Raw genomic sequence first — 54954 nt, 5'->3', positions numbered from 1 at the left:
CAGGACCGGGACGTCGGAACGCAGCATGTGAAAAAGGCTCTCAGCCCCGGCGGCCAATGACCACGAGGCGCGCCCGAGCGGATTGCCAGCGGCGCGCTACCGTCGTCGGGTGCGCGCCAGCCGGCTGGTCTCCCTGCTGCTGCTCCTGCAGGCCCGGGGGCGGATGACCGCCCAGGAGATCGCCGACGCGCTGGAGGTCTCGGTACGTACCGTCTACCGCGACGTCGAGGCGCTCGGCGCCGCCGGCGTCCCGGTGTACGCCGACCGGGGCCCGGCCGGCGGCTACCGGCTGCTCGGCGGCTACCGCACCCGGCTGACCGGGATGACCTCCGACGAGGCCGCGGCGCTGTTCCTGGCCGGGGTGCCCGGGCCGGCCGCGGAGCTGGGCCTCGGCGCGGTCCTCACCGCCGCGGAGCTGAAGCTGCGGGCGGCCCTGCCGGCGGGCCTGGCCGACGAGGGCGACCGGATCCGGCAGCGGTTCCACCTGGACGCGCCCGGCTGGTTCCGGGACCCGGAACCCACCCCGCACCTGAGCGCACTGGCCGAGGCGATCTGGGCGGACCGCCTAATCGAGGTCCGCTACCGGCGGTGGAAGCGCCCCCGCGAGGTGAGCCGGGTGCTGGCGCCGCTGGGGGTGGTGCTCAAGGCCGGCCGCTGGTATCTGGCGGCCCGCGCCGGGGAGCAGGTGCGCACCTACCGGGTCGGGGCGATCCTGGCGTTGACCGTGCTCGACGAGCGGTTCGACCGGCCCGCCGACTTCGACCTGGCCGCCTCGTGGCGGGAGTGGGCCGACCGGTACGAGCGCGGCGTCTACCGCGACGAGGCCCGGGTGCGGGTCACCACCGCCGCGCTGGAGTTCATGACGTACGTCTTCCCGCCCGCGATGAGCCGGGCGGCCCGGGCGGCGGCGGGTGAGCCGGACGCGCACGGCTGGCTGCACACGACGGTGCCGATCGAGTCGGTGCGGCACGGGCACACCGAGCTGCTGAAGCTGGGTGCGCAGGTGGAGGTGCTCGCCCCGGCCGAGCTGCGGCAGCTGATGGCGGCCAGCGCCCACGCGATGGCCGCCATCTATCCGCCGCCGGCGTACCCCACCGCCGGCGGTGCCTCCGTCACGCGGTGAGCTGCTTGTGCCCGTTGCCGGCGTTGACGGTGACCCGGCGGGGCTTGGCGCGCTCCGCGATCGGGATGCGCAGCGTCAGCACCCCGTTGTCGTACCCGGCCTCGAGGCGGTCGGCGTCGAGGGTGTCGCCGAGGAACAACTGCCGGGTGAAGGTGCCCATCGGGCGTTCGGCCGCGACCAGTTCGACGTTCTCGCCGGTGGGGCGGCGTCGCTCGGCGCGGACGGTCAGCACGTTGCGCTCGACGGTGCAGTCGATGCTGTCGGGGTCGACGCCGGGCAGGTCGAACGCGGCGTAGAAGTGGTCGCCGTCGCGGTAGGCGTCCATGTGCATCACCGCGGGACGGCTGGTGGTGCCGAAGAACTGCTCGGCGAGCCGGTCGATCTCACGGAACGGGTCGGTACGCATCAGCATGGTCGTGCCTCCTCGGTTCTCCTGGCCGAAGGTCCTCACAGTTGAGTCTGACGGGCTCAACTTCCTCTTCTCTATTTAGCGCGTCGTACGCGCGGCGTCAACTCGCCGCGGAGGAGCTTTTCGAACCAGTGCTCGGCGTACCTGTCGTCGTTGTAGGCGGGGATCTCGACGTACCCGTGCCGGGCGTACAGGGCGCGGGCCTCGACCAGGTCGGCGCGGGTGTCGAGCCGGATCCGGTCCGCGCCGAGGGTCCGGGCGTGCCGCTCGGCGGCGGCGAGCAGGGCGGCGCCGCCGCCGTGGCCCCGGTGAGCGGGATGGACGAAGACCCGGGTCAGCTCCGCCCAGCCGGGGCGCAGCCGCAGTCCTGCGCAGCCGGCGGCCCGGCCGTCGCGGTACGCCACCAGCAGCAGCCCGTTCGGCGGGACGAGGTCGTCGCTGGGCGACTCGGCCATCGCCGCCTCGACCTCGCCGGGCCGGACGGGCCGGCGATGGAAGCGGCGGACGATCTCCTCGAAGTACCGCCCCAGCAGGTCCGCCGCGTCAGGGTCGGTGGGCCGGGCCGGCATCGAAGTCCACGTGGTACGCACCCGTCGATCCTCGCGCCGAGGTCAACGCAATTCCGTCGTGGCCCGTGACGTGACGGCGGCGCCCCCGCATCGGGGGCGCCGCCGTCACGCGTCGCTCGTCAGCGGGACCGCTTCGGCAGGAAGGCGATCAGCACCGCGGCGACCGCCAGGTGCATCGCGCCCAGCATCACCTTGGCGCCGGTGGTGGCCTCGGTGGCGAACACGGGGACGAGGGAGACCAGGGCGATCAGCACCGCGAGCGTGATCCAGATGACGCCGGCCCGCCGGCCGGCGAAGCGCTCCAGCAGGGCCAGTCCCGCCCAGCCCACCAGCGCCGAGCCGAGGGAGAAGATGACGACCGGCACCAGGTTGACGACGAACGCCGGTTGCCCAGGGTTCTCCACGGTGTAGTCGACTCCGGCTACCGCGCCCACGATCCAGAGCACGACGCAGGTGAGGACGGTGACGGCCACGCCCAGGGCGCGGCGGCGCAGGGAGGGGGTGGTGGTGGCGGGATGGGTGGTCGCGGTCATGCGTGCTCCTCGATCGGGGAACCAGACAGGTGCGACCGTATCAAATAATCTCGTTCGGAACTATCCTGCCCGGAACTAGCAGGCGGGGCGGACTCCGCAGGCCCCGTTGCCGGCGAGCCGGCCGCCGACCAGGGTGCTGATCGCACGCAGAAACACGGCGCGGTCGGGCTCGGGCAGCGTGGACAGCACGTCCTGCTGGATCCGGCCGGCGATCTCCTGCGCCTGGCCGAGAACCTTCTCACCGTCCGGGGTCACCTCGACCAGCCGGGCCCGCCGGTCGGTCGGCGAGGGCAGCCGGCGCGCCAGCCCCGCGCCCTCCAACTGGTCCAGCGTCACCACCATGGTGGTCTTGTCGATCCCGCACAGCTCGCCGATCTGCCGCTGGGTGAGCCCACCGGGCCGGGCCTTCAGCAGCACGCAGTGCGCCCGCGGGGAGATGCCCAGCCGGGCCAGGCCGGCGGCGTGCTCGGCCATCAACGCGTGACTCGCCCAGGAGAGCAGGAACATCAGGTCGGGTGGGCCACCGGGCGAGCGCGAGGTCATGCCCCGAGGCTAACAAGACCGTCCGGAAGCAGATGGTTTCCGTCCCGGACGGATCAGGGGCCGATCCGCCAGTAGATGCCCTGCTCACGGGCAAGCAACTGCTCGTCCACCAGATAACGACGCAGGGTCACGTGGTCGGCGTCGCCGCCGTCGCACCAGCGCCGCAGGATCTCGTCGACCGCCCGTTCCGGGTAACGCACGCCCGGCTCGAACGAGCCCACGACGCGGTCCAGCAGCACCCGCCGCCGGCCGCGCTGGGCCGGCAGCCGCACCAGCACCCCGTCGCGCAGGAAGGTGCGCAGCACCCGCTCCGCCGGTTCCCGGGCGGCGGGGGCCGCCGCGACCGGCGCGCGGGCGGCCTCCCGGAGCAGGTCGGCGTCCACCCGCAGGTCACCGTCCGCGCCGGCCACCACCCCGGCCTCGACCAGCCGCCGCAGCGCGGTGACCACCTGCCGGACCGGCAGGCCGGTACGGTCGGTGACCGCCGACGCGTCGGCGGCGCCGAGCACGATCGCCGCGAAGACCTGTCGCCGTACGTCGTCGGCGAGGGCACCCGCCAGAACCTGGGCCGTCATGCCGGCCACCCTGCCAGCCCCGTCCCCGTCGGCGCCAGGCGAATTCCGGGCCCGCTCAACCGGCGGTCTCCTCGGCCCGCAGGGAGACCCGGCGCAGCAGGTCGGCCAGGAGCCGGCGCTCGTCCGGGCTGAGCACGCCGAGCAGCCGGTGTTCCTCGTGCCCGATCACTTCAATCGCCGCGTGCCAGGCCGCGCGGCCCGCGTCGGTCAGCTCCACGTCGACCCGCCGCCGGTCGACCGTGGACGGGAGGCGCCGCACGAAGCCGCGCCGGACCAGGGCGTCGACCCGGGCGGTCACCGAGGCCGGCGCCATCGCCATGTCGTCGGCCAGTTCGCCGGGGGTGGCCCGGCCGCGCCGCCCGGCCAGGGCGTGCAGCGTGTCGTACTCGTGCGCGGGCAGACCCAGCTCGGCCAGGGAGCGGTCCTTGACCGCGCGCAGGTGCCGGGTGAAGCGGGACATCCGGCTGACCGCGCCCTCGATGTCGGGGTCGAGCTCCGGCAGCACGGGCAGCCAGCGCTCGATGTGCCGATCGGTGCGGTCGCGTGCGGTCATGACCGACACTGTACGTCGACGGCTAAATATTCGTTGACGAAATGTTCGGTGTCGAAATACCTTGTGAGGGTGACTCATCCCCTCCGGACGCGCCCCTTCCGGCTGCTCTTCCTCGGCCGTACCGTCAGCGCCCTGGGCGACGCCGTCGTACCGGCCGCCCTTGCCCTGGCGGTGCTGCGGGCGGGCGGCTCCGCCGGCTCGCTGGCGCTGGTGCTGGCCTGCGCGATGGTCCCCCGGCTGCTCCTGCTGCCCCTGGGCGGCGTGGTGGCCGACCGCTTCCACGCCCAACGGGTCGCCGTGGTCACCGACCTGGTGCGCTGCGCCGCCCAACTCGCCGTCGGGGTGGAACTGCTCGCCGACGCCCCCTCGCTGACCCACGTGGCGGTGGCCTCCGCGCTCGGCGGCGCCGCCTCCGCCTTCGCCATCCCCACCGCGGCGCCGCTGGTCGCCGGGACCGTGCAGGCCGACGGGCGGCAGCGCGCCAACGCCCTGCTGGGGGTCACCGCCAACGCCAGCCGGCTCGCCGGACCCGCCCTGGCCGGCCTGCTGATCTGGGCAGCCGGGCCCGGCTGGGCGTTCGTCCTCGACGGGATCTCCTTCGCCGTGAGCGCCCTGCTGGTGGCCGCGATCCGGGTGCGGCACGTGCCGGTGCCGCACCGCTCCCTCGCCGCCGACCTGGTGCGCGGCTGGCGGGAGGTGCGCGGCGGGGACTGGTACTGGACCAGCCTTGTCGGGCACGGGGTGTGGAACGGTGCCGCGGCCGTGCTGATGACCCTCGGCCCCGCGGTCGCCGTGGACCGCCTCGGCGGGGAGGGCGTGTGGGTGCTCATGCTCCAGGGCGGCGCCGTCGGCATGCTGGCCGGGTCACTGGCGGCCAGCCGGTTCCGGCCCCGCCGGCCCGTCCTGGTCGGCAACCTCGCCCTGGCCACGTACGCGGTCCCGCTGGCACTGCTGGCCGCCGCCGCGCCCGCCCCGGCGGTGATCGCCGCGTACTGCCTCGCGCTGACCGCGCTGGGCTTCCTCAACCCGATCTGGGAGACCGTGGTGCAGGGGCAGTTCCCGCCCGAGGTGCTGGCCCGGGTCACCTCGTACGACTGGCTGATGTCGCTGGGGGCGATGCCGATCGGCTACGCCGTGGCCCCGCTCGCCGCCGACGCCTGGGGCACACCCGCGCCGCTGGCCGGGGCGGCGGTGCTCGTCGCGCTCGCCTGCGCCGGCACCGCGGCCGTGCCCGGCGTACGCCGACTGACCTGGCCCGCCGCGCCGGCGCCGCAACGGGCCGGCGCGGCGGTGGGCTGACCGGTCAGAGCAGGTGGCCGGTGGTGGCGTCCACGTGATCGGGGACCTCGTCGTGCCGATCCCCCACGCTGGACGTGCCGGACGGCTCGAACATCAGGATCGACGCCCCGCCCGCCGACGACGGCCGGTGCGACACCCCGCGCGGCACCACGTACACCGCGCCGCGGGGCAGCACCACCGTCCGCTCCCCCGCACCGTCGCGCAGCGCGATCCGCAGCTCCCCGTCGAGAACCAGGAAGAACTCGTCGGTCTCGTCGTGGACGTGCCAGACGTGCTCCCCGGCCACCTTGGCGATCCGCACGTCGTAGTCGTTGACCCGGGTGACGATCCGCGGGCTCCACAACTGGTCGAATCCGGCCAGCGCCACCGCCAGGTCGATCGGCTCATCGCTCATCGGCCCATCCTGGCACCGTCACGCCCGCGCCGGTGTCCCCGGCGGGCTCAGAGGAAGCGGTGCATGATGTGCAGGCCCACCCGCTTGCCGTCCGGCAGCGCGAACGCCTCCGGCACGGTGCCGATCACCGTGAACCCGAGCCGCCGGTACAGCTCGACCGCCCAGGTGTTGGACTCGGCCACCGCGTTGAACTGCATCGCCGCGTACCCCTGCCGGCGGGCCCAGTCCAGGGCGTACTCGACCAGCGCCCGGCCGACGCCCCTGCCCCGCGCGCCGGCGGACACCATGAAACTGGCCGTGGCGACGTGCGCGCCCGGCCCGGGCTTGTTCGGGCCGATCTTCGCCGTGCCGAGGACCCGGTCACCGTCGAGGGCGACCACGGTCACCCCCGGCGGCGCCTCCACCCACATGGCGCGGGCCGACTCCTCGCTCAGCCCCGGGTCGTACACGAAGGTGTCCGCCGCGACGACCACCTCCTGCACGATCGGCCAGACCTGCGGCCAGTCGGCGTCGGTGAACTCTCTGATCAGCATCGGGGGAAGTTAACCCCTGCGGCGCCGGCGTCGCCAACCGATTGCCCGTCCGCCACCCGCTCGCGCCCGCCGGTCGTACCGGAGCGATCCTCAGACCGCCGTCGCCACCACCACGAATTCGCCGTCATCCCCCGCACCCACGGGCTCTCCCTGCCAGCCACCGTCGATGCGCTGCATCCGGAAACCCGCCTCCGCGAGCGAGCCCCGCAACTCCTGCTCGGTGCGGAACCGCAGCACGGCGTCGCCGCGCCGCTCGCCGTCCGGGAAGCGGAAGTGGCGGGTGAAGTGCACGACGCCGGCGTGGGCGGCGCTCACCCGGGTCCAGGTCAGCACGTCGGTCCCGTCGGGCAGGCGGACCCGGCGGCGGGAGTCGACCGGGTTCCACCGCTCCCAGCGCCGGTCGGCCGGGTCGCGGGAGTCGAAGAGCAACCGACCGCCCGTACGCAACGCGCGGCGCAGGGCGGCCAGGACCCGCCGCCACTCGTCGTCGTCCACCACGAACTGCGCGACGTGGCTGGTCATCAGCGCTACGTCGTACGCCCCGGCGGGCAGCACCTCCGCGCCACCTTCGACCCAGGTGACCCGGTCCGCGCCGGGCTTGGCGCGGGCCGCGTCCAGCGAGGCCCGGGCCGGGTCGACACCGGTGACGGTGTGCCCGGCGGCGGCCAGGGCGAGCGCCAGCCGGCCGGTGCCGCAGCCGAAGTCCAGCACGCGGCAGGGCGAGGTGCCCACCTCGGCGAGGAAGAAGTCGTCGTCGCGGCCCCACGGGCACTCGACGTCGTAGACCGCGACGAGGCGGGGATCGGTGAACTCCGCGTTGCGCACCGCCGCACGCTAATCAACGGAAGGCGGTCGCGACGAGCCAGTATCAGCCTTCGTCTCTCCCGGACTGTGCACAGTGTCGGTACCGACCGATACGGTCCGCACATGGTCGGCAGCAGAACGTGCAAGCGGTGCCGCAAGGTCCGAGGCCCCTTGTGTGCGTCATGCAATGCGGTCCTGGGCCACTTCAAAGACTCACCCGCCACCCTCACCGCAGCCCTGCGCTACCTCGGCAACCCCTCAATCCCTACCTCGACATAGGAAAATAACAGAACAGACATTATGATGCATTGCCACTTTGCCCGTTATGTCCGGACCGTTTACAGGATTGCTATTACCGACAATCCGATAAACCGCCAGGGCTTCCCGGGTTGGGGCCCGAGATGGTCAAGTGGGTCGGCGGACGCCGCGTCGACTGACAGCACCGCCCAGGTGCATCGCGCCCAGCATCACCTTGGCGGCGGACCTGGCGGCTGATAAACCGGCCGGCTCCAGTCACCGCCCCGGTCTCTGTCCCGGGTTGACACGGCGTCACCGGCGCGAACCCGGTGGCGAACGTCGACGACCTGCAGGCGACCATCACCAAACGGACAGGGTCGGCAAAGCACTGACGTGCGGCCGAAAACCCGTTTGAGCCCTCCGTCGGCGTTGCCGTAGGTTGCCTGCGGACCGTCACAGTGAAGACAGAGGACAAACCGCGTGACCCCGCCCGCTCTCTAGACCTGACACCTTCTCGCGCTCATGTAGCCGACGCTCCCGTCGGTTCCACCGGGCTGCCCTTGTGCGCCCGGCCATACAGCGTTCGAGGTCGCGCGTAATCGGCCTCGTGTCAGGTCCAGAGAGAGATCATGTCTTCACAACCTCATACCGTGCTGTCCTGGTTCGTTCGTCGGACCAGGCTGCCTCTGCTGTCGCTGCGGTGCGTGGACTGCCGGTCGGAGTCGGCCACCACCGGCGAGGGCAGGTTCCGCGTCAACGCCAACGGCAAGCTGCTGGACGTGTGGCTGCTGGTTCGCTGCGTGTCCTGCGATCGAACGAGGAAGCTCACCGTGCACGAGCGAACGCCGGTCGGGTCTTTCGATCCGGCCGAGCTTCACGGCTACGGCGTCAACGATCCGGAACTGGTGGCGTCCAGGCTGTTGGATCCGCTGCTCGCCCGGCGTAACCGCTTCGCTCTCGACTGGACGGGGTCCTGGCGCCTGGACACCCCGTCGGACTGGCTCGGCGAGGCGTGGCCGGTCCAGGTGACGGTCGTCTTCGAGGATCCGGTACCGGTGCGCCCGGAACGGCTCATCGCGCAAGGGCTCGGCCTCAGCAGGAACGAGGTACGACGCCGGATCAAGTGCGACATTCCGCTGCGTCGTCCGACAAGCGCCGGATTCACCTTCACCGTGCTGGCCGCGGACTAGCGGGCATGATGCCGGGCGAGCGACCAGCTCGCCCGGCGTCATGCCGATACCCGGACCTGCAAGAACACTCAGCTGACCTCTGGTGGCAGCTCAAGACGATTGCTGTCCGCGACCTGGATCTGGCGTGGCGGTACCGCCTGGGGTCGCTTCGGTCTTCGTGTAGAGGATCTCGCGGGCCTGCTCCGCGGCGCGGATCATGCGCTCGCCGACGAAGTCGACGAAGCGGGCGATGTTCTCGAGGCGGGCGGCGGCCGGGGTGTCGGGGCCGAGGATGCCGACACCCTGCCGGGCGGTCTCGGCGAGCTGGGCGTGGGATCGGGCGGCGGCGACCATGCCCTGGTAGAAGACGTCGCCGTCGGCGACGTAGCGCTCGCGGCGGCGTTCGTCGCGCTCCCGGCGGATGAGGCCCTGGCTCTCGAGGAACGTGATCGCCTTGGAGATGGACGCCGGGCTGACCTGCATGCGCCCGACGAGTTCCGACGCGGTGAGGCTGCCCGCGTCGGTGGTGTAGAGGCAGGTCAGCACCCGGGACATCATCTTGGGCAGGCCCTGCTGCATGAGGAGAGTGGTGAACGCCTCCTCGTACTCCCGCACGGCCTCGGCGTCGCGGCCGTGAGCCTGCGCGGGCACCTGCGACCCCCGGGGTACGGCCTGCCTGCGCCGCTGGGCGCGGCGTTCGGTGGCGCGATGGGCCAGGTCGGCGCGGTAAGCGGTGGGACCGCCGTTGCGCATCACCTCACGGGTGATCGTCGAGGTGGGACGGTCGAGGCGTCGGGCGATCTCGGCGTAGGCGAGCCCGTCGGCCAGCCCCAGCGCGATCTGCTGGCGTTCCTGCTGGCTGAGCCGGCCTCCTGGCATCACGATCTCCCTCCACGCTTCCCTGACGCCTCGAACATAGCGTTCACTCTGCTTCCAATGCAACGCAAGGCCCGGCCCGCGTTGCGTTAGAAGCCTACCCGTTGCAACGAAAATCGGGCAGTGAGCTGGCATAACGCTGACCGTGCGCAACAAGGTTGTTGCCCATCTCTTGAACGCAACGTAGCGTTTTCAAAGTCAGAAACATTGAGCGCAGGAGGAGAGCACGATGCACACGTTCAACACCCCCCACCCGATCTCCGCCGTCCTGGACATCCCCGCCGGACGCGTCCAGTTCATCGCCGCCGACCGGGCCGACACCACGGTCGAGGTCCTGCCCACGGACGCCGCCAAGGGCCGCGACGTGACGATGGCCGAGCAGGCCAGGGTCGAGTACGGCGACGGCGTGCTGCGGATCCAGGCCGCGGCGAAGAACCAGCTCCTCGGCGCGTCCGGATCCATCGAGGTGACGGTCCAGCTGCCCGCCGGTTCCCGCGTCGAGGGGAAGGCGGCCGCCGCCGAGTTCCGCGGCGTCGGGCGGCTCGGCGAGGTCGCCTTCGACGGCGCGCACGGCACCATCAAGATCGACGAGGCCGCGAGCGTGCGCCTGACCGCCCTCGCCGGTGACATCACGGTCGGGCGCCTCCACGGTCCGGCGGAGCTCAGCACTCAGAAGGGTGACATCCACATCGCCGAGGCCACCTCCGGCACGGTCGTGCTGCGTACCCGGATGGGCGACGTGACGGTCGGCGCCGCCCACGGAGTTTCCGCCTCCCTGGACGCCGGCACCGGCTACGGACGGGTCCACAACGCACTGAAGAACAGCGACGGCGCCGCGGCCGGGCTGACCATCCACGCGACCACCGACCACGGCGACATCAGCGCCCGCAGCCTGTAGAAGGAGCACCCATCATGACCAACCTGGCCATCGCGGCGAACGGGCTGCGCAAGTCCTACGGCGACAAGGTCGTGCTCGACGGCGTCGACCTGGCCGTCCCCGAAGGAACGATCTTCTCCCTGCTCGGCCCGAACGGCGCCGGCAAGACCACCGCCGTCAAGATCCTTTCCACCCTCGTCTCCCCCGACCCCGCCTCCGGCGACATCCGCGTCGGCGGTCACGACCTCGCCGCCGCCCCGCAGGCGGTACGCGCCGCGATCGGTGTCACCGGCCAGTTCTCCGCCGTCGACGGCCTGATCACCGGCGAGGAGAACATGCTGCTCATGGCCGACCTGCACCACCTGCCCACGCGCGAGGGCCGGCGCACCGCCGCCGAGCTGCTGGAGCGCTTCGATCTCACCGACGCGGCGAAGAAACCGGCCGCCACCTACTCCGGCGGCATGAAGCGCCGCCTCGACCTCGCCATGACCCTGGTCGGCAACCCGCGGATCATCTTCCTCGACGAACCGACCACCGGCCTCGACCCCCGCAGCCGCCACAACATGTGGCAGATCATCCGGGAACTCGTCTCCGACGGCGTCACCGTCTTCCTCACCACCCAGTATCTGGAGGAGGCCGACCAGCTCGCCGACCGCATCGCCGTGCTCAACGACGGGAAGATCGCCGCCGAGGGTACCGCCGGGGAACTGAAGCGGCTCATCCCCGGCGGGCACGTCCAGCTGCGCTTCGAGGACCCGGCGGCGTACGAGCGGGCCGCCGGCGCGCTGCGCGAGAGCATGCGCGACGACCAGGCGCTGACCCTGCAGATCCCCAGCGGCGGCAGCCAGCGCGAGCTGCGCGCGATCCTCGACCGGCTGGACGCCGCCGACGTGCACGCCGACACCCTCACCGTGCACACCCCCGACCTCGACGACGTGTTCTTCGCCCTGACCGGCGGCACCGGCGTCCCCCACCAGCCCACGGAGGCCGTCCGATGAGTTCCCTCTCCCTGGCCGTACGCGACTCGTCCACGATGCTGCGCCGCAACCTGCTGCACGCCCGGCGCTATCCGTCGCTGACCCTGAACCTGCTGCTCACCCCGATCATGCTGCTGTTGCTCTTCGTCTACGTCTTCGGCGACACGATGAGCGCGGGCATCGGCGGCGGCGGTCCGGACCGCGCCGAGTACATCGCGTATCTCGTGCCCGGCCTGCTGCTGATGACCATCGGCAGCACCGTGATCGGCACGGCGGTGTCCGTCTCGACCGACATGACCGAGGGCATCATCGCCCGCTTCCGCACGATGGCGATCCACCGCGGGTCGGTGCTCGTCGGGCACGTCGTCGGCAGCGTGCTGCAATCGGTCATGAGCGTGGTCCTGGTGGGCGCCGTCGCCGTGGCCATCGGCTTCCGGTCCACGGATGCCGACGTGCTGGAGTGGCTCGCGGCGTTCGGGCTGCTCGTGCTCTTCGCCACGGCGCTCACCTGGATCGCGGTGGGCATGGGCCTGGTCAGCCCGAACGCCGAGGCGGCCAGCAACAACGCGATGCCGCTGATCCTGCTGCCGCTGCTCTCCAGCGCCTTCGTCCCGGTCGACGCCATGCCCGGCTGGCTGCAGCCGGTCGCCGAGTACCAGCCGTTCACGCCCGCCATCGAGACCCTGCGCGGTCTGCTGCTCGGCAGCGGGATCGGCCACAACGGGTGGCTGGCGGTCGCCTGGTGCCTGGGTCTCGCGGTGCTCGGCTACTTCTGGTCGACGTCGACGTTCAACCGCGACCCGAAGTAACGGCCATGGCGGCGCGGGCCGCCTGGCGCAGCTCGTCCCCGATCAGGGCGGCGCACTCCGACACCCCGTCGGCGTACGCCGCCCCGTCGGCGTTCCCGGGCTCAGGCCGCCCGGTCGGGAGTGGACAGCGCATCGCCGCCCGTGGCCTGCAGCAGCCGACGGCGCTTGCCATCCTTGATCCACCAGTTGCGCGCGCCGGGCTTGCGCGCCTCGTACGCCAGCTGCCAGACGATGCTCCTGCAGATGAACTCCTTGAGCCTCGCACCCGGGCGGCCGCCGAGGTGCAGCCTCGTCGCGGTGTCGCTCCGGCTGGCGAACTGGAAGATGCCGGCGCGCCGGCCCAGGCTGATGCACTGGCCGGCGAACCCCACGTCGACGGGCGCGGGCTCCTCACCCGCGAGCCGCTTGAGGACTGTCTCGGCGGCCTGCGGGCCGAGCTGCATCGCGGCCTGGCAGCTCATCCGGAACGGCAGGTCCGAGGGGGCCGCCGAGTCCCCGGCGGCGACGATGCGCACGTCGTCCACGCTCGTCAACGTCTCGTCCGTGAGCAGGCGGCCCAGCGCGTCGGTGCTCAGCCCGCTGCGAACGGCCAGGTCCGGCACGCCGAATCCGGCGGTCCAGATGGTCACCGTGCTGGGCAGCTCGCGGCCGTCACCGAGCCGTACGGCATCGCGCGTCACGGCCGTCACCGTCGCGCCGGGGCCGTCGAGCACGGTCACGCCGAGGCGGGCGAGCCGCGCGGCGACCGCGCGCCGACCCCGAGGGTGCAGGTACGGGCCGAGCACCTCGCCGCAGACCAGGGTCACGGTGCGGCCCGCCTCCGCCAGCTCGGCGGCGGTCTCGATGCCGGTCGGACCTGCTCCGACCACCGTCACCGGGGCCGTCGCGGGCGCGGCGTCGATGACCGGCCGCAGCCGCTGGGCCTCCTCCAGGCCGGCGATCGGGTAGGCGAACTCGGCCGCTCCGGGCACCCGCGGATCGGCACTGCCACTGCCCACCGCGTAGATCAGGTAGTCGTAGCCGGTCGTGCCGCCGGTCGCCAACGTCACGCTGCGCTCGGCCGCGTCGATCCGGGCGACGGTGTCGACCAGCAGCCGGACGCCGCCGGCCAGGATCTGCCGGTAGTCGACGATCGCGTCGTCGGTCCCGGCCACCAGTTGGTGCAGGCGGATCCGCTCGACGAAGGTCGGGCGTGGGTTGATCAGCGTCACGGTGAGGTCGGCGCGCTGCGTCAGGCGATTGGCGGCCATGACACCGGCGTATCCGCCGCCGATCACGACGACCTGGGTGTTCCCGGTCATGGTGTCTCCTTCGCTTCAGGGCTTCGGCCCCAAGACACCGCGTGATCGACGGGTGTGACAGCGCGTGAGACACGTCACTGCACAGGAGCGGTCAGAGCTGACCGGTGATCGCCACATCGGCCGGCGCCGGGATCAGCCCCGGCGGCGCCACCACAGCCACCAGCGGCGCCGGGGCCGCCCAGCCGTGGCACGCGGCTGCTCCGGCGATGCCGCCACCGTAGGCGCCGCCGCGGCCTGCGCCCGGTCCGCGCGCCAGCGCTGCACGGTCTCGTCGACGTTGACCGGCCGGACCACCACCCGCGGGCCGGTCGGGTTGCGCAGCCAGGCGACGATCTCGGCGTTCAGCACGGCCACGTACGCCCGGACGGCCTCCTCCGTGGGCAGGTCACGGACCTCGTCGGGGACCTGCTCCACCTTGCGGCGCAGCTGCAGCGGGGTGGGCAGCAGCAGGGTGCTGGGCAGCGCCTCGCGCTCCAGGAAGCTCTTGATCCACCAGGACTCGTCGTAGGGCTGGCCACGGCCGGGGATCGGCTTGCCCATGCCGGGCAGGTTGTCGAATTCGCCGCGATCCAGGGCGGAGCGGATCTGCGCCTCGACCGCCGCTTCCCACGCGTTGCTCACGTCGCCCTACCTCCCCGACCACGGTATCCGCCCATGCCGACAGAGTTCAGCGTCGCGACCAGGCCCCGGCATTCCCCCACCGGCGGGCCGGCGTACGGGGCGTAGATTCGCCGCAGGGGCGGCGCGGGTCGGCGGAGGGGTGCACGTGCGGGACTGGCTGATCGGGCTCGGCGTGGCCGTGGCCTGCCTGCCGGCCGGCTGGGCGCTGCTGGTGCTGCTGGCCCGGCGGCTGCCGCCGGGCATCCTGCGTGATCTGGCCGCGTTCATCCCCGACTGCCTGACCACCGTGCGCCGGCTGCGCGCCGATCCCCGGGTCCCCCGGAAGGCGAAGATCGCCATCGTGGTGGCGGGCCTCTGGCTGGCCAGCCCGATCGACCTGATTCCGGAGTTCCTGCCGGTGATCGGCCCGCTGGACGACATCGTGGTGGTCGCGCTCGCACTGCGCTACGCGGGCCGGCAGGTGCCGCGTGAGGTGCTGCTCGCCGCCTGGCCCGGCGAACCACGCCTGCTGCTGCGACTGCTCGGCCCGCCGCCGGCCTGAGGCCCGTCGAGACCTCAGTCCCGCCGGCGCACGTGGCGGTGCCCGTCGAGCGGGTACGGCGCCCGGGCGGGCAGCACCTCCACGAACGGGTACCCGCTCTTCTCCGCCACCCGGCAGGAGGCCTGGTTGTCGACCTGGTGAAGCAGTTCCAGGCGGGTCAGCCCGGCGGCGGCGAACCGGGTGAACGCCCAGCGGCTCACCGCGTCCACGGCACGCGGGGCCACCCCTCGGCCCCGCGCCGGCGCGGCCGTCCAGTAGCCCACCTCGGCGTCCGGCCGTCCCGGCGTGACGTCCTTGAGCACCACGCAGGCCACCAGCCGCTGCCCGGCACCCGCCGGGTCCGGGGCGCACACCGCGAAGCAGAAGCGCCGGCCCGCCGCCCAGCCCTGCCGGTGCCGGGCCACCCAGCGCCGGGCGTCGGCGACCGTCTGCACCGGCTGGCGGGTACGCGCGCGCAGCTCCGGGTCCTGGTAGATCTCCAGCAGCGCGTCGACGTCGTCGTCGTGCCACGGGCGCAGGACGAGTTCGGCGGCGGAAGCGGTGGCGGGCACCCGTAGGACGACGGACATCACAGCAGTGTCACCGCTGGGCGGCCCGGCGCAAAGAGCACCGCCGCGATTGGCGGACGGGCGCGTCCCACAGCCGCCCCGGGCGGGCCGGGCAAGCGGCCGGCGAGCGTAGGGTCGGGTCCCAGGGACACGGGAGGGCGGTGCGGCGATGGTCACGGTGGGCGCGCTGGTGGGAATCGGCCTGGTGGCGCTGGGCCTGGTGCTGACACCCGGGCCGAACATGGTCTACCTGGTGTCCCGGTCGGTGACCCAGGGCCGCCGGGCCGGGCTGGTCTCCCTGCTCGGGGTGGCGGCCGGGTTCCTGGTCTACCTGGGCGCCGCGGTGGCCGGCATCGCCACGGTCTTCGTCCTCGTCCCGCCGCTGTACACGGCGGTGAAGCTGGCCGGCGCGGCGTACCTGCTCTGGCTGGCCTGGCGGACGCTGCGCCCGGGCGGGCGGTCGGCCTTCACCCCGGCGCCGCTGCCGCCGGACCCGCCCCGGCGGCTGTTCACCATGGGCCTGGTCACCAACCTGCTCAACCCCAAGATCGCCATCCTGTACGTGTCGCTGCTGCCGCAGTTCGTCGACCCGGCGCGCGGTCACGTGGCGGTGCAGAGCCTGCTGCTCGGCCTCACCCAGATCGTGATCGCGCTGACCGTCAACGCGCTGATCGTGCTCAGCGCGGGTTCGGTGTCGGCGTTCCTGCTGCGCCGCCCGGGCTGGGCCCGCGCGCAGCGGTACGTGATGGGCACCGTGCTCGCCGGTCTCGCGGTACGCATCGCCGCCGACCGCTCCCGCGCCGCCGTCGCCACCGGCTGACCGGCGCGGCCCCACTCCGGCGGTCGGCCAGTCAGAGTGCGTCGGGCCGGCGCAGCGCCGGGTGCCGCTCGCCGGGCCGCGCGTGCCACGTCGGAGCGTCCTCGCGCAGCGTGGTGTCGATGCGCAGCCGCGCCCAGCCGTCCAGCTCCGGCAGGTCGTCCGGGGTGAACCAGCCCACCTCGGTCGACTCGTCGCCGTCGGCGCGCGGCCGGCCGCCCACCGGCGTGCAGCGGAACCACACGTTGAGGTACTCGCAGACGTCGCCGTTGGGGTAGACCACCGGGTGGGTGGCGACGCCGCCGACCCGGTCGACGCGGACCCGCACGCCGGTCTCCTCCCAGACCTCCCGCACGACGGCGTCGGCCGGCTGCTCGCCCGGGTCCACGATCCCGGCCGGCACCGACCAGCGGCCGTTGTCGCCGCGCCGGGCCAGCAGCACCCGCCCGGCGCCGTCGCGCACCACGGCGCTGACCCCGGGCAGCAGGAGCAGGTCGTGGCCGATGTGGGCGCGCATCCTGCGCACGTACGGGGGCACGGGCATCGGCACACGCTAGCCGGTCGCGGCACCGGAAGCCCGGCCGCCCGCGCCGGGAACCGACCGCCCCGGGCACCGCACTAGACTTCCGCCTCGATGGACGCCCAGCCCGCCCCCGCCGACACCCGCCCCTGCGCCCACTGTGGACGCGACGTGCCGCAGCGCGTCGGCGCGGGCCGGCCGTTCCGCTACTGCCGGGACAACGACGGCGCCTGCCAGCGGGCCTCGCGCAACTCCCGGATGCGGCACCGCAACGCCCCGGGCCTGCCCGGTCAGGTGGCCCGCACCTGGGAGGCGGTGGACCGCCTCGACCAGATCGTCGAGACGCTGACCGAGGCGCTGCACGCCGAGCTCTCCCCGGCCGGGGTGGAACGCCGGCTCGCCCAGCTGCGCGCCGAGACCACCGCCGAGGTGGCCCGGGCGCAGACCGAGCGGGACGAGGCCCGCACCGACGCCGAGACCGCCGCCGCCGAGGCCACCCGCGCCCGGCAGGACGCCCGGACCGCCGCCGCCGACCGCGACGCCGCGCAGGCCCGGGCCGCGCAGGCCGACGCGCGGGCCGCCGAGGCGCGCGAGCGCGCCGACCGGGCCGAGGCGGACCGGGACGTCGCCCGCCGCGACGCCGGCGCCGCCGAGGCGCTGCGCACGCAGGCCGAACGCGACCGCGACGCGGCCCGCCACGAGCTGCGCGCCCTGCGCGTCGAGCGGGACACCGACCGGCAGCGCGCCGCCGACCTGACCGTCGAGCGCGACGCCGCCCGCGGTGACGCCGAGCGGGCCACCGCCGCCGCCGCGGAGGCGGTGCGGCAGGCCGAGCAGGCCGCCGCCGAGGCCGACCGGGCGCGTACCGAGGCCGCCCGGCACGCCGAGCAGGCCCGGCGGGCCGAGGCGGAGGCCGCCTCGGCGGTCCGCGACCGGGACGCCGCGCGAGCGGCGTCCGACGCCGCCCGGCAGGAGGCGGCCGCGGTGTCGGCCCGCGCCCGCGAGGAGGCCGCGGGGGCCGCCGCGCAGCGCGACGCGCTGGCCGCCGAGCTGGCCGAGGCCCGCCGGTCCGGTGCCGCCGCGCAGGCCCGGCTGACCGAGGTCGAGGTACGGCTGCGTGCCGCCGAGGCCGACCGGGACGCCGCCCAGCGCCGCGCCGCGCAGCTCGCCGACCAGGTCAGCGACCTGGCTGCCGCGCTGGCCCGGCTCGGGACGCCCCCTCAGGCGGGCTGAGCCGACGCCTCGACCTGCACCCGGGTGTCGTGGAAGGTCGGCCCGCCACCCAGGTCGGTGTCGCGCACGGCGGTGACCGCGTTGACGGTGCTGCCGCCGGGGCTCAACCGCGCCCAGTACGCCTTGTAGGTGAACGCCAGCCCGGGCCGGGTGGCCTCGTCCACGGCGACGGTGGCCAGGAAACTGCCCCGGTCGTTGTGCACCCGCGCGGCGTCACCGTCGGCGAGGCCCCGGTCGGCCGCGTCGTCGGGGTGCAGGTGGATGCGGGGCGGACCGGTGCGGTCGAGGTGCCACGGCAGCGAGGCGAACGTGGAGTTCATCAGGAACCGGCCGGCCGGGGAGATCAGCGTCAGCGGGAACCGCCGCGCCAGTTGCGGGTCGGCGGCCTCCACCGGCGGGGTGTAGCCGATCAGCGGGTCGACGCCCTGCCCGATGAGCTGCGGGTCGTACAACCGGGCCCGCCCGTCGCGGGTGGGGAAGCCGCCCTTGGCGTACGGGGCGGCGCCGACGTCGACGCCGGTGGCCCGCGCGTACGTCTGCTCGCGCAGCTCCTCGAAGCTGATTCCGGTGCCGGCGAGCAGTTGACGGGCCAGCTCCTCGTCGGTGTCGCGCAGCCGGGGATGGGTCAGGCCGAGGGCGGCGGCGAGGCGGCGGAAGATCTCCGTGTTCGGCAGCGCCTCCCCGGGCGGGGTGCTCGCCGGCAGGTTCAGCGTCGCGTAGTGGTGCCCGTAGGAGGTGTGCAGGTCGAGGTGTTCGGGTTGCATGGTGGCCGGCAGCACCACGTCGGCCCAGTCGCAGGTGTCGGTCCAGCGTTGCTCCAGCACCACCGTGAACAGGTCGGGCCGGCCCAGTCCCTCGCGCAGCCGGTTCTGGTCGGGGACGGTGGCGGCCGGGTTGGCGTCGAACACCACCAGCGACGTGACCGGCGGGTCGGCCTCGCCGGTCAGCGCGGCGGCCAGCCGGCTCATGTTGACCGACCGGGCCGGTGGGGTGGGCAGGTCCGCCGGGCGGGCCACCCGGTCCGGGTCGATGCGGTGGTGCCCGGAGGTGGTGACCAGCGCCCCGCCGCCCGGGTGGCGGAAGTCCCCGGTGAGCAGCGGGATCGCCGCGATGGCCCGGACGGCCTGCCCGGCGCCGGCGTGCCGTTGCAGCCCCAGGCCGACCCGGATGGCGGTGGGCCGGGTGGTGGCGATCCGGTCGCCGAGCCGGCGCAGCACCTCGACGTCCAGCCCGCACTCAGCGGCGGCGCGTTGCAGCGGCCACTCGTCGAGGCGGGCGTCGAGGCGCTCCCAGCCGCGGGTGTGCGCGTCCAGCCATTCCCGGTCGACGCCGCCGACGTCGCGCAGGTGGCGCATCAGCCCCAGGGCGAGGGCCGCGTCGGTGCCGGGCAGGGGCGCGACGTGCTCGTCGCTGCGCGCCGCGGTGTCGGTGCGCAGCGGGTCGATCGTCACCACGTACGCGCCGCGCTGCTGCGCCTGCTGCACGAACGGCCAGTGGTGCAGGTTCGTCGAGAGCAGGTTGGCACCCCAGAGCACGATCAGTTTCGCCTCGACGACGGACTCCGGTTCGAAGCCGACCGACCCGCCGTAGATCGACTGCAGGGCGGCGCGGGCGGCGGCGGTGCAGATGGTGGTGCGCAGCCGCGACGCGCCCAGGTGGGCGAAGAGCCGCGGCCCCATCGTCCAGCCCTGCACCAGGCCCATGGTGCCGGCGAAGTAGTACGGCAGGATCGCCTGCGGCCCGTGCGCGTCGATGCTGGCGCGCAGCCCCGCCGCCGCCCGCCCGATCGCCTCGTCCCAGCTCGCCGGCCGGTACGACACGGGCCCGGCGCCCTTGGGCCCGACCCGCACCAGCGGGTGGGTGAGCCGGTCGGGGCCGTTGACCGCGTCGAGGTAGCGGTTGACCTTGCCGCACAGTACGCCCCGGGTGAACGGATGGTCCCGGTCGCCGCGCAGCGCCACCGCTGTGCCGTCGGTGACGGTGAGCTGCCAGGTGCAGGTGTCCGGACAGTCCAGCGGGCAGGCGCCGGGGTGGATCGTCGTGCGGGCCATGGGGCGGATGCTATCCCCACCACGGCGCGCGGGGCCGCCCCCTGATGGCCGACCTCAGTGGATGCCGGCCATCAGCCGGGAGATGTGCCGGGTGAACATCACCGCCCCGAGGCCGAGGGCGACCGAGGCCAGGCCGAAGGCGAGGAAGTAGGTCGGTTCGGGCCAGGTCTCGGCGAGCCGGGCGACCTGACCACCGACGGCGTCGCCGACGGCGGTGGCGAGGAACCACAGGCCCATCATCTGGCTGGCATACTTGACCGGGGCCAGCTTGGTGGTGGCGGACAGGCCCACCGGGCTCAGCGACAGCTCGCCGGCGACCTGGATGGCGTACACGGCGACCAGCCACCACGGGGACACCAGGTCCCCGCCGACGGCGGCCTGCGCGGCGGCGGCCATCAGCACGAACGACAGGCCGTTGAGGACCAGGCCGACGGCGAACTTCACCGGCGTGGACACCCGGTGGCCCAGGCGCAGCCACAGCAGCGCGGCCAGCGGCGCCCCGATGATGATCAGGATCGGGTTGACCGACTGCAGCCAGGAGGCGGGGAAGGTGAAGCCGAGCACGTCGCGGTCGGTCCGGTCGGCGGCGAAGAGGTTCAGCACCGACCCGGCCTGGTCGTAGATCAGCCAGAAGGCGGCGGCGAAGACGAACAACCACAGGTACGCCTTCATCCGGCTGCGTTCGGTGCTGCTGATCTCCCGGTCGGTGATGATCCGCGCGAAGTAGCCGATGGTGATCACCACGGTGGCGATGGTCAGGGAGTTGACCACGGTGTTGACGGTGAACAGGTCGGCCACGGCGAGCACGGCGAGGACCAGCAGCAGCACCAGCACGGCGACGCCGATGCGGGTCAGCGCGCGGCGGCGGTCGGCGCCCAGCAGCGGGTCGGCGGGCCGGTCGCCGGTGTCACCGAGGTTGCGCCGGCCCAGGACGTACTGCAGCACGCCGAAGGTCATGCCGATCGCGGCGGCCCCGAACCCCAGGTGCCAGTTGACCTTCTCGCCGAGGAAGCCGGTGATCAGCGGGGCGATGAACGCGCCCAGGTTGATGCCCATGTAGAAGATGGAGAACCCGGCGTCGCGGCGGGGCGAGTCGCGGTCGTACAGCCCGCCGACCATGGTCGAGATGTTGGGTTTGAGCAGCCCGGTGCCGAGCACGATCAGGGTCATCCCGGCGAACACGCTCCACCGGGCGGGGATCGCCATCACGTAGTGCCCCGCGGCGATGACCACGCCGCCCCACAGCACGCTGCGGCGCGCCCCGAGCAGCCGGTCGGCGACCCACCCGCCGGGCAGCGCCATCAGGTAGACCATGGCGTTGTAGGTGCCGTAGACGGCGTTGGCGGTGGACTCGCTGATGCCCAGGCCGTCCTCGGCGACCGACGCGGTCAGGTAGAGCACCAGGATGGCCCGCATGCCGTAGAAGCTGAACCGCTCCCACATCTCGGTGAGGAACAGCGTCGACAGCGCGCGCGGGTGACCGAAGAAGGTCTTCTGGCCCGGCGCTCGGGCGTCGACCGGCGCGTCACTGCTCATCGTCACCTCCGACGCGACTGGGGCGGCTAACATCCCCGGTGAGCGCCGAAACACTCCACCGATTCGACCCGGCCGGGGACGACCCCGCCGGGTCCGGTGCGTGGCCGGTTACCCTTGCAGGGGCCACCGGGCCGGATCACCCAGCCGGGCGGGAATGCCCCGGGGGCGACGGGCCGTTACACCGAGAAGACAGCACCACGAACGAGGGGAAGTCGATCATGGGCGAGCGTATGCTGCGCGGTAGCCGGCTGGGCGCGGTCAGCTACGAATCCGACCGCAACACGGAGCTCGCGCCGCGTCAGACCCGCGAGTACCTGTGCGCCAAGGGCCACCAGTTCGAGGTGCCGTTCGCCGTCGACGCCGAGGTCCCCACGACCTGGGAATGCAAGTTCGACGGCAGCGTCGCCCGGCTGGTCGACGGCACCGAGCCGGAGCAGAAGAAGGCCAAGCCGCCGCGTACCCACTGGGACATGCTGCTGGAGCGGCGCTCCATCGCCGAGCTGGAGGACATCCTCGCCGAGCGGCTGCAGGAGGTCCGCACCCGCCGGGGCCGCGCCTGAGCGGCCCGGAACCGAAACGACGACGGCGCCCCCGGGAGGATTCCCGGGGGCGCCGTCGTGTCGTGGGTCAGGGGCGGCGCGGCTCGACGATCTCACCCTCGATGGCCCGGCCGCCGTCGGCCACCGGCGGCGCCGGGTCGACGACCTGCCCGTCGACGGTCGGCTCCGGCCGGCCGGCACCCCGGCGCACCCGGACCGTACGCGGCCCGAACAGGTCACCGGCGACCATCGACGACACCCGGCGCTCGGCGGCACGTTGCACCCCCGCGCGGGCCAGCCGACGCACCGGCGGCACCAGCAGCGCCAGCCCCACCACCGCGCTGATGAGGCCGGGGACCGCCAGCAGCAGCGCCCCGAGCAGCCCCACCAGGCCGTCGGTGACCTGCCGCCCCGGCGGCTGCCGCGACTGCACCGACGACCGGAACCCGCGCCACGCGCGCATCCCCTCGCGGCGCAGCAGCACCAGCCCGAGCAGCGACGCCGCGAACACCAGCAGCACCGCCGAGCCGAACCCGATCCACCGGCCCACCCCGACGAACACCGCCAACTCCAGCACCACCGCCAGCAGCAGGGCCGGTGGCACGAACCTCAGGTAACGGCGCATCTCACCTCATCCGCGTCGCGCGGTGCCCGGTCGCCGACGCCGCCGTGGACCGGGCCCGGGGCGCAACAACCCCGCCTTAGAAGCATGACACGCCCACGCGTCACGGCCACCGGCCGGCGACCCGCCGCCCGGGCCACGCCGCCGCCCGGTCCCGCAGCGCCCACGTGGTGATCCGCCACAACGCCTCGGCCACGATCAGCGGGCTCATCTTGCTCGCGCCCCGCTCCCGCTCGGCGAACGTGATCGGCACCTCCACGATCCGCACCCCCGCCCGGTGCGCCAACCGCGACAGCTCCACCTGGAACGAGTAGCCCTGCGAGCAGACCGACTCCAGCGGCATCGCCGCCAGCGCCGCCGACCGGTACACCCGGTAGCCGCCGGTGGCGTCGGTGACCGGCACGCCCAGCGCCAGCCGCGCGTACAGGTTGCCGCAGCGCGACAGCAGCAACCGCCGCAGCGGCCAGTTCAGCACCTTCGCCCCGCGGGTCCAGCGGGAGCCGATGACCACGTCGGCGTGCCGGGCGGCGGCCAGCAGGGCGGGCAGGTCCTCCGGGGCGTGCGAGCCGTCGGCGTCCATCTCCACCACCGCGTCGTAGCCGCGCCGGCGCGCCCACGCGAACCCCGCCAGGTACGCCGCGCCGAGGCCCTCCTTGCCGCGGCGGCGCAGCACGTTGACGTGCGGATCGGTGCCGGCCATCGCCTCGGCGAGCGCGCCGGTGCCGTCGGGGCTGTTGTCGTCGGCGACGAGGATGTCCACCGCCGGCGCGGCCGCGCGGACCCGGGCGACGACGCCGGTGAGGTTCTCGGCCTCGTTGTAGGTGGGGATCACCACCAGTACCCGGCCCACCCCGGGGTGGCCCACCCGCACCGGCTCGCTCACCGCACCCTCCGCATCTGCCCGGGCCTCACCGGCCGGCGTCGGCCTCCCGCCGGTGTACGCGGCGCAGCCCGCCCGCGGCCACCAGGACCGCCACCGCGAGGCCGGCCAGGGCCACCTCCGGCCACACCCCCGCCCGGGTGGCCGGGGTACGCCCGTCGGCGAGCGCCACCTGACGCAGCACCACCGCGCGGGTGTTGAACCCGGTGGCGCCGCTTACCCGCCCGTCGGGGGTCACGAACCCGGACACCCCGACGGTGGAGGCCATCAACGCGCCCCGGCCGTGCTCCACGGCCCGCAGCCGCACCATGGCCAGCTGCTGGCGGGCCTCGGCCACGTCGAAGGTGGCGTTGTTGGTCTGCACCACCAGCAGCTGCGCGCCGCCGTCGACGGTGTCACGCACCAGCCCGTCGTAGGCGACCTCGAAGCAGATCACGTCGCCGAGCACCGCCGGCCCGGAGCGCACCACACCGGGACGCTCACCGGGCACGAAGTCGTTGCGGACCAGGTCGACCTGCTTGCTGACCATCCGGGCGAGGCTGCGCAGCGGCACGTACTCGGCGAACGGGACGGGGTGGCGTTTGGTGTACAACTGCGACAGGTCGGCGCCGGTGCCCGGCCGCCACAGGATCCCCGCGTTGCGCACCTGTCCCCGCTCGGGGCCGAGCAGCACCGCGCCGACCAGGATCGGCGCGCCGATCGCGTCGGCGGCCTCGGAGATGCGCTCCCCGGCGGAGGCGTTGCGCAGCGGGTCGATGTCGGAGGAGTTCTCCGGCCACACCACCAGGTCGGGGCGGGGCCGGGTGCCGGCGTCGACCCCGGCGGCCAGCTCCAGCGTCGCGTCGACGTGGTTGTCGAGCACCGCCTGACGCTGGGCGTTGAAGTCCAGCCCCAGGCGGGGCACGTTGCCCTGCACGACGGCGACGGTGACCGTCCGGCCGGTGCCGGCCGCCCCGGTGGGCACCAGCAGCGCCCCGCCGGTCAGCGCCAGGGCCAGCGCCACCAGCAGCGCCACCGACGCCCAGCCGCGCCCGTCGCGTCCCGGCCGGCGCCGCCACGCGGCGGCCAGCAGCAGCCCACCGGTCAGCGCCACCGCGAACGTCACCAGCGGCGCGCCGCCGAGCCAGGCCAGCCGCAGCAGCGGGGAGGTGTCCTGGCTGAACGCCAGCCGCCCCCACGGGAACCCGCCGAACGGGGTCCGGTCGCGCAGCGCCTCCTGCGCCACCCAGAGCAGCCCGGTCACCACCGGCCACGCCCAGCGGCGCCGGTCGGCCAGCGGCGACACCCACGCGGTGGCGGCGCCCAGCAGCGCCAGATAGCCGGCCTGCAACAGCGACAGCAGCACCCACGGCAGGTAGCCGGTGTGCAGATTGGTCCACTCCAGCATCGGCGCGAACAGCGCCACCCCGGCCAGGAAGCCCAGGCCGGCGCCGGCGCGCAGCCGCCGCCGGTGCGCCGCCGCGCCCAGCAACGCCACCCCCACCGGCGCCAGCGGCCACACCCCGTACGGGGGGAACGCCAGCAGCATCGCCAGCCCGGCGAGCACGGCGGCGGGCACGGCCAGCCGCAGCGGCAACGCGCGCGGGGCCGCCACGGGGCGGGTCACCTCGGTGGCCCGGGTCTCATCCCGGTCGAGCGTCGTCACCGGCACCTCTCCACGATCACGCGCCGAAGGCTACCCGGCCGGCGGCGGAAGGCGCCGTCGGCCGGTGGCGGACCGTGTCGTACCCCGCTGGCACGCTGAGCCGCATGACCGGGCCCGAGACCGTGACGTACGTGCTGATTCCCGGCGCCGGCGGCAGCGCCGCCTACTGGCACCTGCTCGTCGACGAGCTGCGCTCGCGCGGCCGGGAGGCGGTGGCGGTGGACCTGCCGGGCGCCGACGCGCACGCCGCGCTGCCCGAGTACGCCGCCACGGTCCACGCCGCCGTGCGGGGCCACGAGCCGGTGGTGCTGGTGGCGCAGTCGCTGGGCGCGTTCACCGCCGCGCTGGTCGCCGGCGATCCGGCGGTGCGGCTGCTGGTGCTGCTCAACCCGATGGTCCCGGCGCCGGGCGAGACGGCCGGCGACTGGTGGGCGGCCACCGGCCACGGCCCGGCCCGCGCCGCGTACGCCGCCGCGCAGGGCCGCGACCCGCACGCCGGAGTCGACCTGGCGGTGGACTTCTTCCACGACGTGCCGGCCGAGGTGACCGCCCGGATGCTCGCCCGCGGCGGCGAGGAGTCCGAGGCGGTGTTCGTCCGGCCGAACCCGCTGCGCCGCTGGCCGGACGTGCCGACCCGGGTGGTGATTGGCCGCGACGACCGGTTCTTCCCCGCGGACTTCCAACGCCGGCTGTGCGCCGAGCGCCTCGGTGTGCGCCCCGACGAGCTGCCCGGCGGGCATCTGCTGGCGCTGAGCCGCCCACGCGAGCTGGCCGACCTGCTGGAGTCCTGCACCCGGGCCCTCTGAGCGGCGACCCCGGCCCGGCGGCGGGGACAGAAATCGGGGCGCGGCATGCGCCGCGCCCCGATGCTCCCAGGCCCTTCCCGGCCGGTGGGGCGAGAGTGAGGTGCGCCGACCTTCGGACCGACCGGACGCGGACTGGCTGCCCCCGCCTGGCCGTTGTCTACTGGCCGTGCCTCCCACCCTGCCCGTACACCGGTAACCGCGGCCGGTTCGCGCCGCCCCGCCGACCCCCGCCCGCTGGACCTGGCCGCCGCGACGAGTTGCACCATGTCGCTCGGCCAGCGGACGAAGGGACGAAGCGAACAACAGCCGCTTCCCGTAGTAGGACTCAAAGACGGTACGGCTTGCACCCCCGCCGCTGTCAACCCACCCCCGGCACGTCGTGTGTTGCAACACGGCGTGTCGCGTCGGCGCGTCTCAATCCGTGCCGAGGTGCCGGCGCAGCAACGCCCGCGCCGCCCGTGGATGATCTCCGGCGAGCAGACCGCCGGCGGCCAGCACGTAGTCCACGTCCACCACGGCGCGCGCCTCGCGGGGCAGCGGCCACCCGCCGGCGTGATCGGCCAGCACCGCGGCGAGGACCCCGGCGGCGTCGGCGTCGGGCGCGTGACGCAGCACACCGCCGGAGCCGACCATCAGCCGCACGTCGCGCAGGTCCCGCCCGGCGCGTTCCCCGGTGGCCGCGCCCCGGGCGTGCCGGCGCAACGCCACCGTCGCGGCCAGCGCCGCGATCCGCCGGTCGGCGGCCCGCTCGGCCGCCGAGCCGGCCAGGAACCCCGGGTCGGCGGCGCGCACCGCCGCCGCCTGCGCCAGGACGTCCTGCTCCCCCACCGCGAGCAGGCGTTCCTCCGCGGCGGCGCGGACCACCCCCGGCGCGCTCCACCGCATCCCGAGGTCCCCCTCCACGGTGCGGGCCCGCCACAGGTTCCCGGCGACCTCCCGCCCGGGCCCGTCGGCCCGCTCGTCCGGGGTGAGCACCGAGTACACGTCGGTGGTGGCGCCACCGACGTCCACCACCGCCAGGTCCCCGCCGAGGGTGTCGGCGAGCACCTCCACCCCGGTGAGCACCGCGTCCGGGGTGGCCGCGCGCACCAGCCGCGCGAACCGGGTCCCCCGCGACAGCCGCTTGCCGCCGATGACGTGCCGCAGGAACACCTCCCGGATCGCCGCCCGCGCCGACGCCGGGGCCAGCACCCCGATGCGCGGCAGCACGTTACCGGCCACCGTCACCGGCACCCCCGCCCCGGCCAGCAGCGCCGACAACTCGTCGCGGACCGCGACGTTGCCGGCCAGCACCACCGGCACCCGCCAGCGCGCCCGCGCCAACCGGGTCGCGTTGTGGGTCAACGTGTCGGCGTCCCCGCCGTCGGTGCCGCCGACCAGCAGCACCACGTCCGGGCGGGCCGCCCGCAGCGCCGACAGCTGCGCCGCGCCGAGCCGGCCCGCGGCCACGTGCACCACGTTCGCCCCCGCCGACAACCCCACCCGGCGGCCCGCCTGCGCGGTGACAAGGGGCTCGTAGCCCACCACCGCCAGGCGCAGCCCACCGCCGGCCGACGAGCACACGTACCACGGCATCTCACCGGCCGGGAGCCCGGCGGTGGCCGCGCCGACCGCGGCGTCCAGGCCGTGCAGCACGTCCGTGCCGACCGTGGTCGGCGCCGACGCCGCCGCGACCAGCGCCCCGGCGTCGAGGTCCACCACCGCGACCTTCGTGTACGTCGACCCGACGTCGGCGCAGACCGCGAGGCTCACGCCGGCGGCGGGACGACCACGGTGCCGGTCGCGGTGACCGCCACGATCGGCGTCTGAAGCACCTCCGCCGCCGACTCGGACCGGTCCGGCCGGCCCCGGCACACCACCCGCGCCTCGAAGTCGATGGTGCGGCTGCGGGTACCCACCCGGGTCACCGTCGCCGTCACCTCCAGCACGTCACCGGCGCGCATGGCGCTGCGGAACTGCACATCCGAGTACGAGGCGAACAGCCCCTCGTCGCCGTCGGTGCGGATGCACACCTCCGTCGCCACGTCCCCGAACAACCCCAGCGCGTACGCCCCGTCGACCAGGTTCCCCGCGTAGTGGGCGTGCGCGTACGGCACGTACCGGCGGTGGGTGACGGTCAGCCCGACCCGGGAATCACTCATGCCTTCGCCTTCTTGTTCGTGATCAGCGCGTGCACCAGGTAGCTGGCCACCTCACCCGGGGTGGTGCCCCGGCCGAAGATCCGGTCCACGCCCAGCTCGCCGGTCATCGTCTCGTCGAACCGCGGCCCGCCCACGATCAGCAACGGCCGGCGCCCCGCCGGCATCGCCTCCCGGAACGCCGCGGACATCTCCCGCGTGTTGTGCAGGTGCGCGTCGCGCTGCGTCACCACCTGCGACACCAGCACCGCGTCGGCCTTCTCCACCCGGGCCGCCTCCACCAGCTCCGGCACGCTCACCTGCGCGCCCAGGTTGGTGACCTTCAGCTCCCGGTAGTACTCCAGGCCCTTCTCCCCCGCGATGCCCTTGACGTTGAGGATCGCGTCGATGCCCACGGTGTGCGCGTCCGTGCCGATGCACGCCCCCACCACCGACAGCTTGCGCCGCAACCGCTGCTTCACCACCGCGTTGACCTCCTTGGCGCTCAGCAGCGGGAAGTCCCGCTCCACCACCTGCACCGCCGAGAGGTCCACCAGATGGTTCACCCGCCCGTACACCACGAAGAAGGTGAACCCGTCGCTCATCGGCTTGGCGTGCACCAGCATCGCCGGGTCGATGCCCATCCGGTTGGCCAGCTGGATCGCCGCGCCCTCGGCCCGCTTGTCGTGCGGCACCGGCAACGTGAACGACACCTGCACCATGCCGTCACCCGTGGTGTCCCCGTACGGCCGCACGATCTTCTTCTCCGCCGCGGCCGTCACGCGCGGTCCCCTTCCAGGATCTCGGTGGCCGGGTTGTAGTAGCCGGCCTCGTGCGCCGCCACCCCGGCCAGGCCCTTGCCCCGGTCCGCCGGCCGCTTCATGATCCCGAAGGTGCCCTCGGCGATCGCCGTCAGCAGCGACTGCTCCCCGATGCGCTCCAGCAGGTCCAGCGCCTCACCCAGCACCCGGTTGGCGCGCTGCTGGATGAACCCGCCCGGCGCCGGCACGAAGTCCTCGTGCAGCCCACCGGCCGCGCCCAGCACGTACCGCACGTTCTGCAGGGCGATGTCCCGGTCCGACAGCCACGGCGTCACCACCGCCTCGGTCATCATCCCCACCAGCAGGATGCCCTGCCCGGTCATCGTGCCCACCAGGTTGAAGAACCCGTCGAGCAGATTGCCGCGGAACACGTCACCGGTCATGTGCTTCGTCGGCGGCATCCACTTCAACGGCGCGTCCGGGAACAGCTCCCGCGCCAGCAGCGCATGCGCCAGCTCCAGCCGGAACGACTCCGGCACATCCGGGTTGATCTCGAACGCGTGCCCCAGCCCCAACTGCCAGTCGGCCAGCCCCGCCTCGTGCGCGAAGAACTCGTTGAGCAGCTGCGACACCGTCACCGTGTGCGCCTCGTCCACCGCGTCGGCGGTGGTCAGGTAGTTGTCCTCACCGGTGTTGATGATGATCCCCGCCCGGGCGTGCACCTGCCGGGAGAACCGCTGGTCCACGAACGTGCGGATCGGGTTGATGTCACGGAACAGGATCCCGTACATCGAGTCGTTGAGCATCATGTCCAGACGCTCCAGACCCGCCAGCGTCGCCATCTCCGGCATGCACAGACCCGACGCGTAGTTCGTCAGCCGCACATACCGGCCCAGCTCCCGCGACGTCTCATCCAACGCCGCCCGCATCAGCCGGAAGTTCTCCTGCGTGGCGTACGTGCCGGCGAAACCCTCCCGGGTCGCGCCCTCCGGCACGTAGTCCAGCAGCGACTGACCCGTCGACCGGATCACCGCGATCACGTCCGCGCCGGCGCGCGCCGCGGCCTGCGCCTGCGGGATGTCCTCGTAGATGTCACCGGTGGCCACGATCAGATAGATCCACGGCCGCTGCGCCGGATCCCCGTACCGCTTGATCAGCCGGTCCCGCTCGGCGCGCCGCCGGTCGACCAGCCGCACACCCGCGCCCACCGCCTTACGGGCCGCCCGGCGGGCGGCCGTGGCCGCCTTCCCGGACGGCACCGTGAAGCGCACCGACCCGGCCGCCGCCTTCTGCGCCAGCAAAGTCACGTCGCTGATCTGCTCCCGCGCGAGGGCGTCGAACACCGGCACCGCCACCCCGTGCCCCAGCCCCACGTCCGCGACGACCGCGTCGACGAGCCGGTTCACCCACGGAATACCGTCCGGGTCCGCGCCGGTCACCCCGGCCAACCGCAGCACCGCCCGCTCCACCGACACGGTGGTGTGGCTACGCGCCAGATCCACCACCGGCTGCCCGGCCCGGCGCGCCAACTCCCGCGCCCGTGCCACCAGCGCCGGATCCAGGTCCAGCTTGCCCGTCACGCCGTCACCCCGGCCGAGCTCGGCGACGGCACGGCACACGCCCGCGCCGCCTCGATGGTTCGCTCGCTCACGCAGACCCTTCCTCGTAGATGACCTCACCGCGCAGCACCGTGCGCCGGCACACCGGCAACGGCGTCGGATCCTGCGCACCCCGCAGCTCCGGGTCCTCGGCCTGCAACACCGGCAGACCCCGCTGCACCCCCGCCGGCGTCGACCACACCGCGAACGTCGCCGGCGCCCCCAACGCCAGCACACCCTCGTTGTCCAGGTGCACCGCCCGCCAGCCGCCGCGGGTGTGCGCCGCGAACGCCGCCCGCTCGCTCATCCGCTGCACCGGGTTGTGGTGCGCCGCCGCCGCCCGCACCGAACCCCACGGATCCAGCGGCGTCACCGGCGAATCCGACCCGAACGCCAACGCCACCCCGACCGCGTGCATCGCCCCCATCGGGTTCGACTCCAACGACCGGTCCAGACCCAACCGCGCCTCGTACATCCGGCCCGCGCCACCCCACAACCGGTCGAACGCCGGCTGCATGCTCGCCACGATCCCGAAGTCCACGAACCCGGCGATCAGCCGCTTGTTCATGATCTCCGCGTGCTCCACCCGGTGCCGCGCCGCCCGCACCCGATCCGTGCCCAGCTTCTCCGCCGCCGCCGCGAACCCCTGCAGCACCGTCGAGATCGCCGCGTCACCGATCGCGTGGAACCCGCCCTGCATCCCGTGCGCCGCACAGTCCAGCAGATGATCACGCACCTGATCGGCGGTGACGTACCCGTGCCCGCAGGTGCCCGGCTCCCCGTCGAGGTACGCCGCCGACACGTGCGCCGTACGCGACCCCAACGCCCCGTCGGCGTACAGGTCCCCGCCCGCCCCCACCGCACCCAGTTCCCGGGCCTTCGCCGCGCCGAGCAGCTCACCCCAGTAGCCGTACACCTCCGGCACCCCGTCCCCGGAGATCGCCAACAGGCCGGTGAAGTCCGACTCGTCCGACGTGCCGGGCCCGCCGCACTCGTGCACCGCCGCGATCCCCAGCGACGCCGCGTGCCGCAACGCCGCCCGCTGCGCGGCCACCCGCTGCGCCGGCGACACCGACCCCAGCGCCGCCGCCCGCACCAGGTGGTGCGCGTCGCGCCGCAACCACCCCGACGCGTCGTACCCGGCCGCCTGCGCCACCTGCGGACACGCCGCCAGCAACGCCGACGACACCAACGCCGAATGGATCGACGCCTGCGACAGGTACACCCGCCGGCCACCGGCCGCCCGGTCCACCGCCGCCGCGTCCGGCAACTGCGGCACCGCCCAGTTCGACTCGTCCCAGCCGTGCCCCAGCACCACCGCGTCCGCCGGCAACCCCGCCGCGAACGCCGCCACCGCCTCCAGCAGCCCCGCCGCCGACCGCACCCCGGACAGGTCCAGCCCCGACAACGCCAACCCCGTGTCCGTGGCGTGCACGTGCGCGTCCACGAACGCCGGCGTCACCAGCGCGCCGTCCAGCTCCACCACCCGGTCGGCGGCCGGCGCGTCGGCGTCCGCACCCAGCCAGGCGATCCGGCCACCGACCACCAGCAGGGCCGTCGCGCGCGGATCGGCCGGACAGTGCAGCACGCCGCCGCGGTACAGAGTCGAGGGGTTCGTCATGGCACTCAGTCTGCCGCCAACCGGGACTCGAACAGAGCGCGGACCCCCGGCTCCGAGCGCAGCAGACCCAACGCCAGCTCCGCGTGACCAGGCACGTACCCGTTGCCCACCAGCATCGTCACGTCGGCCGCCAGACCCTCCGCACCCAGCGCCGCCGCCGCAAAACTCGTCGCCATCGAGAAGAAGATCACCGTGCCGCCGTCCGCCGTGGCCAGCACCGCACCGTGCTCGCAACCCGGCACGTCCACGCAGACCACCGTCACGTCCGCCGGCACCCCCAGCGCCGAGGTCACCGCCGCCGACACCGCCACCGGATCCCGGGCGTCGGCCAACGCCACCACCGACGCCAGCCCCGCCGCGGTCAGCGCGTCCCGCTCCGCCGCCACCGGCACCACCCCGACCGTACGACTCGCGCCCGCCCGCCGGGCCGCCGCCAGCGACAGCGACCCGCTCTTGCCCGCGCCACCGATCACCGCCACCGTCACCGGCGTCGGGTCGTTCTCGCGCTGCCTGCGCGCCACGTGCTCCGCGACGACCCGCGCGGTCAGCGCCGGCGCCCCGCACACGTCCAGCACCGCCAGGGACAGCTCCGGGTGCAGGTCCGCCGGCAGCACCGCCGCGATCGACCGGGCGAACAGCATCGCGTACCCGTCGCACGGCACCTGCTCGCTGCGCCCGTCCCAGCGGGCCAGCCCGTCGAGGATCGTCAGCGGGGTCAGCGTCAGCGACACCAGCGTCGCCACCCGGTCACCGGGCTTCAGCTGAAGCGGGGAGCGCCGGCCCACCTCCTCGACCGTGCCGATCAGCATGCCGCCCGACCCGGTCACCGGGTTCTGCATCTTGCCCCGGGCGGCGACGATCTCCAGCACCTCGGCGCGGACCTTCTCCCCGTCGCCGCCGTGCTTCTCCGACAACTGCCGGAAGCTCGCCGCGTCCAGGTTCAGCCGCTCGACCCGGATCCGCACCTCGTTCGGCGCGATCCGCGGGTCGGCGTCCAGCCGCCACGCCGCCTGCGGAAGCACCCCCGCCGGTTCCACAACGCGGTGCAGACCCACCGGTGACGTCACGCCGACCTCCCCTGTCAGCCGCGTGAAGCCCCGGCCAGGGCTCGCATCGCGGGAAAACTTCCGGCAGACTAATTTCTTCACCGGATATTTTCCAGTAGCCTACGGGCCGCTGATCATCTGCACCACCACGCACCGAGGAGGGGCCGTGACCCAGACCCAACCGGTTGAGACCATCCCTCGACCCCGTCACGCCCCGGTCGCGACGCCGACCGCCGGGCAGCCGTACGAATACCGCCGCAGCCCCCTGGTCGAACCCGACTGGACCCGCTTCCCCGGCTGGCGCAACGTCACCCGCGAGCAGTGGGAGAACGCCCAGTGGCAGCGCGTCAACTGCGTCAAGAACATCAAGCAGCTGCGCACCGTCCTCGGTGACCTCGTCGACGAGACCTTCTACGACGACCTCGCCGCCGACCAGAGCGCCCTGGCCACCATGTCCATGCTGGTGCCGCCGCAGATGCTCAACACCATGGTCCCGTTCGCCCCGATGACCACCGAGGCGTTCCTCGCCGACTCGGTGCGGCGCTACATGATCCCCGTCGCCTCCGACCGGCGCACCGACTGGCCGTCGCACCCCTACGCCAGCCGCGACTCCCTGCACGAGCACGACATGTGGGTCGCCGAGGGCCTCACCCACCGCTACCCCACCAAGGTCCTCGCCGAGCTGCTCTCCACCTGCCCGCAGTACTGCGGCCACTGCACCCGGATGGATCTGGTCGGCAACTCCACCCCCGCCGTCGACAAGCTCAAGCTCACCCTCAAGCCCGTCGACCGCTACGACGCCCACATCGCCTACCTCAAGGCGCACCCCGGCGTCCGCGACGTCGTCGTCTCCGGCGGCGACGTGGCCAACGTCCCGTGGCGCAACCTCGAGTCGTACCTCATGCGGCTGCTGGAACTGGAGACCGTCCGCGACATCCGGCTCGCCACCAAGGCCCTCATGGGCCTGCCCCAGCACTGGCTGCAGCACGACGTCGTCGAAGGCCTGGAGCGGGTCGCCCGCACCGCCGCCCGGCGCGGCGTCAACCTGGCCATCCACACCCACGTCAACCACGCCCAGTCGCTCACCCCGCTGGTCGCCAAGGCCGCCCAGACGGCCCTCGACGTCGGCGTCCGCGACGTCCGCAACCAGGGCGTGCTCATGCGCGGCGTCAACGCCACCGCCCCCGACCTGCTCGACCTCTGCTTCGCCCTGCAGGGTGAGGCCGGCATCCTGCCGTACTACTTCTACATGTGCGACATGATCCCCAACGCCGAGCACTGGCGGGTCCCCGTCTGGCACGCCCAGCAGCTCCAGCACGACATCATGGGCTACCTGCCCGGCTACGCCACCCCGCGGATCGTCTGCGACGTCCCCTTCGTCGGCAAGCGCTGGGTGCACATGCTCACCGAGTACGACCGCGACCGCGGCATCTCGTACTGGACCAAGAACTACCGCACCTCGATCGAGTCGGCCGACCTGGAGGCGCTCAACAAGCGCTACGCCTACTACGACCCGATCGACACCCTGCCCGAGACCGGCCGGCAGTGGTGGGCCGCGCACCGCGACGACTGACCCGCACCACCGGCACCATCGAGCCACCCCCGCCCGGCCACCTCGGCCGGCGGGGGTGGCGACTTTGCTCCCCGGCCCGCCTGACCGGCGCTAGCGTCACGACATGCGGCCTCCACCAGCCGACCGTTCCGAGACCGCCGACCGGGTCACCCCCGTCGAACTCTTCTTCGACGTCGTCTTCGTCCTCACCATCACCCAGCTGGCGCAACTGCTCGAGACCGACCTGGACTGGACCGGCCTGGGCCGCACCGTCCTGATCTTCGGACTGCTCTGGTACCTCTACACCGGCTACGCCTGGCTCACCAACCACGTGCCGCCCCGCCGGCCCGCCCGCAAACTCCTGCTCTTCGCCGGCATGGCCGGCTTCCTGCTCACCGCCGTCACGCTCCCCGACGCCCTCACCGGCAGCGGCCTGCTCTTCGGGTTCGGCTACCTGATCGTCGTCACCGTCCACCTCACCCTGTTCGCCCGCAGCACCGCCCGCGCCGGCGTCCGCCGACTCGCCCCCTACAACCTCGGCGCCGCCGCCCTGGTCCTCGCCGCCGGCCTGCTCACCGGCCCCGCCGTGACCGCCCTCTGGATCGCGGCCGTGTTCACCCAGAGCGTCCTGCCCTACCTGATCCCCCGCCACTCCTGGATCGGCGTGGCGGCGAGCTTCCGGATCGGCGCCGCCTACTTCGTCGAACGGCACGGACTGCTGCTCATCGTGGCCCTGGGCGAAACCGTCATCGCCATCGGCGCGGGCGTACCCCTCGACCACCTCGGTCCCGGCACCGCCGGCGCCGTCGTGCTGGCCCTCGCCCTGCCCGCCGCCCTCTGGTGGACGTACTTCACCGACACCCCGACCACCGAGCACGCCCTCGCCGAGGCCGATGCCGCCACCCGCGCCCGGCTCACCGCCCACGTCTACGTCTTCGGGCACTTCGTGCTGCTGCTCGGCGTCGTCCTCACCGCCACCGGGCTGCACGCCGTCGTCGCCCACCCCGACGAACCCTCGGGGTGGCCGGCCGCGCTCGCCCTCGCCGGCGGCCCGGCGCTTTTCCTCGCCGCCATGGCCGACGCGCGTCGCGTCTTCGGCATCGGCCGGCTGGCCGACCGTCTCGCCGTCGCCGTCCTGATCCTGCTCAGCACCCCGATCGGTGCCGCGCTGAACGCCGTGCTGCACCTGGCCGTGGTGACCGCCCTGCTCACCGTGATGCTGGTGGCCGACCGCCGCCGTCACGACATGGCGGCGGTCACGGGCGTCAGCCGCGAGGGGCGTACATGATCACCGCGACGCCGACCAGGCAGATCGCCGCCCCGGCCAGGTCCCAGCGGTCCGGCCGGAAGCCGTCCACCACCATCGCCCACACCAGCGACCCCGCCACGAACACGCCGCCGTACGCGGCCAGGATCCGGCCGAAGTGCGGATCCGGCTGGAAGGTGGCCACGAAGCCGTAACAGCCCAGCGCGATCACCCCGGCCGCGATCCACCACAGGCCCCGGTGCTCCCGCCAGCCCTGCCACACCAGCCAGGCGCCGCCGATCTCGGCGAGCGCCGCCAGGGCGAACAGCAGCAGGGAGCGGGCGACCGTCACGCCGCAACGCTAGCCGAGCGGTCCCCCGCGGGTGCCCGGGGACCGCTCGGCACGAGCCCGGGTCAGTGGAACGTGTCGCGGGCCCGGCGACCGGCGTCCCGGGGTTCCCCGCCCGTCTGCCGCGCCCGGGCGGTGCTCTGGTCGACGGCGCCCTCGCCCCGCAACCGCTCGTTGTCGGTGACGTCGCCGATCCGCTCCTTCGCGACGCCGGCGAGCTGCTGGGCTTTGTTGTTCACCTTCTCCGTGAAGCTCATCTCGCCTCCTGCTGCTCCGGCGGTGAGAGCGGACGGAACCGCCCCGCTCTCCCGGTGCCTCCCCGGCCGTCGCGCGCTCAAACGGCTCGTTCTGGCGCCTTGCCCGTCTGTGCGTGCGGCGGCGCACACCCTGTAAGGCATCCTAGGACACTATCTTGAGGTGGCTGGGTAGGGGCGACGGGGCACACCCTCTGGCGCGTCCTAGGACAATAGGTGGTTCGGTTCCGCCGAGCCGGCACCGGCCGGTGCTGGTTGACTGGGAGCATGAGCGAGATCCTCCTCGTCCGGCACGGCGAGACCGCCTGGAGCGCGAGCCGCCAGCACACCTCGTACACCGATCTGGAGCTGACCCCCGACGGCGAGCGGCAGTCCCGCGCCCTCGGCGGGGTGCTGGTCGGCCGGCAGTTCGCCCGGGTGCTGTCCAGCCCCCGCACGCGGGCGCGGGTCACCGCGCAGCTCGCCGGTCTCACCGTGGACGAGGTGGACGAGGACCTCGTCGAGTGGAACTACGGCGAGTACGAGGGCCGCACCACGGTGGAGATCCACCAGGAACGGCCGCACTGGAACATCTGGACCGACGGCTGCCCCGGCGGCGAGACGCCCGAACAGGTCGGCGAGCGGGTCGACCGGCTGCTCGCCCGGGTCACTCCCCTGCTCGAGCAGGGCAGCGTCGCGCTGGTCGGCCACGCGCACCAGCTGCGCGTCGTCGGCGCACGCTGGATCGGGCTGCCCCCGTCCGGCGGCGGCAAGCTGCGACTGGACACCGCCACCGTCAGCGTGCTCGGGCACGAGCACGGCCGGCAGGTCATCCTCCGCTGGAACGGCGCCTGACCGGCCCGCTCAGCCCGGCTCGCCGTTGGCCCGGGACCGCGCCCGGGTCCGCGGGTCAAGGTCGATCTTCGGCGGCCGCCCCTCGTACGGGGTGGAGAGCACCACCGTGGTGCGGGTGGTGACGTTTGCCGCGGTGCGGATCTCCTGGAGCACCCGCTCCAGGTCGGCCGGGCCGGCCACCCGCACCAGCAGCAGGTAGAAGTCCTCCCCCGCGACCGAGTAGCAGGAGTCGATCTCGGGCAGGTGGGCCAGCCGCTCCGGCGCGTCGTCCGGCTGCGACGGGTCGAACGGGCGGATCGCCACGAACGCCGTCAGCGGCAGGTCCAGCGCCTCGAAGGACACCCGGGCCGCGTACCCGTTGATCACTCCCCGCTGCTCCAGCCGGCGGACCCGCTGGTGCACCGCGGAGACCGACAGCCCCACCTTCTCCGCCAGATCCGTGTACGACAGCCGACCGTCAGCGGTCAGTGCGGCGACGATGGCGCGGTCGATCTCCTCCACGGCGTGCAACCTACCGGGTGCGGGGGCCTGGTGCGACGACCGGCCGGCCGCGGTCACGCTGGGCGGGCCGTCCGGTCGCGCACCGCATCGGCCGCGTAGTTCAGCACCTCCGCCATATCCTCCTCGTCGAGGAAGGGCAGGTCGGTGAGGATGTCGGTGACCGACATCCCCTCCGCCATCATCGCCAGCAGGGTGGCCACCGGGATCCGGGACTGCCGCACGCAGGGCGCGCCGCCCATCACCTCGGGGTCGACGGTGATCCGGGGGAAGGTCACCGGGACAGGCTAGCCCTTGGCGAGGGCCCGGGAGATGACCAGCCGCTGGATCTGGTTGGTGCCCTCGACGATCTGCAGCACCTTCGCCTCCCGCATGTACCGCTCGACCGGGTGGTCGGCGACGTAGCCGGCGCCGCCGAGCACCTGCACCGCGTCGGTGGTCACCCGCATCGCCACGTCGGTGGCGAAGAGCTTCGCCTTCGCCGCCTCGATCGAGTACGGACGGCCGGCGTCGCGCAGCCGGGCGGCGGAGAGCATCAGCGCCCGGGCGGCGGAGATCTGCGTGGCCAGGTCGGCCAGGTTGAAGCCGAGCCCCTGGAAGTCGATGATCGCCTGGCCGAACTGCCGGCGCTCCTTGGCGTAGCCGACCGCGTAGTCCAGCGCGGCCTGGGCCAGGCCGACCGCGCAGGCGGCGATGCCGAGCCGGCCGGAGTCCAGGGCGGACATGGCGATGCGGAAGCCCGCCCCCTCGCCGCCGATCAGCCGGTCGGCGGGTACCCGCGCGTCGTCGAAGGCGATCTGGGCCACCGGAGAGGCGTGCAGCCCCATCGTGCGCTCGGCGGCCTGCGGCAGGATGCCCGGCGTGCCCCGGTCGGCGAGCAGGCAGGAGATGCCCTTCGGGCCGGGCCCGCCGGTGCGGCAGAAGATGTTGTAGAAGTCGGCGATCCGGGCGTGGGTGATCCAGGCCTTGGTGCCGGTGACCACGTAGGAGTCGCCGTCGCGGACGGCCTTCGTGGTCAGCGCCGCGGCGTCCGAGCCACCCTGCGGCTCCGAGAGGCAGTACGCCCCGAGCAGTTCCCCGCCGATCATGTCGGGCAGCAGCTTGCGCTGGGCATCGGTGCCGAACTGGGCCACCGGGTAGCAGGACAGCGTGTGCACGCTGACCGCCTCGGCCACGGCGAGCCAGCGGCCGGCCAGGATCTCCAGCACCTGCAGGTAGACCTCGTACGGCTGGGCGGCGCCGCCGTGCTCCTCGGCGTAGGGCAGGCCGAGCAGGCCGGCCCGGCCCAGGGTGCGCAGCACCTCCCGGGGGAACTCGGCGCGCTCCTCGAAGCCGGCGGCCCGGGGGGCCAGCTCGCGGTCGGCGAGGTCGGTGGCGAGGTCGAGCAGGTCGTGGGCCTCGTCGGTGGGGAGGATCCGGTCGACAGTCATAGCGCGATGAGCTCCGTGGGGGTGGTGTTGAGCCGGTGCACGCCGTCCGTCGTGCAGACGACGATGTCCTCGATGCGGGCGCCGTGCCGGCCCGCGAGGTAGATGCCGGGTTCGATGGAGAAGGCCATGCCGGGCTCCAACGGCCGGGAGTTGCCCGCGACGACGTACGGCTCCTCGTGCCCGTCCAGGCCGATGCCGTGGCCCGTGCGGTGCAGGAAGGCGGCGCCGTACCCGGCGGCGGTGATCGGCTCGCGGGCGGCGGCGTCGACCGCCTCGGCGGTGACGCCGGGCGCGACGGCGGCCACCGCGGCGCGGTACGCGTCGTGCAGCACCTGGAAGTACTCGGTGAACTCGGCCGGGGCACGCCCGCCGGCGAGGTAGGTGCGGGTCGAGTCGGAGCAGTAGCCCGACGGCATGGTGCCGCCGATGTCGACGACGACCGGCTCGCCCGCGCCGATCGGGCGGTCGGAGGTGCCGTGGTGCGGGCTCGCGCCGTTCGGGCCGGCGGCGACGATGACGAAGTCCACCGTCGTGTGACCGGCGGCGCGGATGGCCGCGGCGATGTCGGCGGCCACCTCGGCCTCGGTCCGCCCCGGGCGCAGCCACTGGCCCATGCGGGCGTGCACCGCGTCGATCGCCGCACCCGCCTCCGCCAGGGCGGCCACCTCGGCCGGTGACTTGCGGATCCGCAGCTCGCGCAGGACCTCGCCGGCCAGCCGCTGGGTGGCCCCCGGCAGCGCGGCGCGCAGCGCGAGGACCTGCTCGGCCCACATCCGGTCGGCCAGCCCGACCGCCGCGACCGGTCCGCCGAGGGCGGCGGTGACCAGGGGGTACGGGTCGGTGCCGTCGGCGTGGTCGACGATGCGCACTCCGGTGGCCGGCGCCGGGGACGCCTCGGCGGCCGGGCGTTCCAGGGCGGGGACGATCAGGGTCGGCTCCCCCTCGGCGGGCAGCACCAGGCAGGTCAGCCGCTCCCCCGCGTGCGCGTCGTAGCCGGTCAGGTAGCGCAGGTCGGAGCCGGGGGTGAGCAGCAGCGCGTCCAGGCCGGCGGCGGCGGTGGCGCGGCGCGCGGCGGCCAGCCGGTCGGGCGGATACAGCTCGTCGGTTCCCACCCCGTCAGCTTAACGGTCGTTTGGGCGGTCCCGGGAGTCGGTCACCCTGGCAGGGCACCGCAAGGCGGTGGCCGTGGCTCGCGGCCCCGGTCTGGCGGCGGCGCGCTCAGCCGGTGCGGCGCAGCCGCTCCTGGACGGCGATCACCAGGAGGGCCACGGCGAGCAGGCCGAGCGCCGCCGCCGCGGGCAGGGCCCGGCCGACCGGCAGCAGCACCAGGATCAGCCCGACCAGGGCCGCCTGGGTCCGGCGCGGGGCACGCACCGAGAACCACCGGAACAGCAGCCGCCCGGCCAGGAAGAGCGCCGCCCCGCCGTACAGGGCGATGACCCCGGGCCAGCTCATCGACTCGTGGGCCGGTGCCGGGCCGTGCTCGCCCGCCGACGCCATGCCGTGCTCGCCCGCCGGTGCCGGGCCGTGCCCGCCGGCGACGAGCGTCAACACCTCCTCGACGCCGAGCGCGACGTAGATGACGCCGACGACCAGCAACAGGTGCGAGAGGCTGTAGGCGTCGCTGGCGATCCGGTCCCGGCGGTCCCCCGTCGACAGGTCCAGGCTCCGCCTGGCGGCGGGTGCGACGTGGTCGAAGTACAGCCACCACAGGCACGCGGCCACCGCGAGCCCGATCAGCGCGACGCCCAGGACCGGCGGCCGCGTCACGGCCGACCCGGCGCCGACGCCGGCCGCGACCAGCGACTCGCCCAACGCGATGATCATCACGAGGCCGTGGCGTTCGGTGAAGTGGTGCGGGCCGCGCAGCGGCCAGCCGCCCCGGAAGGCGTGGGCCACCCGCTGCCCGCCGACCTCCATCGCGAAGGCCAGCACCCAGAGCACCGACTGCGCCGTACCGCCGAGCACCGCGCCGAGCACCAGCGGCACCCAGCCGACGGCACTGGCCGCCGCGAAGGCCCGGATGCGGGCCCGCAGGCCCGGCGTCGCCGCCGCCGACCAGTAGTAGAGCACCAGGTGCACCACCCGCAGCAGCACATAGGCCAGCGCCAGCAGCAGCGGCGCGTCCAGACCCGGACCGGACGACCAGGCCTCCGGCATGACCAGGGCGGCGACGAAGAGCGCGGCCATCGCGACCAGGACGCCGGCGCGGACCGCCCCGACGTCCGCCGGCGTCTGGTTGCCCAACCAGGCGTACGACGACCAGGAGAACCAGAGCAGCATCAGCAGCAGCAGCCCCCGCGCCATGGACTCCGGCGTCGGCGGCTGGCCCATGAACGCGATGATCCGGGTGAGCGCGAAGACGAAGACGAGGTCGAAGAAGATCTCGAAGGTGGTGGCCGGATGATCCTGCGCCACCCGGGCGGTCGGGCCGCGCGTCGAGAACCGCACGGCCTCACCACCCGTCCGTCTTGCCGCTGAGCCCGATGCTAGGGCCGGTGGCGGCGCCGGGGCGGCCGATCGGGCGACGGTCCGCCTCCCGGACGACCGGGCCGGGAGGCGGACCGCCTACGTCAGCTGGTCAGCCAGCGGTGGATGCAGTGCAGCAGGTCGTCGGCGTCGACCGGCTTGGTGACGTAGTCGCTGGCGCCCGAGGAGATGCTCTTCTCCCGGTCGCCGTGCATCGCCTTGGCGGTGACGGCGATGATCGGCAGGTCGGCGTAGCGGGGCATGGCGCGGATCGCCGCCGTGGCGGCGTACCCGTCCATCTCCGGCATCATCACGTCCATCAGCACGAGGTCGATGTCGTCGTGGCGCATCAGCGTCTCGACGCCCTTGCGGCCGTTCTCCGCGTAGACGACGTCGATGCCGTGCAGCTCCAGGATGTTGGTGAGCGCGAAGACGTTGCGGGCGTCGTCGTCGACGACCAGGACCTTGCGCCCGGCCAGCGCCGTGAGCAGCGGATCCCCGGCGAGCGCCGGCTCCGCAGCCGGGGGCGTGAGCGGTACGACCCGATCCGGGCTCTCCACCGACAGGTGCAGGGCGATGCGCTCGCGCAGGTCGTCGAGGCTGCGCAGCACCTCCAGGGGCCGGTCCTTGGCGATGGCCTGCAGCAGGGTCTCCTGGCTGGCGGCCAACGGCTGCCCGTGGTACACCAGCACCGGCAGCCGGCGCAGGTCCGGGTCGTCCTCCAGCGCCTTGAGCAGCGCCGTCCCGCCGTCGACGGACATGTCCAGGTGCAGCACCAGCAGGTGGTGCCGGTGCGCGGTGAGCGCCTCGATCGCCGACGCGGTGTCGACCGCGGTGGAGACGTCGACCGCGTGCTCGGCCGGGCCCGCCGCGACGCCCTGGGCCAGCATGGTGAGCAGCCCCTTGTCGTGGCCCTCCACCACCAGCATGCGCCGCTGCTCGGTACGCCGGTGGACCTCCGGCTCGACCGGCCCGGCCAGGTGCCCGGCGAAGCCGGCGGGGTCGGTGGCGTACGGTCCGACGACGGTGGCGGGCAGGTAGAGGGTGAAGGTGCTGCCCTTGCCCAGGACGCTCTGCGCGGTGATCCGGCCGCCCAGCAGGTGGGCGATCTCCCGGCTGATGGACAGGCCGAGGCCGGTGCCCCCGTAGCGGCGGCTGGTGGTGCCGTCGGCCTGCTGGAAGGCATCGAAGATGGCGCTCAGGTGCTGCTCGGCGATGCCGATGCCGGTGTCGGTGACCCGGAACGCGATGACGGTCTCCGCCGGCTCGACACCGCCGGGCAGCTCGTCCGGCCGGGCCCGCTCGATGCGCAGCTGCACGCTGCCCCGCTCGGTGAACTTGACCGCGTTGGAGACCAGGTTGCGCAGCACCTGGCGCAGCCGCTGCTCGTCGGTGTGCAGGGTGGTGGGGACGTCCGGACCGGTGACGATGTCCAGCTCCAGCCCGCGCGGCGTGGTCAACGGGCGGAAGGTGGCGTCGACGTAGTCGCGCAGGACCGACAGATCGAAGGTCTCCGGGTTGATGTCCATCTTGCCGGCCTCGACCTTCGACAGGTCGAGGATGTCGTTGATCAGCTGCAACAGGTCGGTGCCGGCGGAGTGGATGACCGTCGCGTACTCGACCTGCTTGCCGGTCAGGTTGCGGTTCGGGTTCTGCGCCAGCAGCTGGGCCAGGATGAGCAGCGAGTTCAGCGGGGTGCGCAGCTCGTGGCTCATGTTGGCCAGGAACTCCGACTTGTACTTCGAGGCGAGCGCGAGCTGCTGGGCCCGGGCCTCCAGCTCCTGGCGGGCCTGCTCGATCTCGGAGTTCTTCGTCTCGATGTCGTGGTTCTGCCGAGCCAGCAGCGCCGCCTTGTCCTCCAGCTCCGCGTTCGAGCGCTGCAGCTCCTCGGAGCGGGCCTGCAGCTCCTCCGACCGGGTCCGCAGCTCGGCCGCGAGGCGCTGGGACTCGGTCAGCAGGACGTCGGTGCGGGCGTTGGCGACGATGGTGTTGACGTTCACCCCGATGGTCTCGGTGAGCTGGTCGAGGAAGTCGCGCTGGATGTCGGTGAACCGGCTCATGCTGGCCAGCTCGATGACGCCGAGCACCTGGTCCTCGAAGAGCACCGGCAGCACCACCAGGTGCAGCGGGGCGGCGGCCCCCAGGCTGGAGGAGACGGTCACGTAGTCGGCCGGCACGGTGTCCACCACGATGGCCCGCTTGCTCAGCGCCGCCTGGCCCACCAGCGAGTCGCCGAGGGCGTAGCGGCGCCGGGCGGCGTCGTGGCCGTAGCCGCCGACGACCCGCAGCGTCTTGCCCTCGGCGAGGTCGTCCACCAGCAGGAACGTGCCGAGCTGCGCGGAGACCAGGGGTGCCAGCTCGTTCATCACCAGACCGGCGACGATCTCGAGGTCGCGGTGGCCCTGCATCAGCCCGGAGATCCGGGCCAGGTTGGTCTTGAGCCAGTCCTGTTCCTGGTTCGTGCGGGTGGTCTCGCGCAGCGACTCCACCATCGAGTTGATGTTGTCCTTCAGCTCGCCGACCTCGCCCGGGGCGTCCACGGTGATGGACCGCGTCAGGTCGCCGGTGGCGACGGCGCTGGTCACCTCGGCGATCGCGCGCACCTGGCGGGTCAGGTTGCCGGCCAGCTCGTTGACGTTCTCAGTGAGCCGCTTCCAGGTGCCGGAGACGCCCTCGACCTCGGCCTGACCGCCGAGGCGGCCCTCGCTGCCGACCTCCCGGGCGACCCGGGTGACCTCGGCGGCGAAGCTGCCGAGCTGGTCGACCATCGTGTTGATGGTGGTCTTCAGTTCGAGGATCTCGCCGCGCGCGTCGACGTCGATCTTCCTGGTCAGGTCGCCCTGCGCCACCGCCGTGGTGACCTGGGCGATGTTGCGGACCTGGCCGGTGAGGTTGTTGGCCATCGAGTTGACGTTGTCGGTGAGGTCCTTCCAGGTGCCGGCCACGTTGGGCACCCGGGCCTGACCGCCGAGGCGGCCCTCGGTGCCCACCTCGCGCGCCACCCGGGTCACCTCGTCGGCGAACGCGCTCAGCGTGCCGACCATCGTGTTGATGGTCTGGGCCAGCACCGCCACCTCACCCTTGGCCTCCACAGTGATCTGCCGGCTCAGGTCGCCCTGGGCGACGGCGGTGGCGACCAGCGCGATCGACCGCACCTGGTTGGTGAGGTTGTTGGCCATCTCGTTGACGTTGTCGGTGAGGTCCTTCCAGGTACCGCCGACGTTGGAGACCCGCGCCTGACCGCCGAGGCGGCCCTCGGTGCCCACCTCGCGCGCCACCCGGGTCACCTCGTCGGCGAACGCGGAGAGCTGGTCGACCATCGTGTTGATGGTCTCCTTCAGCGCCAGGATCTCCCCCCGCGCGTCGACCCGGATCTTCTGCGTCAGGTCGCCCTTGGCGACCGCGGTGGTGACCTCCGCGATGCTGCGTACCTGGGCGGTGAGGTTGTCGGCCATCACGTTGACCGACTCGGTGAGGTCCTTCCAGGTGCCGGAGACGCCCTTCACGTCGGCCTGGCCGCCGAGGCGTCCCTCGGTGCCCACCTCCCGGGCCACCCGGGTGACCTCGTCGGCGAAGGACGACAGCTGGTCCACCATCGTGTTGATGGTGTTCTTGAGCTCCAGGATCTCGCCGTGCGCGGTGACCGTGATCTTCTGCGACAGGTCGCCGCGGGCCACCGCCGTGGCCACCTGGGCGATGCTGCGGACCTGGTCGGTGAGGTTGCCGGCCATCGAGTTGACCGAGTCGGTGAGGTCGCGCCAGGTGCCGGCGACGCCGCTGACCTGGGCCTGGCCGCCGAGCCGCCCGTCGGTGCCCACCTCCCGGGCCACCCGGGTCACCTCGTCGGCGAAGGAGGAGAGCTGGTCCACCATCGTGTTGATGGTGCTCTTGAGCTCCAGGATCTCGCCGCGGGCGTCGACGGTGATCTTCTGCGACAGGTCGCCCCGGGCCACGGCGGTGGTGACCTGGGCGATGTTGCGGACCTGGCTGGTCAGGTTGCCGGCCATGAAGTTGACCGAGTCGGTGAGGTCGCGCCAGGTGCCGGCGACGCCGGGCACCTCGGCCTGGCCGCCGAGACGGCCCTCGCTGCCCACCTCCCGGGCGACCCGGGTCACCTCGTCGGCGAAGGACGAGAGCTGGTCCACCATCGTGTTGATGGTGATCTTCAGTTCGAGGATCTCGCCCCGCACGTCGACGGTGATCTTCTGCGACAGGTCGCCCCGGGCAACCGCCGTGGCGACCTCGGCGATGTCGCGGACCTGGTCGGTGAGGTTGCCGGCCATCGCGTTGACCGAGTCGGTGAGGTCCTTCCAGGTGCCCGACACGCCGGGCACCTCGGCCTGACCGCCCAGCTGGCCCTCCGTGCCGACCTCCCGGGCCACCCGGGTCACCTCGGAGGTGAAGAGCGACAACTGGTCGACCATGCCGTTGAAGACGGTGGCGATCTCGCCGAGCAGCCCGTCGGCGTCCTCGGGCAGCCGGGTGCCGAAGTCGCCGTCGCGTACCGCCGTCAGGCCCGCCAGCAGCTGTCGCAGGCCCGGATCGGTCATCGGGGCAACCGTGCCCGGAGCCGTCTCACGTCGCCGCGGCACCGTCTGTTCGACCACCACTCGCCCCCATCGCCGAGTCACCGGGCACGGCGGAACCCGCCCCGGCGACAACATCAACCGCGCAAGTATGCACACTGCCCGGGCCGGACGCAGCGGCCGACGACCCCGCAGGTGAGCTGCGCCCGCGTGACACCGGCGGCGCGGGCCCGGGGCCGGCCTGCCCGGCCGCGTCCGACCCGCGTCGAACCGCCGCCGGCCGGCCCCGGCTCGCGGCGGTGGCCCCCACCGGTCAGCGCGGCGACGGGCGGCCGCACCACCGCCGGACCAGCTCCACCATCTCCGTGACCGAGCCGGCCGGGTCGGTCACCGGGAACTGCACCGCGCGGACCACCGCGTCCGGGTCGACCAGCAGGGTCAGCCGCTTGAACCGGTCCGTCCCGCCGGCCCGGAACGTCGGCAGGAGCAGCCCCGCCGCGAGCCGCCCGTCCTGGTCCGACAGGAGCGGGTACGGCAGCCGGGCGTACTCGGCGAAGGCGCGCAGCTGGTCGGGACGCTGGGTGCTCACCCCGCGTACCTCGGCGCCGGCGGCCCGGATGAGGTGGTGCCGGTCGGCGTACGTGCGGGCCTCCAGCGTGCACCCGACGGCGCCGGGGATGTCCGCCCAGTCCGGCGGAAGTCCCTGCCCACCCGGAGCGAACGCACCGGGGAAGAGGTAGAGCACGGTCCAGCGGCCGGGCACGGCCGGCGGCTCCCCGCCGCCGTCGTGCCGGGGCAGGGTGAGCGGCGGCAGCCGGCGGCCGACGAGCTGATGCACCCGGCGGACCTCGGCGGACTCGGCGGCGGCGGTGGCGGTCAGGGCCCCGTCGCCCATCACGTGCCGGGTACCCCAGTCCTGCAGCGCGACCAGCACCGGCAGCAGGCCCTCACCCTTCGGCGTGAGCAGGTAGTCGTAGCGCGGCGGGTGGCGCGAGTAGGGCTCCCGGCGCAGCACCCCGTGCTCGACCAGGGTGGCGAGCCGTTCGGTCAGCGCCCGGCGGCTGACGCCCAGCTCACGCTGGAGCGCGTCGAAGCGGGTGGTGCCGCCGGCGACGTCACGGACGATCAGGAAGGTCCACCAGTCACCCAGCACGCCGAGCGCCTGGGCGATGCCGCAGTCGGCGTCGGCGAGGTCCGACCGCTTCATCTGCCACCCCCTCGCTCGGTCCGGCGTCGACTATAGTCCGTTCCAGATTGGAACTCACTGGTTCGGGGACGGGGGTTGACGGTCATGACCGTCGAAGAACGGGCCGGGGTGTTCTGGCGCTGGTGGGCCGCCGGCACGACCAGCCTGGTCGGGTCGGCGGTCGGCGCGGTCGCGCTGCCGTTGACCGCGCTGACCGTGCTGGATGCCAGCGCGTTCGAGATGGGCCTGGTCGCCGCCGCCAACTACGTCGCCTGGCTCGTCATCGGGCTGCCCGCCGGAGTCATCGTGCAGCGGCTGCCGCTGCGCGGCGCCCAGGTCGGCGCCGACCTGGGCCGCGCCGTCGCGGTGGCGTCCATCCCGCTGGCCTGGTGGTGGGGGTGGCTGACCGTCGCCCAGCTGGTCGTCGTGGCGCTGGTGGTCAGCTTCGCCAACGTGCTCTTCGACGTCGCCAACGCCACCTTCCTGCCGGCCATCGTCAGCCGCGAGCAGCTGCACTCCCGCAACAGCCTCACCTCCGCCACCCACGCCGGCACCCAGCTCAGCGGTCCCGCGCTGGGCGGGCTCGCCGTGCAGGCCCTCGGTGCGGTGCCGACGATGCTGGTCGACGCGGCCAGCTACCTCGTCTCGGCGGTGCTGCTGCGCTCCCTGCCCGCTCGCCGCACGGACGCCCCCGACCGGTGGCCCCCGGTGCGCAAGATGATCGGCGAGGGCTGGCGGTACGTGACCCGGCACCCGGTCATGGGCCCGACCATGTGGTCCGCCACGGCGGTGAACTTCGTCTGCGGGGCGCAGCTCGCCGTCTACCCGCTCTACCTCGTCCGGGAGCTGCACGCCCCGGCCGTGCTGGTCGGGGTGCTGCTCGCCGTGGAGGGCGCCGGCTCGCTGGTGGGCGCGGCGCTCACCCCGTGGATCACCGGCCGGTGGGGCACCGCCCGGGCGGTGCTGGTGGCCTGCGTGATCTCCGTGGCCGGCGCGTCCGTCGTGCCCCTCGGCGTCGGCTGGCCGGCGTACCTGGCGTTCGCCGTCGGCAACGTGGTCTTCGCCGGCGGCGTGGTGGTGCTCAGCGTGACCACCCGCACCTACCGGCAGACGGCGAGCCCTGCGGAGCTGCTGTCCCGCGTGATGGCCACGGTCCGCTTCGTCTCCTGGGGCGCCATTCCGGTCGGCGGGGTGGTCGCCGGAGCCCTGGCCGGTCTCGTCGGCGCGCGGGCCACCCTCTTCGTCTTCGCCGCCGCCACGGTGTGCGCCCCGCTGGCACTGCTCCTGTCCCCCGTGCGCCGGCTGCGGGACTTCACCGACCTGCGGGTGGACGACGTCGAGCGCCGGGAGGTCCTGGGCGCCCGGTGAACGGGCACCGGCCCGGGCCGTCACCGGATTGTCGTCCGCCTCCCCGGCGCCGCCGATAGCCTGGAGCGGAGGTGACGGGCGGGAAGGTGGGGACGGTGACGCAGGAGCGCGCAACGGCACGACGTCGCCGGATGATCGCGGCCGGCATCCTCACCGTGATCGGGCTGGCGCTGCTCGCGTTCGGCCTCACCGTCGCCGACGGCGTCCTCGCCGGCGTCGAGGTGGCGCTGGCGATCGTGCTGCTGCTGGCCAGCTACGCCCTGCAGTACGCGGCCCGCCGCGAGACGCTCTACCGCCACGACGACCAGCGGTAGCCCGACCGGCCGTGGTCGGCCGGGAGCCGGGCAGGTCGTGGCGCCGGGACGCGCCGTCTGCACACCGTCGTAGTGCTGTGACAGGCTGTCGGGCGTGACACAGCGACCCCCGATCCTGCTGATCGACGCGCCGAGTCTCTACTTCCGCGCCTACTTCGGCATCCCCGAGTCGGCCGCGAAGACGGAGGACGGCCAGCCGGTCAACGCCGTACGCGGCTTCCTCGACATGCTCGCCCAGCTGATCCGCACCCGCCGGCCGGACCGGATGGTCTGCGCGCTCGACCACGACTGGCGGCCGGCCTGGCGGGTCGAGCTGCTGCCGTCGTACAAGGCGCACCGGGTGGCCCCGGAGGGCGGTGAGGTGGTGCCGGACACGCTCTCCCCGCAGGTGCCGATGATCCTCGACGTGCTGGAGGCGATCGGCATCACCGCGGTGGGCGCGACCGGCTACGAGGCCGACGACGTGCTGGGCACGCTGTCGGTGACCCAGGACGCGCCGGTGGAGGTGGTCTCGGGCGACCGCGACCTGTTCCAGCTCGTCGACGACGTGCGCGGGGTACGCCTGCTCTACATCGGCCGGGGCGTGGCCAAGCTGGACGACTGCGACGACGCGGCGGTCCGGGCCCGCTACGGGGTGCCCGCCGACCGGTACGCCGACTTCGCCGCGCTGCGCGGTGACCCCAGCGACGGGCTGCCCGGGGTGCCGGGGGTGGGTGAGAAGACCGCCGCCCGGCTGATCGACCGGTACGGCGGCCTGGCCGGCATCCTGGCCGCGCTGGACGACCCCGCCTCCGGCTTCGCGCCCGGCCTGCGGACCAAGCTGGACGCGGCGCGGGGCTATCTGGCCGTCGCGCCGAAGGTGGTGGAGGTGGCGCGGGACGTCCCGCTGCCGCAGCTGCCCACCGCGTTGCCGGCGGCGCCCGCGCAGCCGGAGCGGCTGCTGGAGCTGGCGCAGCGGTGGAACCTGGCCGGCTCGTGCCGGCGGCTGGTCGACGCCCTCGCCGACCGGCCCTGACCACCGGCCCGGGGCGGGCGGCGGCGCGGGCCGGGACGGCGGACGCGGGGGCTCAGGTGGAGAAGTGGTACGCCAGCACGCCCCGGTTGACGGCGGCGATCGCCTGCCGGGCGGTGGAGCGCAGCTCGGCGGAGGCGCCACCGGAGTCGGCGAGCTGCCCGAGCAGGTCGACGACCTGCCGGGACCAGCGCACGAAGTCGCCCGCCGGCATCTCCCCGTCCATCTCGTGGCCGCTGGCCAGCACCTTGGCCAGGGCCTCGCCCCGGGCCCAGCGGTAGATCGGCCAGGCGAAGCCGAGGTCCGGCTCGCGGGTGACGGTGAGACCCCGGCCGGCCTCGTCGGCCTCGATCTCCCCCCACAGCTTGAGCGTCTCGTCGACCGCGTCGGCGACCGGACCGCGCGGCAGCGAGGCCCGCTCGTCGACGTCGCGGCGCGCCTCGAAGACCACCACCGAGACGGCGGCGGCCAGCTCGGCCGGGGAGAGCCCGTCCCAGACACCCCGGCGCAGGCACTCGGCGACCAGCAGGTCCGCCTCGGTCCAGATCCGGCCGAGCATCCGGCCGGCGTCGGTGACCCCACCGTCGGCGGCGAGGTAACCCCGCTCGGTGAGCAGCGCGACGATCCGGTCGAACGTCCGGGCCAGCGAGCCGGTGCGGCCGGCGACCCGCTGACGCAGCTCCTCGGTGTCCTTCTCCAGCCGGCGGCGCCGCTCGGCCCAGCGGGCGTGCTCCTCCCGGTCCGGGCAGGCGTGGCACGGGTGCCGGCGCAGCTCGGTGCGGAGCTGGCTGAGCGTGTGGTCCTCGCCGACGGCCTGCCGGGACCGGCCGCCGCGGCGACCGCCGTGCCGGTCCAGGCCGGTGCCGCTGACCTCGGCGGCGAGGTCGCGCCGGGCGGCCGGGGAGCGGTGGTTGAAGTGCTTGGGCACCCGGATGCGGGCGAGCACCTCCGCGGGGGTGGTGAAGTCGCCGGGGCTGACCCGCCCGGCCCAGCGGTCCTGGGTGAGCACCAGCGGGCGCGGCTCGCCGAAGCCGCCGGTGGCCGGGTCGAGGACGACCGCGAGCCCGGCCCGCCGCCCCGACGGCACCCGGATCACGTCGCCGACCCGCAGCCGCTCCAGTGACTCCACCGCCGCCGCCTTGCGCTGGGTCTGCCCCTGCCGGGCGATGGCCCGCTCGCGGTCGGCGATCGCCACCCGCAGCCCGAAGTACTCGTCGAAGTCGCCGTGGTGGCAGGCCGCCTCCACGCCGTACGCCTCGATGGTCTCGGTGTTGCGCTGCACCTGCCGGGCCAGGCCGACCACCGACCGGTCCGCCTGGAACTGCGCGAACGACGACTCCAGCAGCGCCCGGGCGGGCTCGGCGCCGACGGTGCCGACCAGGTTGACCGCCATGTTGTACGACGGCCGGAAGCTGGAGCGCAGCGGGTAGGTGCGGGTGGAGGCGAGGCCGGCGACGTGCCGCGGGTCGGTCTCCGGGGACCAGACCACGACGGCGTGCCCCTCGACGTCGATGCCGCGCCGGCCGGCCCGGCCGGTGAGCTGGGTGTACTCCCCCGGCGTCAGGTCGACGTGCGCCTCGCCGTTGAACTTGACCAGCCGTTCCAGCACCACGCAGCGGGCCGGCATGTTGATGCCCAGCGCGAGGGTCTCGGTGGCGAAGACCGCCTTGACCAGGCCGCGGACGAAGAGCTCCTCGACGACCTCCTTGAACACCGGCAGCATGCCGGCGTGGTGCGCGGCCAGGCCGCGCTCCAGCCCGTCGAGCCACTCCCAGTAGCCCAGCACGGTCAGGTCCTCGCCGGGGATGGCGGTGACCCGGCTCTCGACCACCCGGCGGATCTCGGCGCGCTCCTCGGGCGAGGTGAGGCGCAGCCCGGCGGCGAGGCACTGCTGCACGGCGGCGGCGCAGCCGGCCCGGCTGAAGATGAACAGGATCGCCGGGAGCAGCCCCTCCCGGTCGAGCCGGTCGACGATGTCCGGGCGCATCGGGCCGCGCCAGCGGGGGCCGCGGCGGCCGGCGCCGGGGCCGGCGCTGCGTCCCTCGCCCAGCTCCAGCCGGCGCACCGTGTCGCGGGTGTAGCGCAGCAGTTCCGGGTGCACGTCGTGCTTGCGGGCGGCGTCGGCGTCGTGGAAGAGGTCGAACATCCGCTTGCCGACCAGCATGTGCTGCCAGAGCGGCACCGGCCGGTGCTCGCTGACCACCACCGCGGTCTCGCCGCGCACGGTGACCAGCCAGTCGGCGAACTCCTCGGCGTTGGAGACGGTGGCCGACAGCGAGACCAGGGTGACCGAGGCGGGCAGGTGGATGATCACCTCTTCCCAGACCCCGCCGCGGAACCGGTCGGCGAGGTAGTGCACCTCGTCCATCACCACGTAGGCCAGGCCCTCCAGGGTGGCCGAGCCGGCGTAGAGCATGTTGCGCAGCACCTCGGTGGTCATCACCACCACTGGCGCGTCGCCGTTGATCGCGTTGTCGCCGGTGAGCAGGCCGACCTGCTCGGCGCCGTAGCGGTCCACCAGGTCGTGGTACTTCTGGTTGGACAGTGCCTTGATCGGCGTGGTGTAGAAGCACTTGCGCCGGGCCGGCGCCTGCGGGTCACCGTCGGCCGCCGCCGGCCGCGCGGGCGTCCCGCGCAGGGCCAGGTGTACGGCGAACTCGCCGACCACGGTCTTGCCGGCGCCGGTGGGAGCGCAGACGAGTACGCCGCTTCCCCGTTCTAGCGCCTGACACGCCTCGCGCTGGAAGTCGTCGAGATCGAACCCCAGATCGAGGGCGAACTCGTCCAGCGCCGGGAACTGAGAGGCCTGCGCGGCCCGGCGGCGCGCCGCGGCGTACCGCTCGGCGGGGCTCGACATGTCTCCAAGATTAGTGCGTACCGCGCACGGCTACCTGACAAGGCCGTCCGCCAGGCCGGTCGGAGTGGGTCGGTAGGGTGCACGACGTGCCGGATCATGCCCAACCACCCCATGTCCCGAGCGGCGCCGACGACGCCGTCCGCCCGGGTCCGTCCCGCCGTCACGTGGAGGCGGTCCTGTTCGACTTCCACGGCACCCTGGCCCAGGTGGAGGAGGCCCACGAGTGGGTCCGGCACGCGGCCGCCGCCTGCGGGGTGACGCTGGAGCGGATCCGGGCCACCGCGCTGGCCGACCGACTGGTCACCGCGGGCCGGGCGGGCGGGCCGCTGCCCGCGCGGGTGCCGCCCCGGCTGGCCGAGATCTGGGCCGACCGCGACCTCTACCCGTACGCGCACCGGGGTGCGTACACGGGGTTGGCCGAGACGGTGGACGCGGGCATCGAGGGGTTCGCCGAGGCGCTCTACGAGCGGCTGCTGGTCCCGGAGGGCTGGGTGCTCTACCCGGCGGTGGCGGACACCCTGGGCGCGCTGCGCAAGGCGGGGGTGAAGGTGGCGGTGGTGAGCAACATCGGCTTCGACATCCGGCCGATCTTCGCCGCCTGGGGCCTGGACGCTCTGGTCGACGCCTACGCCCTGTCGTACGAGGTGGGACGCTGCAAGCCGGACCCGGGGATCTTCCTGCGCGCGTGCGGGATGCTCGGCGTGGACCCGGAGCGCACCCTGATGGTGGGCGACACCCCCGCCGACGCCGGCGCGGTGAACGCGGGCTGTGCGGTGCTGGTGCTGCCCTGCGCCGACCCGGGCCGTGACAACGGTATTGGCGCGGTGCTCGACCTGGCACTGCGCGACTGACCTGCGACGACATCTCAGCGCTAACAGGATCTTGATACTCGCGTTAGCGTCGGTCGCTAACACCGGGAGGTTATCGTCGCTATCGTGACCGAGACGTCGGCCCGGGACCGGATCGTGCGGGCCGCCGCCGCGCTGCTCGCCGAGGGCGGTCGGGAGGCGGTCTCCACCCGTGCGGTGAGCCGCGCCGCCGGGGTGCAGGCCCCCACCATCTACCGCCAGTTCGGCGACATGCGCGGCCTGCTCGACGCCGCCGCCAGCTACGGCTTCGCCGCGCACCTGCACGCGCAGGCCGCCCACGAGCCCGCCGACGACCCGGTGGACGACCTGCGCCGGGGCTGGGACATGCACGTCGGGTTCGGGGTGGCCAACCCGGCCTTCCACACCCTGATGTACGGCGACCCGCGCCCCGGGGCGCGCCCCACCGCCGCCCGGGTGGCCGCCGACATCTTCCGCCAGCTCGTCGTGCGGGTGGCCGAGGCGGGACGGCTGCGCGTCGACGTGGACCGGGCGGCCGAGATGATCCACGCGGCCAGCTGCGGCGTCACCCTCACCCTGATCCAGGGCGGCGACCCGGGCCTGTCGGTCGCCACCCGGGAAGCGGTCGTCACGGCGGTCTGCGCCGACAGCCCCGCCGCCCGCGCCGTCCGCCCACCCGACCGGCCGGTACGCCACGCCGTCGCGCTGCGGGCGGCGCTGCCGCAGCTGACCGGCGATCTCACCCCGGCCGAGCGGGCGCTGCTCGCCGAGTGGCTGGACCGGCTCGCCGGCGCCGACCGGCCGGCGTGACCCCTGCGCTGGTGTGCCGGCCTGCACGTGGCGGGCCACCGGCTGCGGGCCGGCCCGGTGGGCGCACTAGCGTCGCGGGAATGGACTCCCAGGCCCGAGCGTCGACGCCCGCCCGCATTCTGCGACGCTGGGGAACCGGCCAGGTGGGGGCGGTCGGGCTGGTGCTCGGCGGCGCGCTGTCGGTGCACTTCGGCTCGGCGGTCGCCGCGCTGCTCTTCCCGCGGGCCGGGGTGGCGGGCACGGTCACGCTGCGGCTGACCATCGGCGCGCTGCTGATGCTGCTGGTGTGCCGGCCCCGGCTGCGGGGTCACAGCCGGGGCGACTGGGCGTCGGTGGTCC

56 protein-coding genes and 1 pseudogene (2 of these 57 only partly in view) are annotated in these 54954 nt (G+C 73.8%); 21 read left to right on the top strand and 36 right to left on the bottom strand.

The genetic code is table 11. The features are described 5' to 3' along the window. A protein-coding gene (locus tag ACSNN7_RS02135; protein WP_436678787.1) for a tyrosine-type recombinase/integrase crosses the window boundary here: on the bottom strand, nucleotides 1-27 show its beginning. The gene continues 972 nt to the left of window position 1, outside the view; 27 of the gene's 999 nt are visible here — the first part of the coding sequence; the start codon lies at nucleotides 25-27; its stop codon lies off the left edge, out of view. 82 nt (nucleotides 28-109) lie between these two features. Here ACSNN7_RS02135 and ACSNN7_RS02130 point away from each other — a divergent pair, with 82 nt between their 5' ends. Further along, nucleotides 110-1123, top strand: a complete 1014-nt coding sequence (locus tag ACSNN7_RS02130) for a helix-turn-helix transcriptional regulator (RefSeq protein WP_436678786.1) — start codon at nucleotides 110-112, stop codon at nucleotides 1121-1123. Here ACSNN7_RS02130 and ACSNN7_RS02125 read toward each other — a convergent pair. From ACSNN7_RS02125 to ACSNN7_RS02100, 6 genes are all read right to left on the bottom strand, one after another. Continuing rightward, nucleotides 1113-1535 carry an Hsp20/alpha crystallin family protein gene (locus ACSNN7_RS02125; RefSeq protein WP_436678785.1) on the bottom strand — a complete coding sequence of 141 codons (423 nt, stop codon included), beginning with the start codon at nucleotides 1533-1535 and terminating at the stop codon, nucleotides 1113-1115. The genes ACSNN7_RS02130 and ACSNN7_RS02125 overlap by 11 nt on opposite strands. Before the next feature lie 71 nt (nucleotides 1536-1606). After that, a complete protein-coding gene (locus ACSNN7_RS02120) occupies nucleotides 1607-2122 on the bottom strand; it encodes a GNAT family N-acetyltransferase (protein ID WP_436678784.1) in 516 nt (171 codons plus the stop codon). A 98-nt stretch (nucleotides 2123-2220) separates the two neighbouring features. Further along, nucleotides 2221-2634, bottom strand: a complete 414-nt coding sequence (locus tag ACSNN7_RS02115) for a DUF6069 family protein (protein WP_436678783.1) — start codon at nucleotides 2632-2634, stop codon at nucleotides 2221-2223. 75 nt (nucleotides 2635-2709) lie between these two features. Then, complete coding sequence (locus ACSNN7_RS02110; RefSeq protein WP_436678782.1) at nucleotides 2710-3177, bottom strand: MarR family winged helix-turn-helix transcriptional regulator; 468 nt, start codon at nucleotides 3175-3177, stop codon at nucleotides 2710-2712. A 53-nt stretch (nucleotides 3178-3230) separates the two neighbouring features. After that, nucleotides 3231-3752 carry a DUF2087 domain-containing protein gene (locus ACSNN7_RS02105; protein WP_436678781.1) on the bottom strand — a complete coding sequence of 174 codons (522 nt, stop codon included), beginning with the start codon at nucleotides 3750-3752 and terminating at the stop codon, nucleotides 3231-3233. 55 nt (nucleotides 3753-3807) lie between these two features. Continuing rightward, the gene (locus ACSNN7_RS02100; RefSeq protein WP_436678780.1) at nucleotides 3808-4305 is read right to left on the bottom strand and encodes a MarR family winged helix-turn-helix transcriptional regulator; all 498 of its coding nucleotides are present in this window, start codon (nucleotides 4303-4305) and stop codon (nucleotides 3808-3810) included. Between the two features lie 69 nt (nucleotides 4306-4374). Here ACSNN7_RS02100 and ACSNN7_RS02095 point away from each other — a divergent pair, with 69 nt between their 5' ends. Further along, nucleotides 4375-5604, top strand: coding sequence for an MFS transporter (locus ACSNN7_RS02095; RefSeq protein ID WP_436678779.1), 1230 nt, complete (start codon nucleotides 4375-4377; stop codon nucleotides 5602-5604). 4 nt (nucleotides 5605-5608) lie between these two features. Here the strand turns inward: ACSNN7_RS02095 and ACSNN7_RS02090 are convergent, their stop codons facing one another. The 3 genes from ACSNN7_RS02090 to ACSNN7_RS02080 form a co-directional block, all read right to left on the bottom strand. Continuing rightward, nucleotides 5609-5998: a cupin domain-containing protein gene (locus ACSNN7_RS02090; RefSeq protein ID WP_436678778.1), complete on the bottom strand. Its 390-nt coding sequence runs from the start codon at nucleotides 5996-5998 to the stop codon at nucleotides 5609-5611. Between the two features lie 47 nt (nucleotides 5999-6045). Continuing rightward, complete coding sequence (locus ACSNN7_RS02085; RefSeq protein ID WP_436678777.1) at nucleotides 6046-6531, bottom strand: N-acetyltransferase family protein; 486 nt, start codon at nucleotides 6529-6531, stop codon at nucleotides 6046-6048. A 90-nt stretch (nucleotides 6532-6621) separates the two neighbouring features. Next, nucleotides 6622-7356, bottom strand: a complete 735-nt coding sequence (locus ACSNN7_RS02080; RefSeq protein ID WP_436678776.1) for a class I SAM-dependent methyltransferase — start codon at nucleotides 7354-7356, stop codon at nucleotides 6622-6624. Nucleotides 7357-7458: 102 nt separating this feature from the next. Here ACSNN7_RS02080 and ACSNN7_RS02075 point away from each other — a divergent pair, with 102 nt between their 5' ends. Both ACSNN7_RS02075 and ACSNN7_RS02070 read left to right on the top strand, forming a co-directional pair. Continuing rightward, nucleotides 7459-7614, top strand: coding sequence for an endonuclease domain-containing protein (locus tag ACSNN7_RS02075; RefSeq protein WP_436678775.1), 156 nt, complete (start codon nucleotides 7459-7461; stop codon nucleotides 7612-7614). Nucleotides 7615-8276: 662 nt separating this feature from the next. After that, a complete protein-coding gene (locus ACSNN7_RS02070; RefSeq protein WP_436678774.1) occupies nucleotides 8277-8762 on the top strand; it encodes a DUF1062 domain-containing protein in 486 nt (161 codons plus the stop codon). 90 nt (nucleotides 8763-8852) lie between these two features. Here the strand turns inward: ACSNN7_RS02070 and ACSNN7_RS02065 are convergent, their stop codons facing one another. Beyond that, nucleotides 8853-9620 carry a helix-turn-helix domain-containing protein gene (locus ACSNN7_RS02065; protein WP_436678773.1) on the bottom strand — a complete coding sequence of 256 codons (768 nt, stop codon included), beginning with the start codon at nucleotides 9618-9620 and terminating at the stop codon, nucleotides 8853-8855. A gap of 226 nt (nucleotides 9621-9846) precedes the next feature. Here ACSNN7_RS02065 and ACSNN7_RS02060 point away from each other — a divergent pair, with 226 nt between their 5' ends. The 3 genes from ACSNN7_RS02060 to ACSNN7_RS02050 are packed head-to-tail and all read left to right on the top strand — an operon-like array spanning nucleotide 9847 to nucleotide 12280. Continuing rightward, nucleotides 9847-10515: a DUF4097 family beta strand repeat-containing protein gene (locus ACSNN7_RS02060; protein WP_436678772.1), complete on the top strand. Its 669-nt coding sequence runs from the start codon at nucleotides 9847-9849 to the stop codon at nucleotides 10513-10515. A 14-nt stretch (nucleotides 10516-10529) separates the two neighbouring features. Then, nucleotides 10530-11492, top strand: coding sequence for an ATP-binding cassette domain-containing protein (locus ACSNN7_RS02055; protein ID WP_436678771.1), 963 nt, complete (start codon nucleotides 10530-10532; stop codon nucleotides 11490-11492). Beyond that, nucleotides 11489-12280 (top strand): ABC transporter permease, encoded by a 792-nt coding sequence (locus tag ACSNN7_RS02050; RefSeq protein ID WP_436678770.1) that lies wholly within the window; start codon nucleotides 11489-11491, stop codon nucleotides 12278-12280. The genes ACSNN7_RS02055 and ACSNN7_RS02050 overlap by 4 nt, the downstream gene beginning before the upstream one ends. 101 nt (nucleotides 12281-12381) lie before the next feature. On the opposite strand, the gene ACSNN7_RS02045 is transcribed toward ACSNN7_RS02050, so the two are convergent. After that, the gene (locus tag ACSNN7_RS02045) at nucleotides 12382-13581 is read right to left on the bottom strand and encodes an NAD(P)/FAD-dependent oxidoreductase (RefSeq protein ID WP_436678769.1); all 1200 of its coding nucleotides are present in this window, start codon (nucleotides 13579-13581) and stop codon (nucleotides 12382-12384) included. Between the two features lie 132 nt (nucleotides 13582-13713). Then, on the bottom strand, nucleotides 13714-14202 hold the full coding sequence (locus ACSNN7_RS02040; protein ID WP_436678768.1) for a DUF1992 domain-containing protein: 489 nt from the start codon (nucleotides 14200-14202) through the stop codon (nucleotides 13714-13716). A gap of 145 nt (nucleotides 14203-14347) precedes the next feature. Here ACSNN7_RS02040 and ACSNN7_RS02035 point away from each other — a divergent pair, with 145 nt between their 5' ends. After that, nucleotides 14348-14743: a YkvA family protein gene (locus ACSNN7_RS02035; RefSeq protein ID WP_436678767.1), complete on the top strand. Its 396-nt coding sequence runs from the start codon at nucleotides 14348-14350 to the stop codon at nucleotides 14741-14743. A 14-nt stretch (nucleotides 14744-14757) separates the two neighbouring features. Here the strand turns inward: ACSNN7_RS02035 and ACSNN7_RS02030 are convergent, their stop codons facing one another. Then, nucleotides 14758-15312: a GNAT family N-acetyltransferase gene (locus ACSNN7_RS02030; protein WP_436678766.1), complete on the bottom strand. Its 555-nt coding sequence runs from the start codon at nucleotides 15310-15312 to the stop codon at nucleotides 14758-14760. A gap of 148 nt (nucleotides 15313-15460) precedes the next feature. On the opposite strand from ACSNN7_RS02030, the gene ACSNN7_RS02025 reads away from it, so the two are divergent. Further along, a complete protein-coding gene (locus ACSNN7_RS02025) occupies nucleotides 15461-16111 on the top strand; it encodes a LysE family translocator (protein ID WP_436678765.1) in 651 nt (216 codons plus the stop codon). 31 nt (nucleotides 16112-16142) lie between these two features. Here the strand turns inward: ACSNN7_RS02025 and ACSNN7_RS02020 are convergent, their stop codons facing one another. Then, complete coding sequence (locus ACSNN7_RS02020) at nucleotides 16143-16652, bottom strand: NUDIX hydrolase (RefSeq protein WP_436678764.1); 510 nt, start codon at nucleotides 16650-16652, stop codon at nucleotides 16143-16145. 90 nt (nucleotides 16653-16742) lie between these two features. On the opposite strand from ACSNN7_RS02020, the gene ACSNN7_RS02015 reads away from it, so the two are divergent. Next, on the top strand, nucleotides 16743-17861 hold the full coding sequence (locus tag ACSNN7_RS02015; protein ID WP_436678763.1) for a hypothetical protein: 1119 nt from the start codon (nucleotides 16743-16745) through the stop codon (nucleotides 17859-17861). Here the strand turns inward: ACSNN7_RS02015 and ACSNN7_RS02010 are convergent. Both ACSNN7_RS02010 and ACSNN7_RS02005 read right to left on the bottom strand, forming a co-directional pair. Next, nucleotides 17849-19912, bottom strand: coding sequence for a molybdopterin-containing oxidoreductase family protein (locus tag ACSNN7_RS02010; protein WP_436678762.1), 2064 nt, complete (start codon nucleotides 19910-19912; stop codon nucleotides 17849-17851). The two genes, ACSNN7_RS02015 and ACSNN7_RS02010, sit on opposite strands and share 13 nt — an antisense overlap. Nucleotides 19913-19966: 54 nt before the next feature. Further along, nucleotides 19967-21448, bottom strand: a complete 1482-nt coding sequence (locus tag ACSNN7_RS02005) for a peptide MFS transporter (protein WP_436678761.1) — start codon at nucleotides 21446-21448, stop codon at nucleotides 19967-19969. 218 nt (nucleotides 21449-21666) lie between these two features. On the opposite strand from ACSNN7_RS02005, the gene ACSNN7_RS02000 reads away from it, so the two are divergent. Next, on the top strand, nucleotides 21667-22008 hold the full coding sequence (locus ACSNN7_RS02000) for an RNA polymerase-binding protein RbpA (protein ID WP_007070998.1): 342 nt from the start codon (nucleotides 21667-21669) through the stop codon (nucleotides 22006-22008). Between the two features lie 67 nt (nucleotides 22009-22075). On the opposite strand, the gene ACSNN7_RS01995 is transcribed toward ACSNN7_RS02000, so the two are convergent. From ACSNN7_RS01995 to lnt, 3 genes and pseudogenes are all read right to left on the bottom strand, one after another. Continuing rightward, the gene (locus ACSNN7_RS01995) at nucleotides 22076-22612 is read right to left on the bottom strand and encodes an FxsA family protein (protein WP_436678760.1); all 537 of its coding nucleotides are present in this window, start codon (nucleotides 22610-22612) and stop codon (nucleotides 22076-22078) included. Between the two features lie 100 nt (nucleotides 22613-22712). After that, nucleotides 22713-23492: a polyprenol monophosphomannose synthase gene (locus tag ACSNN7_RS01990; RefSeq protein ID WP_436678809.1), complete on the bottom strand. Its 780-nt coding sequence runs from the start codon at nucleotides 23490-23492 to the stop codon at nucleotides 22713-22715. Continuing rightward, nucleotides 23493-25154, bottom strand: a pseudogene (gene lnt / locus ACSNN7_RS01985) (apolipoprotein N-acyltransferase); the annotation flags it as partial. Nucleotides 25155-25238: 84 nt separating this feature from the next. On the opposite strand from lnt, the gene ACSNN7_RS01980 reads away from it, so the two are divergent. Then, entirely contained in the window at nucleotides 25239-25940 is a 702-nt protein-coding gene (locus tag ACSNN7_RS01980) for an alpha/beta fold hydrolase (RefSeq protein WP_436678759.1), read from the top strand. 414 nt (nucleotides 25941-26354) lie between these two features. Here ACSNN7_RS01980 and ACSNN7_RS01975 read toward each other — a convergent pair whose 3' ends face one another. The 6 genes from ACSNN7_RS01975 to ACSNN7_RS01950 form a co-directional block, all read right to left on the bottom strand. Further along, nucleotides 26355-27692 (bottom strand): glutamate mutase L, encoded by a 1338-nt coding sequence (locus ACSNN7_RS01975; protein ID WP_436678758.1) that lies wholly within the window; start codon nucleotides 27690-27692, stop codon nucleotides 26355-26357. Next, nucleotides 27689-28081 (bottom strand): hotdog domain-containing protein, encoded by a 393-nt coding sequence (locus ACSNN7_RS01970; RefSeq protein WP_436678757.1) that lies wholly within the window; start codon nucleotides 28079-28081, stop codon nucleotides 27689-27691. Before ACSNN7_RS01970 ends, ACSNN7_RS01975 begins: the two co-directional genes overlap by 4 nt. Then, the gene (locus tag ACSNN7_RS01965) at nucleotides 28078-28839 is read right to left on the bottom strand and encodes an OAM dimerization domain-containing protein (protein WP_436678756.1); all 762 of its coding nucleotides are present in this window, start codon (nucleotides 28837-28839) and stop codon (nucleotides 28078-28080) included. The genes ACSNN7_RS01970 and ACSNN7_RS01965 overlap by 4 nt, the downstream gene beginning before the upstream one ends. Continuing rightward, nucleotides 28836-30398, bottom strand: coding sequence for a lysine 5,6-aminomutase subunit alpha (locus tag ACSNN7_RS01960; RefSeq protein WP_436678755.1), 1563 nt, complete (start codon nucleotides 30396-30398; stop codon nucleotides 28836-28838). The genes ACSNN7_RS01965 and ACSNN7_RS01960 overlap by 4 nt, the downstream gene beginning before the upstream one ends. A 67-nt stretch (nucleotides 30399-30465) precedes the next feature. After that, nucleotides 30466-32037, bottom strand: coding sequence for an amidohydrolase (locus ACSNN7_RS01955; protein WP_436678754.1), 1572 nt, complete (start codon nucleotides 32035-32037; stop codon nucleotides 30466-30468). Between the two features lie 5 nt (nucleotides 32038-32042). Next, nucleotides 32043-33092 carry a zinc-binding alcohol dehydrogenase gene (locus ACSNN7_RS01950; RefSeq protein ID WP_436678808.1) on the bottom strand — a complete coding sequence of 350 codons (1050 nt, stop codon included), beginning with the start codon at nucleotides 33090-33092 and terminating at the stop codon, nucleotides 32043-32045. 157 nt (nucleotides 33093-33249) lie between these two features. On the opposite strand from ACSNN7_RS01950, the gene ACSNN7_RS01945 reads away from it, so the two are divergent. Continuing rightward, nucleotides 33250-34656, top strand: coding sequence for a KamA family radical SAM protein (locus tag ACSNN7_RS01945; RefSeq protein ID WP_436678753.1), 1407 nt, complete (start codon nucleotides 33250-33252; stop codon nucleotides 34654-34656). 103 nt (nucleotides 34657-34759) lie between these two features. Beyond that, nucleotides 34760-35923, top strand: coding sequence for a low temperature requirement protein A (locus ACSNN7_RS01940; RefSeq protein WP_436678752.1), 1164 nt, complete (start codon nucleotides 34760-34762; stop codon nucleotides 35921-35923). Here ACSNN7_RS01940 and ACSNN7_RS01935 read toward each other — a convergent pair. After that, the gene (locus tag ACSNN7_RS01935) at nucleotides 35901-36233 is read right to left on the bottom strand and encodes a YnfA family protein (RefSeq protein ID WP_436678751.1); all 333 of its coding nucleotides are present in this window, start codon (nucleotides 36231-36233) and stop codon (nucleotides 35901-35903) included. The two genes, ACSNN7_RS01940 and ACSNN7_RS01935, sit on opposite strands and share 23 nt — an antisense overlap. Nucleotides 36234-36295: 62 nt before the next feature. Further along, complete coding sequence (locus tag ACSNN7_RS01930) at nucleotides 36296-36487, bottom strand: CsbD family protein (RefSeq protein WP_436678750.1); 192 nt, start codon at nucleotides 36485-36487, stop codon at nucleotides 36296-36298. A gap of 264 nt (nucleotides 36488-36751) precedes the next feature. Here ACSNN7_RS01930 and ACSNN7_RS01925 point away from each other — a divergent pair, with 264 nt between their 5' ends. Continuing rightward, nucleotides 36752-37318: a histidine phosphatase family protein gene (locus ACSNN7_RS01925; RefSeq protein WP_436678749.1), complete on the top strand. Its 567-nt coding sequence runs from the start codon at nucleotides 36752-36754 to the stop codon at nucleotides 37316-37318. A 9-nt stretch (nucleotides 37319-37327) separates the two neighbouring features. On the opposite strand, the gene ACSNN7_RS01920 is transcribed toward ACSNN7_RS01925, so the two are convergent. From ACSNN7_RS01920 to ACSNN7_RS01890, 7 genes are all read right to left on the bottom strand, one after another. Further along, nucleotides 37328-37819 (bottom strand): Lrp/AsnC family transcriptional regulator, encoded by a 492-nt coding sequence (locus ACSNN7_RS01920; protein ID WP_436678748.1) that lies wholly within the window; start codon nucleotides 37817-37819, stop codon nucleotides 37328-37330. Between the two features lie 53 nt (nucleotides 37820-37872). Further along, nucleotides 37873-38094: a DUF433 domain-containing protein gene (locus ACSNN7_RS01915; RefSeq protein WP_154936964.1), complete on the bottom strand. Its 222-nt coding sequence runs from the start codon at nucleotides 38092-38094 to the stop codon at nucleotides 37873-37875. A 9-nt stretch (nucleotides 38095-38103) separates the two neighbouring features. Continuing rightward, nucleotides 38104-39246 carry an acyl-CoA dehydrogenase family protein gene (locus ACSNN7_RS01910; protein ID WP_436678747.1) on the bottom strand — a complete coding sequence of 381 codons (1143 nt, stop codon included), beginning with the start codon at nucleotides 39244-39246 and terminating at the stop codon, nucleotides 38104-38106. Next, entirely contained in the window at nucleotides 39243-40358 is a 1116-nt protein-coding gene (locus ACSNN7_RS01905) for a M24 family metallopeptidase (RefSeq protein WP_436678746.1), read from the bottom strand. The genes ACSNN7_RS01910 and ACSNN7_RS01905 overlap by 4 nt, the downstream gene beginning before the upstream one ends. A gap of 106 nt (nucleotides 40359-40464) precedes the next feature. Continuing rightward, nucleotides 40465-41697: a low temperature requirement protein A gene (locus ACSNN7_RS01900; protein ID WP_436678745.1), complete on the bottom strand. Its 1233-nt coding sequence runs from the start codon at nucleotides 41695-41697 to the stop codon at nucleotides 40465-40467. 122 nt (nucleotides 41698-41819) lie between these two features. Continuing rightward, complete coding sequence (locus ACSNN7_RS01895) at nucleotides 41820-46265, bottom strand: HAMP domain-containing protein (RefSeq protein ID WP_436678743.1); 4446 nt, start codon at nucleotides 46263-46265, stop codon at nucleotides 41820-41822. A 289-nt stretch (nucleotides 46266-46554) separates the two neighbouring features. Then, on the bottom strand, nucleotides 46555-47448 hold the full coding sequence (locus ACSNN7_RS01890) for a winged helix-turn-helix transcriptional regulator (protein ID WP_436678742.1): 894 nt from the start codon (nucleotides 47446-47448) through the stop codon (nucleotides 46555-46557). Nucleotides 47449-47532: 84 nt separating this feature from the next. Between ACSNN7_RS01890 and ACSNN7_RS01885 the strand changes: the two genes are divergently transcribed. The 3 genes from ACSNN7_RS01885 to ACSNN7_RS01875 all read left to right on the top strand — a co-directional run bounded on the left by ACSNN7_RS01885 (nucleotide 47533) and on the right by ACSNN7_RS01875 (nucleotide 50124). Continuing rightward, entirely contained in the window at nucleotides 47533-48795 is a 1263-nt protein-coding gene (locus ACSNN7_RS01885) for an MFS transporter (RefSeq protein ID WP_436678741.1), read from the top strand. Nucleotides 48796-48890: 95 nt separating this feature from the next. Next, entirely contained in the window at nucleotides 48891-49109 is a 219-nt protein-coding gene (locus ACSNN7_RS01880; protein WP_436678740.1) for a hypothetical protein, read from the top strand. A 94-nt stretch (nucleotides 49110-49203) separates the two neighbouring features. Further along, nucleotides 49204-50124, top strand: coding sequence for a 5'-3' exonuclease (locus ACSNN7_RS01875; protein WP_436678739.1), 921 nt, complete (start codon nucleotides 49204-49206; stop codon nucleotides 50122-50124). Nucleotides 50125-50176: 52 nt separating this feature from the next. Here ACSNN7_RS01875 and ACSNN7_RS01870 read toward each other — a convergent pair whose 3' ends face one another. Continuing rightward, nucleotides 50177-52978, bottom strand: coding sequence for a DEAD/DEAH box helicase (locus tag ACSNN7_RS01870; RefSeq protein ID WP_436678738.1), 2802 nt, complete (start codon nucleotides 52976-52978; stop codon nucleotides 50177-50179). Between the two features lie 164 nt (nucleotides 52979-53142). Here ACSNN7_RS01870 and ACSNN7_RS01865 point away from each other — a divergent pair, with 164 nt between their 5' ends. From ACSNN7_RS01865 to ACSNN7_RS01855, 3 genes are all read left to right on the top strand, one after another. After that, nucleotides 53143-53829: an HAD family hydrolase gene (locus ACSNN7_RS01865; protein ID WP_436678807.1), complete on the top strand. Its 687-nt coding sequence runs from the start codon at nucleotides 53143-53145 to the stop codon at nucleotides 53827-53829. Nucleotides 53830-53913: 84 nt separating this feature from the next. Beyond that, nucleotides 53914-54615, top strand: a complete 702-nt coding sequence (locus ACSNN7_RS01860; RefSeq protein WP_436678737.1) for a TetR/AcrR family transcriptional regulator — start codon at nucleotides 53914-53916, stop codon at nucleotides 54613-54615. An 80-nt stretch (nucleotides 54616-54695) separates the two neighbouring features. After that, nucleotides 54696-54954, top strand: the start of a protein-coding gene (locus ACSNN7_RS01855) for an EamA family transporter (RefSeq protein WP_436678736.1). 722 nt of this gene lie beyond the right edge of the window; the window shows 259 of its 981 coding nt (coding positions 1-259); its start codon is at nucleotides 54696-54698; its stop codon lies beyond the right edge, outside the window.

The sequence above is a fragment of the Micromonospora sp. URMC 105 genome, from assembly GCF_051386295.1.
In the GTDB taxonomy this organism is placed as follows: Bacteria; Actinomycetota; Actinomycetes; order Mycobacteriales; family Micromonosporaceae; genus Micromonospora.
Note: the sequence above shows the minus strand (reverse complement) of the source record. Positions and strands in the feature narration are given on the sequence as shown.

What these genes read in the sequence shown, in the direction of transcription:
- ACSNN7_RS02125 (WP_436678785.1), bottom strand. Translation starts at nt 1,535, where the DNA reads ATGCTGATGCGTACCGACCCGTTCCGTGAGATCGACCGGCTCGCCGAG.
- ACSNN7_RS02115 (WP_436678783.1), bottom strand. Translation starts at nt 2,634, where the DNA reads ATGACCGCGACCACCCATCCCGCCACCACCACCCCCTCCCTGCGCCGC.
- ACSNN7_RS02110 (WP_436678782.1), bottom strand. Translation starts at nt 3,177, where the DNA reads ATGACCTCGCGCTCGCCCGGTGGCCCACCCGACCTGATGTTCCTGCTC.
- ACSNN7_RS02105 (WP_436678781.1), bottom strand. Translation starts at nt 3,752, where the DNA reads ATGACGGCCCAGGTTCTGGCGGGTGCCCTCGCCGACGACGTACGGCGA.
- ACSNN7_RS02100 (WP_436678780.1), bottom strand. Translation starts at nt 4,305, where the DNA reads ATGACCGCACGCGACCGCACCGATCGGCACATCGAGCGCTGGCTGCCC.
- ACSNN7_RS02090 (WP_436678778.1), bottom strand. Translation starts at nt 5,998, where the DNA reads ATGAGCGATGAGCCGATCGACCTGGCGGTGGCGCTGGCCGGATTCGAC.
- ACSNN7_RS02085 (WP_436678777.1), bottom strand. Translation starts at nt 6,531, where the DNA reads ATGCTGATCAGAGAGTTCACCGACGCCGACTGGCCGCAGGTCTGGCCG.
- ACSNN7_RS02075 (WP_436678775.1), top strand. Translation starts at nt 7,459, where the DNA reads ATGGTCGGCAGCAGAACGTGCAAGCGGTGCCGCAAGGTCCGAGGCCCC.
- ACSNN7_RS02065 (WP_436678773.1), bottom strand. Translation starts at nt 9,620, where the DNA reads ATGCCAGGAGGCCGGCTCAGCCAGCAGGAACGCCAGCAGATCGCGCTG.
- ACSNN7_RS02060 (WP_436678772.1), top strand. Translation starts at nt 9,847, where the DNA reads ATGCACACGTTCAACACCCCCCACCCGATCTCCGCCGTCCTGGACATC.
- ACSNN7_RS02055 (WP_436678771.1), top strand. Translation starts at nt 10,530, where the DNA reads ATGACCAACCTGGCCATCGCGGCGAACGGGCTGCGCAAGTCCTACGGC.
- ACSNN7_RS02050 (WP_436678770.1), top strand. Translation starts at nt 11,489, where the DNA reads ATGAGTTCCCTCTCCCTGGCCGTACGCGACTCGTCCACGATGCTGCGC.
- ACSNN7_RS02045 (WP_436678769.1), bottom strand. Translation starts at nt 13,581, where the DNA reads ATGACCGGGAACACCCAGGTCGTCGTGATCGGCGGCGGATACGCCGGT.
- ACSNN7_RS02030 (WP_436678766.1), bottom strand. Translation starts at nt 15,312, where the DNA reads ATGTCCGTCGTCCTACGGGTGCCCGCCACCGCTTCCGCCGCCGAACTC.
- ACSNN7_RS02025 (WP_436678765.1), top strand. Translation starts at nt 15,461, where the DNA reads ATGGTCACGGTGGGCGCGCTGGTGGGAATCGGCCTGGTGGCGCTGGGC.
- ACSNN7_RS02020 (WP_436678764.1), bottom strand. Translation starts at nt 16,652, where the DNA reads ATGCCCGTGCCCCCGTACGTGCGCAGGATGCGCGCCCACATCGGCCAC.
- ACSNN7_RS02015 (WP_436678763.1), top strand. Translation starts at nt 16,743, where the DNA reads ATGGACGCCCAGCCCGCCCCCGCCGACACCCGCCCCTGCGCCCACTGT.
- ACSNN7_RS02010 (WP_436678762.1), bottom strand. Translation starts at nt 19,912, where the DNA reads ATGGCCCGCACGACGATCCACCCCGGCGCCTGCCCGCTGGACTGTCCG.
- ACSNN7_RS02005 (WP_436678761.1), bottom strand. Translation starts at nt 21,448, where the DNA reads ATGAGCAGTGACGCGCCGGTCGACGCCCGAGCGCCGGGCCAGAAGACC.
- ACSNN7_RS02000 (WP_007070998.1), top strand. Translation starts at nt 21,667, where the DNA reads ATGGGCGAGCGTATGCTGCGCGGTAGCCGGCTGGGCGCGGTCAGCTAC.
- ACSNN7_RS01995 (WP_436678760.1), bottom strand. Translation starts at nt 22,612, where the DNA reads ATGCGCCGTTACCTGAGGTTCGTGCCACCGGCCCTGCTGCTGGCGGTG.
- ACSNN7_RS01980 (WP_436678759.1), top strand. Translation starts at nt 25,239, where the DNA reads ATGACCGGGCCCGAGACCGTGACGTACGTGCTGATTCCCGGCGCCGGC.
- ACSNN7_RS01970 (WP_436678757.1), bottom strand. Translation starts at nt 28,081, where the DNA reads ATGAGTGATTCCCGGGTCGGGCTGACCGTCACCCACCGCCGGTACGTG.
- ACSNN7_RS01955 (WP_436678754.1), bottom strand. Translation starts at nt 32,037, where the DNA reads ATGACGAACCCCTCGACTCTGTACCGCGGCGGCGTGCTGCACTGTCCG.
- ACSNN7_RS01940 (WP_436678752.1), top strand. Translation starts at nt 34,760, where the DNA reads ATGCGGCCTCCACCAGCCGACCGTTCCGAGACCGCCGACCGGGTCACC.
- ACSNN7_RS01930 (WP_436678750.1), bottom strand. Translation starts at nt 36,487, where the DNA reads ATGAGCTTCACGGAGAAGGTGAACAACAAAGCCCAGCAGCTCGCCGGC.
- ACSNN7_RS01925 (WP_436678749.1), top strand. Translation starts at nt 36,752, where the DNA reads ATGAGCGAGATCCTCCTCGTCCGGCACGGCGAGACCGCCTGGAGCGCG.
- ACSNN7_RS01910 (WP_436678747.1), bottom strand. Translation starts at nt 39,246, where the DNA reads ATGACTGTCGACCGGATCCTCCCCACCGACGAGGCCCACGACCTGCTC.
- ACSNN7_RS01895 (WP_436678743.1), bottom strand. Translation starts at nt 46,265, where the DNA reads ATGACCGATCCGGGCCTGCGACAGCTGCTGGCGGGCCTGACGGCGGTA.
- ACSNN7_RS01890 (WP_436678742.1), bottom strand. Translation starts at nt 47,448, where the DNA reads ATGAAGCGGTCGGACCTCGCCGACGCCGACTGCGGCATCGCCCAGGCG.
- ACSNN7_RS01885 (WP_436678741.1), top strand. Translation starts at nt 47,533, where the DNA reads ATGACCGTCGAAGAACGGGCCGGGGTGTTCTGGCGCTGGTGGGCCGCC.
- ACSNN7_RS01870 (WP_436678738.1), bottom strand. Translation starts at nt 52,978, where the DNA reads ATGTCGAGCCCCGCCGAGCGGTACGCCGCGGCGCGCCGCCGGGCCGCG.